The 55,105-nt window shown below is 71.4% G+C and carries 56 protein-coding genes and 2 pseudogenes (2 of these 58 running past the window's edge); 22 read left to right on the forward strand and 36 right to left on the reverse strand.

Annotated features, from left to right (window positions below; all coding sequences use genetic code 11):
• A protein-coding gene (locus tag ACIRGB_RS20945; protein ID WP_403866977.1) for a hypothetical protein crosses the window boundary here: on the forward strand, positions 1-1,008 show its 3' portion. Its footprint begins 15 nt before the window's first position; the window shows 1,008 of its 1,023 coding nt (coding positions 16-1,023); its start codon lies off the left edge, out of view; it ends in the stop codon at positions 1,006-1,008.
• A 40-nt stretch (positions 1,009-1,048) separates the two neighbouring features.
• On the opposite strand, the gene ACIRGB_RS20950 is transcribed toward ACIRGB_RS20945, so the two are convergent.
• The 17 genes and pseudogenes from ACIRGB_RS20950 to ACIRGB_RS21030 all read right to left on the reverse strand — a co-directional run bounded on the left by ACIRGB_RS20950 (position 1,049) and on the right by ACIRGB_RS21030 (position 19,159).
• A complete protein-coding gene (locus ACIRGB_RS20950) occupies positions 1,049-1,894 on the reverse strand; it encodes a spermidine synthase (RefSeq protein WP_403866980.1) in 846 nt (281 codons plus the stop codon).
• A 31-nt stretch (positions 1,895-1,925) separates the two neighbouring features.
• Positions 1,926-2,858 (reverse strand): annotated as a pseudogene (locus ACIRGB_RS20955) (GTP-binding protein); the annotation flags it as partial.
• A gap of 320 nt (positions 2,859-3,178) precedes the next feature.
• Positions 3,179-3,442: a hypothetical protein gene (locus tag ACIRGB_RS20960; RefSeq protein ID WP_403866982.1), complete on the reverse strand. Its 264-nt coding sequence runs from the start codon at positions 3,440-3,442 to the stop codon at positions 3,179-3,181.
• A 304-nt stretch (positions 3,443-3,746) separates the two neighbouring features.
• On the reverse strand, positions 3,747-4,598 hold the full coding sequence (locus ACIRGB_RS20965) for a helix-turn-helix domain-containing protein (RefSeq protein ID WP_403866985.1): 852 nt from the start codon (positions 4,596-4,598) through the stop codon (positions 3,747-3,749).
• 13 nt (positions 4,599-4,611) lie between these two features.
• Complete coding sequence (locus ACIRGB_RS20970; protein WP_403866988.1) at positions 4,612-5,136, reverse strand: DUF6879 family protein; 525 nt, start codon at positions 5,134-5,136, stop codon at positions 4,612-4,614.
• Positions 5,108-5,368: a hypothetical protein gene (locus tag ACIRGB_RS20975; protein WP_403866991.1), complete on the reverse strand. Its 261-nt coding sequence runs from the start codon at positions 5,366-5,368 to the stop codon at positions 5,108-5,110. The genes ACIRGB_RS20970 and ACIRGB_RS20975 overlap by 29 nt, the downstream gene beginning before the upstream one ends.
• A gap of 317 nt (positions 5,369-5,685) precedes the next feature.
• A complete protein-coding gene (locus tag ACIRGB_RS20980; RefSeq protein WP_403866993.1) occupies positions 5,686-10,437 on the reverse strand; it encodes a peptidoglycan DD-metalloendopeptidase family protein in 4,752 nt (1,583 codons plus the stop codon).
• Between the two features lie 362 nt (positions 10,438-10,799).
• The gene (locus tag ACIRGB_RS20985; RefSeq protein WP_403866996.1) at positions 10,800-11,003 is read right to left on the reverse strand and encodes a hypothetical protein; all 204 of its coding nucleotides are present in this window, start codon (positions 11,001-11,003) and stop codon (positions 10,800-10,802) included.
• Positions 11,004-11,708: 705 nt separating this feature from the next.
• On the reverse strand, positions 11,709-11,921 hold the full coding sequence (locus ACIRGB_RS20990; protein ID WP_403866999.1) for a hypothetical protein: 213 nt from the start codon (positions 11,919-11,921) through the stop codon (positions 11,709-11,711).
• 53 nt (positions 11,922-11,974) lie between these two features.
• A complete protein-coding gene (locus ACIRGB_RS20995) occupies positions 11,975-12,226 on the reverse strand; it encodes a hypothetical protein (protein ID WP_403867002.1) in 252 nt (83 codons plus the stop codon).
• Between the two features lie 56 nt (positions 12,227-12,282).
• Positions 12,283-12,579 (reverse strand): hypothetical protein, encoded by a 297-nt coding sequence (locus ACIRGB_RS21000; protein WP_403867004.1) that lies wholly within the window; start codon positions 12,577-12,579, stop codon positions 12,283-12,285.
• Between the two features lie 8 nt (positions 12,580-12,587).
• Positions 12,588-13,550, reverse strand: a complete 963-nt coding sequence (locus tag ACIRGB_RS21005) for a hypothetical protein (RefSeq protein ID WP_403867007.1) — start codon at positions 13,548-13,550, stop codon at positions 12,588-12,590.
• Between the two features lie 583 nt (positions 13,551-14,133).
• Positions 14,134-14,808, reverse strand: a complete 675-nt coding sequence (locus tag ACIRGB_RS21010; protein WP_403867010.1) for a hypothetical protein — start codon at positions 14,806-14,808, stop codon at positions 14,134-14,136.
• Between the two features lie 615 nt (positions 14,809-15,423).
• Entirely contained in the window at positions 15,424-15,909 is a 486-nt protein-coding gene (locus ACIRGB_RS21015) for a hypothetical protein (protein ID WP_403867013.1), read from the reverse strand.
• Between the two features lie 445 nt (positions 15,910-16,354).
• Positions 16,355-17,845, reverse strand: coding sequence for a recombinase family protein (locus ACIRGB_RS21020; RefSeq protein ID WP_403867016.1), 1,491 nt, complete (start codon positions 17,843-17,845; stop codon positions 16,355-16,357).
• A 49-nt stretch (positions 17,846-17,894) separates the two neighbouring features.
• Positions 17,895-18,161 (reverse strand): annotated as a pseudogene (locus tag ACIRGB_RS21025) (GTP-binding protein); the annotation flags it as partial.
• A gap of 275 nt (positions 18,162-18,436) precedes the next feature.
• On the reverse strand, positions 18,437-19,159 hold the full coding sequence (locus tag ACIRGB_RS21030) for a DNA alkylation repair protein (protein ID WP_403867018.1): 723 nt from the start codon (positions 19,157-19,159) through the stop codon (positions 18,437-18,439).
• Between the two features lie 49 nt (positions 19,160-19,208).
• On the opposite strand from ACIRGB_RS21030, the gene ACIRGB_RS21035 reads away from it, so the two are divergent.
• Complete coding sequence (locus ACIRGB_RS21035) at positions 19,209-19,985, forward strand: TVP38/TMEM64 family protein (RefSeq protein WP_403867021.1); 777 nt, start codon at positions 19,209-19,211, stop codon at positions 19,983-19,985.
• A 7-nt stretch (positions 19,986-19,992) separates the two neighbouring features.
• Here ACIRGB_RS21035 and ACIRGB_RS21040 read toward each other — a convergent pair whose 3' ends face one another.
• On the reverse strand, positions 19,993-21,162 hold the full coding sequence (locus tag ACIRGB_RS21040) for a thiolase family protein (RefSeq protein ID WP_403867024.1): 1,170 nt from the start codon (positions 21,160-21,162) through the stop codon (positions 19,993-19,995).
• A gap of 135 nt (positions 21,163-21,297) precedes the next feature.
• Between ACIRGB_RS21040 and ACIRGB_RS21045 the strand changes: the two genes are divergently transcribed.
• The 3 genes from ACIRGB_RS21045 to ACIRGB_RS21055 all read left to right on the forward strand — a co-directional run bounded on the left by ACIRGB_RS21045 (position 21,298) and on the right by ACIRGB_RS21055 (position 23,041).
• Entirely contained in the window at positions 21,298-21,771 is a 474-nt protein-coding gene (locus ACIRGB_RS21045; RefSeq protein ID WP_403867027.1) for a winged helix-turn-helix transcriptional regulator, read from the forward strand.
• A gap of 151 nt (positions 21,772-21,922) precedes the next feature.
• Positions 21,923-22,798: an undecaprenyl-diphosphate phosphatase gene (locus tag ACIRGB_RS21050; RefSeq protein WP_386651711.1), complete on the forward strand. Its 876-nt coding sequence runs from the start codon at positions 21,923-21,925 to the stop codon at positions 22,796-22,798.
• A gap of 63 nt (positions 22,799-22,861) precedes the next feature.
• Positions 22,862-23,041 (forward strand): hypothetical protein, encoded by a 180-nt coding sequence (locus ACIRGB_RS21055; protein WP_403867031.1) that lies wholly within the window; start codon positions 22,862-22,864, stop codon positions 23,039-23,041.
• Positions 23,042-23,085: 44 nt separating this feature from the next.
• On the opposite strand, the gene ACIRGB_RS21060 is transcribed toward ACIRGB_RS21055, so the two are convergent.
• Complete coding sequence (locus tag ACIRGB_RS21060; protein WP_403867034.1) at positions 23,086-23,826, reverse strand: SDR family NAD(P)-dependent oxidoreductase; 741 nt, start codon at positions 23,824-23,826, stop codon at positions 23,086-23,088.
• A gap of 170 nt (positions 23,827-23,996) precedes the next feature.
• Between ACIRGB_RS21060 and lnt the strand changes: the two genes are divergently transcribed.
• The gene (gene lnt, locus ACIRGB_RS21065; RefSeq protein ID WP_403867036.1) at positions 23,997-25,571 is read left to right on the forward strand and encodes an apolipoprotein N-acyltransferase; all 1,575 of its coding nucleotides are present in this window, start codon (positions 23,997-23,999) and stop codon (positions 25,569-25,571) included.
• On the opposite strand, the gene ACIRGB_RS21070 is transcribed toward lnt, so the two are convergent.
• Positions 25,495-26,400, reverse strand: a complete 906-nt coding sequence (locus ACIRGB_RS21070; protein WP_403867039.1) for a Gfo/Idh/MocA family protein — start codon at positions 26,398-26,400, stop codon at positions 25,495-25,497. The two genes, lnt and ACIRGB_RS21070, sit on opposite strands and share 77 nt — an antisense overlap.
• 13 nt (positions 26,401-26,413) lie before the next feature.
• Complete coding sequence (locus tag ACIRGB_RS21075) at positions 26,414-27,604, reverse strand: FAD-dependent monooxygenase (RefSeq protein WP_403867042.1); 1,191 nt, start codon at positions 27,602-27,604, stop codon at positions 26,414-26,416.
• Positions 27,605-27,705: 101 nt separating this feature from the next.
• Here ACIRGB_RS21075 and ACIRGB_RS21080 point away from each other — a divergent pair, with 101 nt between their 5' ends.
• The 3 genes from ACIRGB_RS21080 (at position 27,706) to ACIRGB_RS21090 (ending at position 29,492) form a co-directional block, all read left to right on the forward strand.
• On the forward strand, positions 27,706-28,326 hold the full coding sequence (locus tag ACIRGB_RS21080) for a TetR/AcrR family transcriptional regulator (protein ID WP_403867045.1): 621 nt from the start codon (positions 27,706-27,708) through the stop codon (positions 28,324-28,326).
• Positions 28,327-28,368: 42 nt separating this feature from the next.
• Positions 28,369-28,881, forward strand: a complete 513-nt coding sequence (locus ACIRGB_RS21085; RefSeq protein ID WP_403867048.1) for a DinB family protein — start codon at positions 28,369-28,371, stop codon at positions 28,879-28,881.
• A gap of 152 nt (positions 28,882-29,033) precedes the next feature.
• Complete coding sequence (locus ACIRGB_RS21090; RefSeq protein WP_403867051.1) at positions 29,034-29,492, forward strand: hypothetical protein; 459 nt, start codon at positions 29,034-29,036, stop codon at positions 29,490-29,492.
• Positions 29,493-29,522: 30 nt separating this feature from the next.
• Here the strand turns inward: ACIRGB_RS21090 and ACIRGB_RS21095 are convergent, their stop codons facing one another.
• The 5 genes from ACIRGB_RS21095 to fabG all read right to left on the reverse strand — a co-directional run bounded on the left by ACIRGB_RS21095 (position 29,523) and on the right by fabG (position 34,266).
• Positions 29,523-30,062, reverse strand: coding sequence for a hypothetical protein (locus ACIRGB_RS21095; protein ID WP_403867054.1), 540 nt, complete (start codon positions 30,060-30,062; stop codon positions 29,523-29,525).
• A gap of 84 nt (positions 30,063-30,146) precedes the next feature.
• Positions 30,147-30,830 (reverse strand): uracil-DNA glycosylase, encoded by a 684-nt coding sequence (ung, locus tag ACIRGB_RS21100; RefSeq protein ID WP_403867057.1) that lies wholly within the window; start codon positions 30,828-30,830, stop codon positions 30,147-30,149.
• A 73-nt stretch (positions 30,831-30,903) separates the two neighbouring features.
• Positions 30,904-32,490 (reverse strand): ABC transporter substrate-binding protein, encoded by a 1,587-nt coding sequence (locus ACIRGB_RS21105; RefSeq protein ID WP_403867060.1) that lies wholly within the window; start codon positions 32,488-32,490, stop codon positions 30,904-30,906.
• A 209-nt stretch (positions 32,491-32,699) separates the two neighbouring features.
• Positions 32,700-33,461: an SDR family oxidoreductase gene (locus ACIRGB_RS21110; protein ID WP_104635130.1), complete on the reverse strand. Its 762-nt coding sequence runs from the start codon at positions 33,459-33,461 to the stop codon at positions 32,700-32,702.
• Between the two features lie 43 nt (positions 33,462-33,504).
• The gene (gene fabG / locus ACIRGB_RS21115; RefSeq protein ID WP_403867063.1) at positions 33,505-34,266 is read right to left on the reverse strand and encodes a 3-oxoacyl-ACP reductase FabG; all 762 of its coding nucleotides are present in this window, start codon (positions 34,264-34,266) and stop codon (positions 33,505-33,507) included.
• Between the two features lie 265 nt (positions 34,267-34,531).
• Between fabG and ACIRGB_RS21120 the strand changes: the two genes are divergently transcribed.
• Positions 34,532-35,278, forward strand: coding sequence for a hypothetical protein (locus ACIRGB_RS21120; RefSeq protein WP_403867066.1), 747 nt, complete (start codon positions 34,532-34,534; stop codon positions 35,276-35,278).
• A 45-nt stretch (positions 35,279-35,323) separates the two neighbouring features.
• Here the strand turns inward: ACIRGB_RS21120 and ACIRGB_RS21125 are convergent, their stop codons facing one another.
• Both ACIRGB_RS21125 and ACIRGB_RS21130 read right to left on the reverse strand, forming a co-directional pair.
• Positions 35,324-35,707: a DUF3037 domain-containing protein gene (locus tag ACIRGB_RS21125; RefSeq protein WP_226029477.1), complete on the reverse strand. Its 384-nt coding sequence runs from the start codon at positions 35,705-35,707 to the stop codon at positions 35,324-35,326.
• Positions 35,704-36,459: a HipA family kinase gene (locus ACIRGB_RS21130; protein ID WP_403867069.1), complete on the reverse strand. Its 756-nt coding sequence runs from the start codon at positions 36,457-36,459 to the stop codon at positions 35,704-35,706. The genes ACIRGB_RS21125 and ACIRGB_RS21130 overlap by 4 nt, the downstream gene beginning before the upstream one ends.
• A gap of 245 nt (positions 36,460-36,704) precedes the next feature.
• Between ACIRGB_RS21130 and ACIRGB_RS21135 the strand changes: the two genes are divergently transcribed.
• Positions 36,705-37,187, forward strand: a complete 483-nt coding sequence (locus tag ACIRGB_RS21135) for a Rieske (2Fe-2S) protein (RefSeq protein WP_403867072.1) — start codon at positions 36,705-36,707, stop codon at positions 37,185-37,187.
• Positions 37,188-37,303: 116 nt separating this feature from the next.
• Here ACIRGB_RS21135 and ACIRGB_RS21140 read toward each other — a convergent pair whose 3' ends face one another.
• Positions 37,304-38,215 carry a LysR family transcriptional regulator gene (locus ACIRGB_RS21140; protein WP_403867075.1) on the reverse strand — a complete coding sequence of 304 codons (912 nt, stop codon included), beginning with the start codon at positions 38,213-38,215 and terminating at the stop codon, positions 37,304-37,306.
• Between the two features lie 74 nt (positions 38,216-38,289).
• On the opposite strand from ACIRGB_RS21140, the gene ACIRGB_RS21145 reads away from it, so the two are divergent.
• A complete protein-coding gene (locus ACIRGB_RS21145; protein ID WP_403867078.1) occupies positions 38,290-39,291 on the forward strand; it encodes a DMT family transporter in 1,002 nt (333 codons plus the stop codon).
• A 39-nt stretch (positions 39,292-39,330) separates the two neighbouring features.
• Here the strand turns inward: ACIRGB_RS21145 and ACIRGB_RS21150 are convergent, their stop codons facing one another.
• Positions 39,331-40,668 (reverse strand): aminotransferase class I/II-fold pyridoxal phosphate-dependent enzyme, encoded by a 1,338-nt coding sequence (locus tag ACIRGB_RS21150; protein ID WP_403867082.1) that lies wholly within the window; start codon positions 40,666-40,668, stop codon positions 39,331-39,333.
• Positions 40,669-40,703: 35 nt separating this feature from the next.
• On the opposite strand from ACIRGB_RS21150, the gene ACIRGB_RS21155 reads away from it, so the two are divergent.
• Positions 40,704-41,390: a pyridoxamine 5'-phosphate oxidase family protein gene (locus ACIRGB_RS21155; RefSeq protein ID WP_403867086.1), complete on the forward strand. Its 687-nt coding sequence runs from the start codon at positions 40,704-40,706 to the stop codon at positions 41,388-41,390.
• A gap of 49 nt (positions 41,391-41,439) precedes the next feature.
• On the opposite strand, the gene ACIRGB_RS21160 is transcribed toward ACIRGB_RS21155, so the two are convergent.
• The 3 genes from ACIRGB_RS21160 to ACIRGB_RS21170 form a co-directional block, all read right to left on the reverse strand.
• The gene (locus ACIRGB_RS21160; protein ID WP_403867090.1) at positions 41,440-42,393 is read right to left on the reverse strand and encodes a DMT family transporter; all 954 of its coding nucleotides are present in this window, start codon (positions 42,391-42,393) and stop codon (positions 41,440-41,442) included.
• A gap of 187 nt (positions 42,394-42,580) precedes the next feature.
• Positions 42,581-43,585: an EamA family transporter gene (locus ACIRGB_RS21165; RefSeq protein ID WP_403867093.1), complete on the reverse strand. Its 1,005-nt coding sequence runs from the start codon at positions 43,583-43,585 to the stop codon at positions 42,581-42,583.
• A gap of 118 nt (positions 43,586-43,703) precedes the next feature.
• Positions 43,704-44,243 (reverse strand): Clp protease N-terminal domain-containing protein, encoded by a 540-nt coding sequence (locus tag ACIRGB_RS21170; RefSeq protein ID WP_403867095.1) that lies wholly within the window; start codon positions 44,241-44,243, stop codon positions 43,704-43,706.
• 216 nt (positions 44,244-44,459) lie between these two features.
• Between ACIRGB_RS21170 and ACIRGB_RS21175 the strand changes: the two genes are divergently transcribed.
• Positions 44,460-44,627 (forward strand): hypothetical protein, encoded by a 168-nt coding sequence (locus ACIRGB_RS21175; RefSeq protein ID WP_189744339.1) that lies wholly within the window; start codon positions 44,460-44,462, stop codon positions 44,625-44,627.
• Positions 44,628-44,651: 24 nt separating this feature from the next.
• Here the strand turns inward: ACIRGB_RS21175 and ACIRGB_RS21180 are convergent, their stop codons facing one another.
• Complete coding sequence (locus ACIRGB_RS21180) at positions 44,652-45,314, reverse strand: PadR family transcriptional regulator (RefSeq protein WP_403867098.1); 663 nt, start codon at positions 45,312-45,314, stop codon at positions 44,652-44,654.
• A 287-nt stretch (positions 45,315-45,601) separates the two neighbouring features.
• Here ACIRGB_RS21180 and ACIRGB_RS21185 point away from each other — a divergent pair, with 287 nt between their 5' ends.
• Positions 45,602-46,411, forward strand: a complete 810-nt coding sequence (locus ACIRGB_RS21185) for a PhzF family phenazine biosynthesis protein (protein ID WP_403867101.1) — start codon at positions 45,602-45,604, stop codon at positions 46,409-46,411.
• Positions 46,412-46,457: 46 nt separating this feature from the next.
• Here ACIRGB_RS21185 and ACIRGB_RS21190 read toward each other — a convergent pair whose 3' ends face one another.
• On the reverse strand, positions 46,458-47,285 hold the full coding sequence (locus ACIRGB_RS21190; protein ID WP_358739099.1) for a type II CAAX endopeptidase family protein: 828 nt from the start codon (positions 47,283-47,285) through the stop codon (positions 46,458-46,460).
• An 81-nt stretch (positions 47,286-47,366) separates the two neighbouring features.
• Positions 47,367-48,884: a glutamate--cysteine ligase gene (locus tag ACIRGB_RS21195; protein WP_403867104.1), complete on the reverse strand. Its 1,518-nt coding sequence runs from the start codon at positions 48,882-48,884 to the stop codon at positions 47,367-47,369.
• 560 nt (positions 48,885-49,444) lie between these two features.
• Between ACIRGB_RS21195 and ACIRGB_RS21200 the strand changes: the two genes are divergently transcribed.
• The 7 genes from ACIRGB_RS21200 to ACIRGB_RS21230 all read left to right on the forward strand — a co-directional run.
• Complete coding sequence (locus tag ACIRGB_RS21200) at positions 49,445-50,029, forward strand: hypothetical protein (protein WP_403867107.1); 585 nt, start codon at positions 49,445-49,447, stop codon at positions 50,027-50,029.
• Positions 50,030-50,329: 300 nt separating this feature from the next.
• The gene (locus ACIRGB_RS21205; protein ID WP_059297722.1) at positions 50,330-50,533 is read left to right on the forward strand and encodes a DUF5999 family protein; all 204 of its coding nucleotides are present in this window, start codon (positions 50,330-50,332) and stop codon (positions 50,531-50,533) included.
• A 230-nt stretch (positions 50,534-50,763) separates the two neighbouring features.
• Positions 50,764-51,816, forward strand: a complete 1,053-nt coding sequence (locus ACIRGB_RS21210) for a LacI family DNA-binding transcriptional regulator (RefSeq protein ID WP_403867110.1) — start codon at positions 50,764-50,766, stop codon at positions 51,814-51,816.
• Between the two features lie 29 nt (positions 51,817-51,845).
• A complete protein-coding gene (locus tag ACIRGB_RS21215; protein WP_403867113.1) occupies positions 51,846-52,241 on the forward strand; it encodes a molybdopterin-binding protein in 396 nt (131 codons plus the stop codon).
• Positions 52,242-52,443: 202 nt separating this feature from the next.
• Complete coding sequence (gene modA, locus ACIRGB_RS21220) at positions 52,444-53,274, forward strand: molybdate ABC transporter substrate-binding protein (RefSeq protein ID WP_403867116.1); 831 nt, start codon at positions 52,444-52,446, stop codon at positions 53,272-53,274.
• 83 nt (positions 53,275-53,357) lie between these two features.
• Positions 53,358-54,131: a molybdate ABC transporter permease subunit gene (gene modB, locus ACIRGB_RS21225; RefSeq protein WP_403867193.1), complete on the forward strand. Its 774-nt coding sequence runs from the start codon at positions 53,358-53,360 to the stop codon at positions 54,129-54,131.
• Positions 54,128-55,105, forward strand: partial view of an ABC transporter ATP-binding protein gene (locus ACIRGB_RS21230; RefSeq protein WP_403867119.1) — the 5' portion only. The gene runs 120 nt beyond the window's last position; the window shows 978 of its 1,098 coding nt (coding positions 1-978); its start codon is at positions 54,128-54,130; its stop codon lies off the right edge, out of view. Before modB ends, ACIRGB_RS21230 begins: the two co-directional genes overlap by 4 nt.

The raw sequence follows: 55,105 nt of genomic DNA on the forward strand, positions 1-55,105 counted from the left end.
CAGCCGCCCGGGGGCGAGCAGAACCCGCAGAACAATCCGTACCAGCAGCCGGGGTACCAGCAGCCGAATCCCTATCAGCAGCCGGGCTATCAGCAGCAGCCCGGCGCGTACGGGCAGCAGCAGTGGAGCACGCCGCAGCCGCCCACCGTTCCGCAGCCCGCGACGGGCGGCGGTGGCGGTGGCGGCAACCGGACGAAGCTGGTCGCGATCATCGCGGCCCTCGCCGTGGTGGTGGCCGCGGGCGTCACCGGGTTCCTGGTGCTCGGCGGTGACAAGGACGACCAGGCGGACGACGGCAAGGACAAGAAGACCTCCGCGAGCCCGACCGTGGAGAAGTCCGAGTCCCCCACCGCCGACCCGAGCGCGTCCGGCTCCGACGACAACCCGCGCGGCGGCGAGGGGGCGAAGGCCACCGTCGACGGCTGGAAGGTGGTCGCCAACCCGCGCTTCGGCACCATCTTCGACGTGCCCGCGGACTGGGAGATCGAGAGCACCGACACCAGCGTCGGCTTCGAGTGGGAAGAGGACGGCAAGACCGACCGCACCACCGTCACCGCCCCGGCCTACCTCAAGTCCGAGTGGTGCACGACCGACGAGAACAAGGACGGCCGCAAGGAGAGCACCGCCCTCGCCACCGCCGGTACCCGCGGTGAGAGCGGCGCCAAGGACACGGACATGGCGGCCGAGACGCGGGTGCCGTGGTGGATCTACGGCGGCTACACCGAGCCGAACAAGAAGGCCGTGAAGTACGGCAAGCCGAAGCCCTACACGACCGCGTCCGGCATCAAGGGCAGCGTCATCACGGCGCACTCGGAGGGCGCGGCCAAGAAGGGCAAGTGCGACACCGAGGGCAAGGCGATCACCTTCGCGTTCAAGAACAGCGCGGGCGACTTCGTGACCTGGAACCTGTACGGCCCCAAGGGCGTCAAGGACGAGATCCCCGAGGCGACGATCCAGAAGATCCTCAGCACCGTGCGTCTCACCGAGGAACCGCCGACCGAGTCGTAGCCCACCCGCACCTCCCCGCACCACGGGGCTCGTACGCCGCTCAGCCGATGCCGAACGCCCCGGCGGGCGGCTCGGGCGACGGTACGGCGTCCGCGTCGCGCACCGGACGGGCGTCGCCGACGAAGTCCCGCAGGGCGGGCCCGTGCTCGACCCTGGCCGGGAAGGCGTCGGCGGCGGTGCGCCGGGCCAGGGCCGCGGTGTCCAGCGGCCGGTGCGCGGCGACCAGCACCGCGTTGCCGAAGCGGCGCCCGCGCAGCACGCCCGGTTCGGCGATCAGCGCCAGCTCCTGGAAGAAGGCCGCGTATCCGGCGAGCTGGCCGCGCAGGAAGCCGAACGGCGCCCCGTCGGCCAGGTTGGCGACGTACACGCCGTCGGCGCGCAGCACCCGGGCCGCCTCGCCCACGTAGCCGACGGAGGTCAGGTGCGCGGGCACCCGTGAGCCGCCGAAGACGTCGGCGACCAGCACGTCGGCAGAGTCCGCGGGCGCGGCCTCGAGCCAGGCGCGGGCATCGGCGCCGTGTGCGGTGACGCCCGCGTCCGGTGGCAGCGGAAGGTGCTCGGCGACCAGGTCGAGCAGCCCCCGGTCGGCCTCGACGACGTGCTGCCGTGAGCCGGGCCGGGTCGCGGCCACGTACCGGGGCAGGGTGAACGCGCCGCCGCCCAGGTGCAGGACGTCCAGCGCACGCCCCGGCTCGGCGACCGTGTCCAGGACGTGGCCGAGCCGGCGCGTGTACTCGAACTCCAGGTGCGCCGGCTCGTCCAGGTCGACGTACGACTGCGGCGCCCCGTCCACGGTGAGCAGCCAGGCCCGTTCCCGGTCGACGTCGGGCATGAGCTTGGCGGTGCCGAGGTCGGTGACGCGGCTGACGGGTATGGCTTCGTTCACCTGCCCATTGTGCCGGGGCCCCGCGGGGCGCCTACTCCACGGCGGTCACGGTCCCCGCCGCCACGGTCCGCCCGCCCTCGCGGACGGCGAAGCCGAGCCCCGTCTCCAGGGGCACGTCCCGTCCCAGCTCGACCGTCATGGTGACGGTGTCCCCGGGCCGGGCGACGGCCACCTCGCCGAGGTCCACGTCGCCGACCACGTCCGCGGTGCGGAGGTAGAACTGCGGCCGGTAGCCGGTGGTCAGCGGCGTGGAGCGCCCGCCCTCGCGCGTCGACAGCACGTGCACCCGCGCGGTGAAGCGGCGCGCGGGCACGACGCTGCCGGGCGCGGCGACCACGTGTCCCCGGCGCACGGTGTCGCGGGCGACTCCGCGCAGCAGCAGCGCCACGTTGTCCCCGGCCTGCGCCTCCCGCATCGGCTTGCCGAAGGTCTCCAGGCCGGGGACGACCGTCTCGGCACCCGCGCCGAGCACCTCGACCCGGTCGCCGACGCGGATCGTGCCGCGCTCGACGGCGCCGGTGACGACGGTGCCGCGGCCGGTGATGGTGAGCACGTTCTCCACCGGCAGCAGGAACGGCGCGTCCAGGTAGCGCTCGGGCAGGGGCACGTACGTGTCCACGGCGTCGAGCAGCGCCTCGACGGACGCCGTCCACCTGGGGTCGCCCTCCAGGGCCTTCAGCCCCGAGACCCGTACCACGGGCACGGCGTCGCCGCCGTAGCCGTGCGCGCTGAGCAGTTCGCGGACCTCCAGCTCGACCAGGTCGGTCAGCACCGCGTCCTCGCCGTCCGCGACGGCGTCGGCCTTGTTGAGCGCGACCACGATGTGGTCGACGCCCACCTGCCGGGCGAGCAGCACGTGTTCGGCGGTCTGCGGCATGATCCCGTCCAGCGCCGAGACGACGAGGACAGCCCCGTCGAGCTGGGCGGCGCCGGTGACCATGTTCTTGACGTACGTGGTCGTTCCACCCTATCATAAGCATATCAGCGCAGGTCAAACACGCGAAAGCCCCGCTCACCTTCTCTCAGCCAAGGAAGGTGAGCGGGGCTTCTGACCGCCCGGACCCCTGATCATCGCAGGGGTGTCGGCGCCGGACGGGCCCTCATCCCGTAAGGGGGTCCGGGATGAGGAGGCGGACCTCCTCCCCGGCGGTGAGGTAGCCGCACGAGGAGGAGGCCCTTCGGACGCAACAGGGGCATGGGGAGACGACCGACCTCACCAGTCTCTACCCAGCCTCACCGTCACGCCCTCCGCGAGCCAGGCGCACGGGCGCCCGGTCCGCGGGTCTATGGAGCGGCGGGGAACAGTCCCGTCGGGAACCCTGCGGGTCCCGGCTGGTCGGCCGTCACGCTGAAGTTCACGATGCGCGTCGTCCGGAAGCGCGTGTGCCAGGGCTTCTCCGCCGTGTGCCTTTTCGCCCACTCGACGGGGTCGTCTCCAGGACGCACAGGGACCATGTCGACGCACCCGACGCATTCGACGTAGTAGCCGGCCCAGACGTCGTCCAGTTCCTCGTTCGAGGAGACCTCAGGGAAGGGGTTCGGGGTCACGGCTTCCTCCCCTTGTGCGGGTGGCGACCGATCTCAACGAGAACGTCAGTCGCTTTGGACGGGTCGTATTCGGGACTGCTCAGGTCGTTGTACTTCGCGTACTGATCCGCCAGCGCCCCGCATACGTCGCACCCTGATGCCGGTTTCGGACTGCCCCACTCCAGCGGGTCACCTAAGCAGATCGGCTCCTGAAGCGTTCGCTCGTACGCCATTCCCCCACCTCCTGACTCGTCGCTTCGATGTCTCGAAGCTAGGGGCGCGCGGGAGGGACGTTCCACGAAGTTCTACGAGGTTCTACGCAAGTTCAGTCGAGAGCATCAATCGCGCCTGAGATCAGTGACCGTGCGGCCGATCCGTACACCGCTAGGGACGCCATCTCCTCGAAGGCGTGGGCATATTGCGCGATCTCTCCCGGCGTCGTCACGGTCACTGCTGCCGTCAGTAGCTCGACGTGAACGCGCTCTTCGTCGAACACGGTGAACGTCTCCAGGGTCCACATGTCCCGCGGGTGCCCTGTGGGGACGACGCCGACGGACACGGCTGGCAGTGCCATGACGGAGAGGAGGTAACCCAGTTGGCCGGCCATCACGGCAGCGTCACCGACGACATGGCGGAGGACACTCTCCTCCAGGAGGATGGCGAACCGGTGGTTGCCCTCACGGATGATGTGGGACCGCTCGACGCGCGCCGCTGCTGCCTCGTCGACGTCGTCAGGCGTTCCATGGACGCGGGCAATACTCCCCAGGAGCGCGGCTGCGTATTCGTAGGTCTGAAGGAACCCCGGGATCACGGTTGAGCTGTAGACGCGGAACTGACGCGTTCGCTCGTAGAGCGGGATGCGCGACTCCTGTAGCCGTCGGAGTCCCGTGCGCTGTACACGGCGCCACTCCAGATACATGGAGTCGGCTGTCCGGTTGGCGGCAAGGAGATCCGGGATCTTGTCCTCTGCGCCACAGGCGGCACACCAAGCGCGGATGTCGTCATCTGACGGAGGCGTCGTAGCGCTTTGGAGGCGGGAGACCTTCGACGGCTGCCACCCTGCGCGGGTGGCGACGTCCCTACCCGTCAAACCGGCGTCGCGCCGGATCTCCCGGAGCTGATCCGCAATGGCGCGACGTGCGGCGTCAAGTGCCGTGGACGGGTAGGGACTCTGCATCAGTGTGCGTCGCTCAGATCCGGTATTCCTGGTGCGGGATGGCGCGCTCCCAGATGGCTTCGAACGCTTCCGCGTGGCGCTTCACGACATCGGCCGCGTCCTCCAGGACGTCAGCGACAAACCGTCCGTCGCCTCCGAAGAGACTGAAGCGGATGAGCCGGTCATCGAAGATCCACAGATCGTTGCCCGGGAGGAGCAAGTCCGACGCCAGGCGACGAGGAAGCCACCGGACCTCTTCGCCAGCCGTCAGGTTCTGCGGCGTGCACGAGTGCTCATAACGGATGTACTCGCTTGCAGGTTCCGACACGACACGCGCCCGACGGACGGTCACGCCGCGAGCGACAGCGTCCGCCACGGACTGATGGAACCCGTTCCACCACGACGAGCGGTCCGCGTGGTCATACTCCCAACCGTCCCGCCATGCCGCAAAGTCGGCGTCCTCCTCCGCAACTCCGTAGACGTCACGGGTTTCCAGGTGAACCGCGGAACGGCTACAGCCGGCGAGCAGCTCAGCGAACGGCGGTACCGTCTGCGGCATTGAGCGCCTCCCTGATCTGCTCAGCCATGCGGAGAGGCAGCCGGACGACTGCCTCCGTGTCGGGGATGGACCCCGTTGCAAGGCATTCTGCCTGGAGAGCGTCGTCCGCCCTCCAGCCCTGGAACACGATTTCCCCCTTGTCCTCGTCGAGCCACACCGTAGGGCAGTGGTCGCCGTTGGTCTCAGGGTCCTTGCCGAACGAGCGTAGAGCCATGGTGTCCTCCGTCGTCACGCGGATTGCGCAATGTTCTACGACCATCACGCCGACGGGGGCGGGCGTCAAGGGTGCCTAGACCGGGAACCCAAGTGCCCTTAGGCGCTGCCGCCACTGCTTGCCGGCGTCGGGGGTGCAGTACAGCCGCACGCGTCCCGGACCTTCCACCTGGGGCACTTCCTCCCCGCAGTGCGGGCACGTCACGGTGTGGCTCTTGGCCGGCTGTCCGAGCACGGTTCCTCCTGAAGTCTGTGGCCCACCGACCCTGTCGGTCGGTGGGCATGAAAAAGGCCCGTCCCATGGCGGGACGGGCCTGCGGTGTGCGTGGCGTGTGCTTATACCCAGCGACCGTTGTTGAGGTCGGTCGCGATGTTGGTGTCGTAGGTGTTGATCTCTGTGCGCACGACGTCGGTGATCTCACGGTCGCCCATGAACACCCGGACCTCGTTGTAGACGGGGGAGGCTCCGCCACCCTTCGCGGCGCTGATGTCGGCAATCTGCTGCGACGTCAGTCTGTAGTCGTCGGTCCCGTTGCGGCCCTTGGCGTAGAAGTCGCCTATAGAGCGCCACTGGTCCGACGTCAGGATCGGCTCAGGCTCCCGTGTCTGGTTCGACACGAGGGAGAGGCCAGGCGGGAGGAAGCCGCCGTTGTCGAAGAGCAGCGGGAAGGGGTCCACCGTTGCGCCGTTACGTCGCGCCTCCAGGTGGAGGTGCGGACCCGTGGTGTTGCCGGTCGCGCCTACCTTGCCGATGCCCTGCCCGCGGATCACATCCTGACCTGTCTTCGCCGTCATCCGGCTGAGGTGCGCGTACATCGACGCCAGTCCACGGCCATGATCGATGAGGATGTGATTACCGTAGGGACCGCCGCTCTTCGCGTAGGTCACCCGTCCGTCGTCGACGGACTTGACGGGAGTTCCGGTCGCTGCGGGGAAGTCCAGACCAGTGTGATAGCCACTGGACCACATCGACCCTGGAACGCCGAACTTGGTGCCCACGGCTGCCAGGACAGGGAGCGCCCAGTCACCGCTACCGACGCGCGGCGCTCCGTCGCGTCCGCCGAAGAACGACGTTGCGGCGCTGACGATCTTGTCCTTCAGACCGCCGATCATCTTCCCCGGGATCTTGGCCAGGTAGTCAGCCATGGGGGTATAGCCGACGCCCTCCCGTACCTTGCTGAGAACAGGCTTCATCGCTTTGGACCACGCGGCGCCAGGGTCCGTCAGGAAGTCCACCGACGACGACACGATGTTCTTCGTCCAGTCCCAGACGCCGGAGGCTGCGCCGACGATGCCGCCGTTGGCGAACCTCGGGATGCCGGGAAGTTCGCCGGTTCGGTTCAGGTGCTCCAGTGCGTCGTAGCCGACACCCCGGGCACTGTCCGTCTTCACGACGTACTCCCCAGGCATTAGCCAGGCTCGCACGCTGTCCTTGCCAGGGGTGCCGCCGAAGACTCGTCCGCCCGTGGCAAACTTGGGGTCCTCGTCGAGGAGCTTAGGGGCGTCGGGAAGTTTGTCGAGTCCGACGAGTCCAGCGACCTTGTCCCAGACTGCCTTGATGCCCTTCGTGTAAACCCAGTCAACGATGAAGTTGACGGGCTTTGCGGCGATTCCGGCGATCTTGTCCCAGGCCGTCTTGATGGCGTTTTTCGTCGATTCGAACGCCTCGCCGACAAGGGCGACACCGTCCTTGATCGTTTCGAAGGCTGGACTGAGCCCCTTGTCCCACAGCCAATCCGCCTTCTCCGCTATCCAATCGGCGATGGGCTTCACGCTGTGGTCATAGAGCCATTGGAATTTCTCACCAACCCACTGGATACCGTCCCAGATCCACTGGAAGACGGGCAGCAAAGCTTTCTCCCAAAGCCAGGTCGCCTTTTCGGCTATCCAGTCTCCGGTAGGCTTTACAGCGTGGTCGTAGAGCCAGACGAACTGGTCACCGACCCATTTGACCCCGTCCCATATGCTTTGGAAGAAGGGCTTGAGGATGGTCTCCCAAAGCCACGTCGAGGCGAGTGAGATATTGTCCCAGGACGGCTTGAAGCAATCCGTCCACAGCCACAGAGCGATAGCTCCGACGAGCTGAATCGCCAGCCAGATTGGGGTGAGAACTGCGGTGACCAGGATGGCGAAGGCAAGCTTTGCGGCGAAGACGATTCCGTCCCAGACAGGCTTGAAAACCTCCTGCCAGAGCCACATGGCCTTTTCGCCGACCCACTTCAGCCCGCCCCAAATCCCGTCGAAAGCAGGCTTGAGAACTTGATTCCAGGCGAAGTCTGTTGCAACCTGGATTCCCTCCCAAGCGCCCTTGACAATGGTGCGGAACCATTCGAAGTGGTCCCATGCGTATTTGACGCCAAGTGCCAGGAGGACGAGACCGGTGATAACCCGTCCGATGGGGCTCATGGCCATTGCGAGCGCCCACAGCTTCGTGGCGACCCACAGTCCGTAAAGCAGCTCGATAGCCCACGGGGCGTGTTCTGCGACGTAGCTGATTCCGTCGGCTGCGTTGCTCAGCGTCTCCAGGAAGATCTTCGAGAATGGCTTCAGAGCGCGCCCGAGGTCGAACAGGGCGGAGGCGATGTCCTTGAAAGCCTCCGACGCCAGCGGACTCGTCTCCTTGACGTAGTCAAGGAACTTCTCGAACTCCTCCGACCCCTTTAGGCTTGTTCCCCAATCGGCGAACTTCTTCGTGATCTTCTGCATTCGCTCCGATATGGAGTCCATGTGCGGGAAGAAGGCTTCGAGGATTCCCGCCATGCCCTTGAAGACGTTTCCGAAGGAGACGCCCAGGCCCTCGATTGCGGGCTTCGCGGAGTCGGCTATCCCGTCGCGGAATCGCTTCCAGAATGGATCACCCTTCAGGTCCGCGCTGGCGCGGTCCATCAGGGTCTTGATGCCGTCGGCCGCGCCGTGGACGAGCGGAGTCAACTGCGGCAGTGCGGTCTTCGCACCGTTGATGCCTCGCGTGAAGAGCGGCAGGACTTCGGGCTGGAGGGACGCCGACCACTCCTTGAAGGCGGGGATCAGACCGTCGGAGCCGGCCAGGGACTCGTAAAGGTCCCGCTGTTCAGGCGTCAGCTTCGCCAGTGCCTCGCGGTACTCGTCCGTCTTCGTCGCGGCTTTCGCCGTGGTGTCGATGGAGGAGAGGCGCGCTGACTCGACGCCACGTTCCGCAGATGCGATGGATTCCGCAGCCTGGACCTGAGCCTCTGCGGCGGCGTCGACTGCGTCAGCAAGGGAGCGCTGAGAGTCGGCTACCGACTGCGCGGCGTCGATCTGTGCCTGAGCCGCGTCCTTCTGAGCGTCAGCGACGGCTTCCGTCTTGTCGGCGACGCCCTGTTGTGCGTCGGACAGGGCCTCCGCGGCGCGCTTGACGTCCTCGTTGCCGTCGACGCCGGCCTTCTTCGCGGCCTCCGCGTCCTTCTGGAGCTGCGCGTAATCCTTCTTCTGCTGCTCCGCAGCCTGAACGGACTGGTCGTAGGCGAGTTGGGCGCGCTGTAGCTGGAGGTCCGTCGCCTTGCTGGCGTCGTACTCCGCCTGCACTCGGTTGAGTTCCTCTTGCGCCTCCTGGACGCGGAGGGTGGCGTCACGCTCGTCGAGTGCGCCGCGCTCCACCTGGGCATTGAGATCCTGGAGCTGTCGGGCGGCGTCCTGACGAGCCCGAGTGAGGTCTTCCTCCGCCTTCTTCGACTGCCGCTTGGCGTCGGCAAGCTGCTCTTCGGCGCGCTCAACGTTTTGCGCGGCTTGCTCACGCTGTTCCATGGCCCGTCGGGCCGCTTGGCCAAGGGCGCGTTCGGCGTCCTCCACCTGGCGGTTGGCCTGAGCAATGGAACGCGCGGCGTTGCGATGGGCAGAGGCTAGGGAATCCTGCGCCGACGCCATCTGAAGGGCTTGCTGAGCAGCTTTGACGCTGGCAGCCGCCCCGTTGGTCGTTGCAGTCGTGGACTCCTTCTCCGCGGCCGTCTTCGCCTGAATGACGCTTATGACGCCCTTGATGGCGGGAATTGCCGCCAGGGCGAGAGCCCCGACGGAAGCTGCTGCCACTGTGGCGGCCGACGCAATGGCGCCGATGCCTGCGGCTGCGATGGGGAGGAGCGGAGCGGCGACGACTGCGCCGATGGCAATGCCAAGCTGAATCAGAGCCGCGTGTGCCTGACCGGTGTGGGCACGGACGCGGATGTTGACCGTGTCCCTGTCCAGGTCGTTCACTTGCTGATGGACGATCGCAAGTCGGGCTTGCGCGGCTGCTGCGTCCACTCTGACGGCAACGTCGGCGTCGGAGGCTGAGAGGGCCGCGAGTCGAGCCTGAAGGGCTTCGATCTTGGCCAGCGCCTCGCCGGAGTCGATGTCGATTCCGACACGAGCGTCCCGGAGTGCCGTCAGCTCCTCACGCAGCCGGGCTATTTCAAGCTGCGCTGGCGATGTGTCGGCGTTGATGTTGATGTTGGGGAGGCTCGCCTCCGCCTCCCGGACCGCTGCCCGCAGCTTGGCACCGAACGAGCCATCGGTCTCGATACGAATCCGCGCGGGGTCCGCCGTAGCGGCGTCGACCTCCTCACGGAACGCCGCCAAAGCGGCGCGGGCGGCTGCCGTGTCGACGCGGACAGCGACGTTCGGATGTGCGGCCCCCAGCCGGCGGAGTTCCGCCTCCAGCTCCTCCACCTTGGCGCGGGCAGTTTCGGCGTCGATGTCGATACCGATGCGCTTGGCGGAGAGCTGTTCCAGCTTGGCCCGGATGCGGGCAAGTTCCGCGTCGACGCCGGTATCACTCAGCTTGACGTCGAGCTTCGGCATGGAGCGGAACGCCTGCTCCAACTTGGCGCGGAGGCTCCGGGCGAAGGACCCGCCCGCGTTGTTGCCCTGACGGGTGGCTGCCACGGTTGCGGCCCTGCCACCGGTGTTTACCGCGTTTGGAATGGCCGTTGCCACGTTTCGGGCGATGGCGTCGCCCATTTTCTCGCCAGCTTCCTCACCGACCTTCGTCGCGATAGGAAGAACGAGTGCCTTTATGCGAGTGTGGAGCATTGGTGCAACCGGCACCACGTCCACTCCGACGACGCCGACGATGTCCGTGCTACCAGCCATTTTGCACCCCCCGCAGCTCCAGTGGCTCCGTTGGTGTCGTAAAGAACGTCATGTCGTTCGGGTGGTCGCGGAGATTGAGCAGTTCGCTTATGAGGAACAGTCGTTGCGCCTGCCGTTCCGCCGCCGTTGTCGCCTCGCAACGGGCGTTTTCGACTGACGCAACGAGCCATTCTCGGCAGGCATCAGAACAGAATTCAGATAGCTCCAGTACGTCGGTCCCGTTCATCGCCGGCAACGGCGCGAAACGGCACAACGGACGGGAACACCTTGTGGGGTCATGGGTCATTGGACGTCCAGAGATGACGAAACCCCGACGGCGTCCCGTCGGGGTTGGGTGGTTAGAGGGGTGTTGCTTGGTGGCGTCAGGCGGCGCTCTCACCCCTCGTGAACACGTCGGTGACGCGCTCACGCGGGCTTCGTCGAGCGTCGAGGAGCGCCAGGAGCCGCATCAGTTCCGCGGCCTCCTCCTTGTCGCCGTTCCGGTCGGCCCACTTGGCGCGGATAGCCCACACGGAGCACTCGGCTGAGCAGTCGAGCCGGTACTTGTGCCGGGAGTTGGCGCGCATGTCCGGCCTACGCGGGAACTTGCAGCCAGCACGGATGCACAGGTGGGGTGCCTTGATAGTCGTCACAGTGCCTCCAGGGCATGCCAAAGCCCCGGGGAGCGGCGGCTCCTCCGGGGCTACTTGTTGACGGTGGTTCTTGCGCGTGCCGCTTGGTCGTTCACGGGGCACGTCGGGACTCGTCCGCCTCGCGAGGGAGGCTCTCAGGGGGCGTCAGAGGCCCTCCAGGGGGTCTCTGGGAAGCGTTACCACCAGATCCCCAGACCCGTACGCGGAGCGAGGCCCAGCACCTTATCGGGCAGCAAGACGGCCCGGAGGGGGTCACCCCCCTGGTCCAGGAGCGGCCCTGCTACTCTGTGAAGTCGAAACGGCCGGTGTTATGACCGGACGCTACCCAGAGCGAGCCCACTGGGACGCCTCGACCACACGAGGTTGATGGACTGTCGACGTCCGTCAAGTGGGCAAACGCTGTAGCGAAGACTCCACTTCGACGGCAATGCGCTTCGTGGAGTCACACGCATGTCATCCGCGCTCGTCCCCTTCGCCACCCTTGCCTACTGCCTCACGGTGGTGTGCTGTACTGCCGTCGCTCTGGTCCTGGTCACGCTGCGCGGCACGTCACCCGACCAGCGCTCCGCCATCCTGCGCAGCCTGGCCCACGTAGTGCGTGCGTGGGCTGAGGCTCTGAGGTTCTGGCGCAGGCGGTAGTCAGGCCAGAGCCCCGACGACAATCCAGTTACCCGCACTGTTGATGTCCACCTTCACCACATCGCCCACGGCCGGAGATGCGTAGGACTTCAGCCGGCGCACGTACGTCACGGGGCCACGCGGCGTGCTGATGTCCACCGTGCCATCGGTGTGAGTAGCGGTGACTGAGGCCAGGACCCAACGGCTTGCCTGTTGCTCGATGCTGCGGTTCACGACGCGCTGTATGGCATCGACGAGACGGTTAGGGTGCTCTGCCATCGTGTGCCCTAGCCCTGGCCGATGCTCGACACGTGATCGAGGCGAACGGTGTGGGCCTTCGTATCCACAGTGACTGTGAGCGCCTTCGGCCACTCGGTGGACCCTGACGGCCAGCCCGGGGCGGGACGCTGCTCGAAATCCAGCGTGCCCGTCAAGGTCGCTCCGCCGACGAGGTTCACGGTCACGGCCTGGCCGTTGAGTTCGGCCGCTCGCGCGCGGATGTCGGAGACGTACTCGTCGTAGATGTAGGTCGTGGTCATCAGCGCTCCATCTCGTAAGCGTTCTCGACGAACGGGTTGGTCCGGCGCTGCTGCGCCTACGGCGTCACGCGCTGCGGATGCTTCGCCCGGAAGCGCTCAGCACCTCCAGCAACGGTCCTAGCACCGCCAACGTCACCGCCACGCGGACCGCCAGAGCGGGGCGCAGGAGTCGCGGGGCCGGTAAGCCCCAGCTCTGCGGCGAAGGCTTCGGCGTCGGCCGTCAGTTCCTCCTCCGTCGCGCCCTGGAGGCGTGCGGACTGTTCGGGGGTGAGGCCGGCGGCCAGGCCCGCGCGAAGGCGGGCGAGTTCGGTCAGCGCGTTGTCGCGCTGCTGCTCAGGGGTGGGTTCGGGCATGGTTGCTCCTAGCTGAAGTAGTCGTCGGTGGTGCGCTCAGCGCCAGGCGTCACGGAGTTCACTCGCGGTCGGTTCGGCACTGGCTGCGAGAAGTCGACGTCTGGCGTGCGGGAGTGGGTGTAGGTCTGTGCCGGGCGGGGCTGACGGATCGGCTCCACACGAGGGGAGTAGTCAACGACGGGGCCGTCAGCGCCCGCTGAGACGTCGACGAGGTCTCCCAGCCCTGCGACGTCCCGCAGATCTTCGAAGGACGTCGGCACGTAGGCGTTGTCGACGCCCGCAAGCCACAGGAGAACCTCCTCCGAGTAGCGCCCGGAGCGGGTGGCGTCCTGGACGAACGTGGGGACGTCGTCGAGGTGTCCGCGGACTTCGCCGTATCCCTGCCGCTTCCACTCGCGGAGCCGACGCCGCTCGTCCGTATCGCCTTCGCCGACGATGGATCGAGGCCGGGGCGCAGGGTCCAGAAGCGTCCACTGAGCCTGGCGCACGTTCGTCAGGTCTTCGGTGAGGCTCTGTACCTTGCTCCACGCCGCTACAACGGCACCTCCGGACTTGATGGCAGCGTCGGCAGACCGGACGTCGCCCAGCGTCTCCGCGGCCTTCCTGGCGTCGCTCAGGACGGCGTCCAGCCTCGTCCCCAGGTGCGCCAGGGCATCGGAGGCGAGCGTCTGACGAGTGTCGTAGGCGAGCAACTCCGTGGCGTCCTTCGCACGCACACGGGCCAGCCGCTCCGCCTCCCACTCCATGGCGGTCGTGTACGCCTTCGCCGCGCGCTTGCCCAGGTCCGCCGGCCAGGAGCCGTCAGCCTGGAACGTGCTTACGGCGCCGTCGATGACGTTGTTGCGTGCGACGTCGGGAACGTCTCCCGCCGGGTGGTCGCGGAGACGCTTCTTCGCGTCCTCGTGGAGCTGTCGCGTGCGGGCGATGTCGGGGACCGTCGCTAGGGCGGCGTCCAACTCTCGGTTGCTCATTCTTCCTCCGTGTCAGGAAACGCCGAACGGCCCTGCCCACAGAGGGACAAGGCCGTTCGGAAGTGCTCTGTACGCACGGCGTAACGCTCTCGGTTACGTCGGCGTATGGGTTCGGGGTTGGTCAAGTAGGCGTCTCGACGGTTGGCGTTGTAGCACTCCCGGCAGTGCGGGCGGATGCCGTCGCGTCCCGCGGGATTCGAGGGCCAATGGTCCAGCGTCGCGGGAAAGACAGACCCGCACGTGAGGCACGTCCGCTTCGGTGCTGGGAGTACGTCGGCGTAGCGCATGAGATCTCCGTCTGTGTGTTCGCTCCATTGCTCCAAGGTGTTCAGAAAGAAGCCCCAACCACGCCGCGGAGTGGCGTACGCGGAGCAGCACGGCCGAAGGAAGGAACCGGCGCTCTACGCGCTCCCCAAAGGGGACACGGGTGGTTGGGGCTTCGGGCGTGACGTCGAGGAGAGAGGACGACGTCACGCGGTTCGGGAACCTTCAACGGCCACGAAAGGCGGGGTGCCGGAGGTTTCCGAGGAGAGAGGGGGAAAGGAAGGGACAGCCTCTCCCCCTACCCCTAGTAATTCGAAGGTCAAGCAGCGTCAGAGTCCCGACCCTGGCGCCAGCGCTCCCGGGACTTCGCCCGGTCCAGCGCCTTCGCGCAGTCGTCCCCGCACGTGACACGCCACTTACGACGCTGGCTTGCGGGGCGCCGCAACTCGTACGCCTCCCCGCAGTGCTCGCAGGTACCGCGGAAGACCTTGAAGTCACCGATGACCGTCACCGTGCCGCCCTGGACTTCCCACGTGCGCCCCTCCTCTGCCCCCTCCTGCTTGGCCTTGAAGGCGGCAGCAATGGCGGGGTCCACGCGGACTGTGACAGGCGCCTCCGCGGCTGGCTCGACGTCGAGACCACGCCCCGACGGACGACGACGCTGCGGAGACGTCAGGTCGTCGCCCTCGTTACGGAGGACGCCCTCCCAGAACGCTGCCACGTCGGCCGCCGGCTGACGGCTCTGCGGGAGCGTGACGTCAGGCGCCTCGTCGTGCATGCGGTCGTGCCAGTCCTCCCACGACCGTTCGCCGAATTCCTCCGGCGCCATGTCGTCGTACGGATCGTGCCCGCTCAGGCCACGCCAGTGGACACGTCCGCGGGAAACCTCCGCGCCGTGCTCCTCCTCCAGCTCCAGCGCCAGATATGCGGAGTCGTCGACGTCCTGAGCACGGTGGGTGCGTCGGAGAGTTGGTGCGCCGAAGTCGTTTTCCATGCTTGCCCCTTGGTAGTCGTCGAGCCGCGAGTGCGGCTTACACAGGAGTTATGTCGTAATCGGCGTCCGATGTGACGCGCGACGACGAACCCCTACCGGTGGCCGGAGGATGTTTGCCCGATAGATCAACTACTGTGTGTAACCACGATCGGGGCTGCCGGAACATGGGGCGGGACCTGGGAGAATCCCTGAGCGCCCCTGAGAGCGTTTCGGGGCTCGACGGTACGTCGGGCGGGAATTAGGCGCTTAGGCGGGCGTACAGGCGGCTTCCTGAACCTCTTCCGCCTCCGACCCTCCGTCAGGGTTCGTCGAGAGGGACGCCTCCGCCACCCGTGGCCAAGTTTGGCCAGACTGGTCAAACTAACCCCCATTCTCAACTTCTTTCCAACGCGCATTAGAGAAAGTTGGAGAAGGGGGTTAGTTCGACACTTTGGCACTCGAAATGACCCCACTGGACGCGGAGGGTGACGACGGAGGGGAAATCGGGCACGCTCTGTGACGAGTTGCTAGGTGGCTGATGCATGCATCTCCGACCAACCTCCGTCGAGCCGGCTCCAGCGAACGCGACGAAGCCCACGCCGGACCGGAGTCCGCAGGGGCTTTCGTCACAGAGTGTTACGCAGCGACGGGGAGGACACCCCGGACACAGCCGACGTGAACGGGGATCCACGTCTCGCCACGCTCGACGATCTCCGTCGACGCGTCGGCGTCGTCACCGCACCATGCGCACGCAGCCTCACCCCGGCACGTCGCGCACGTGGTGTCGCCGTGCTCGTCGGTGACGGTGCGGATCGTCTGGCGCTGCCCGCAGTCGTCGCAGCGTCCCGCAGCCTGCGGCCCCTGGGGCTCCAGGACGGGCACGCCAGCCGCCAGGGCCTCCCCCACGAGGACGAGCGTCGGAGCGTCGCGCAGCTCCGTGACGGAGCCGAGGACGAACACGGCGGCGAAGTCGGTGACGGAATACTCGGTGTTTGTGGCGTAGGTGGTGGAGGCGCCCATCTGCTGCGCGACGTCGAAGGCGTAGCCGCAGAGGTTGGCGACGTTGTCCTCCGTGGCGACGGGGCCGACGACGAGGAAGGCGGGGGTGATGTGTGCGAGCATGACGGTTCTCCTTCGTGGAGGCGAGAACCCCGTCACTGTCTTCCCGGACCGGCGGGGTTTTCGCTTGTGGCGATGATTCGAATGTAAGGGGACCCCTTGCATGTGTCAACCCTCCCCTTACACTGGAGCCATGACGACGCCTCCTAGCCCCTTCGAAAGCCTCCAACACCTCTCCGCCCCGGGAGATCCCGCGGAGCGTGCCAAGGCAGCCGGCGCAGCACTGCAAGCCATCCCCCATCTTCAACAGTGGCTCCGAGACATCCGCCAACAGGCCGTCAGAGAGATGCGCGACGGGGGGATGAGTCACGCCGAAGTTGGGGCGGTGCTGGGCGTCAGCCGGGCGCGTGCCCAACAGATCGCCGAAGGTCGTACGACAGGGAAACGCGCCGGGGAGTAACGAAGAGCCCCCGCCGGAGTGTTCCGACGGGGGCTCTGCCGTGTGTGGCTACGCCTCGTCTGGCGTGGCCCATTCGATGTCGCACCGGGCGTCGCCGTCGAATGGCGCCCCACGTCGAACAGCCTGCGTCACCGTGATTTTCTCGATGGCGACGCGCAGGAGGTCACGGCGCATCGGCAAGTCGGCGGCGTTCCATGCTGCTTCGAGCATGTCAGCATCGTCGAACATCGTTAGGTCGATGTTCCCGCCAGTGAGGGCGTCGGCTCGCTCCTGTGCCTCCCTGAGCGTCTCCTCCGCCTCCGCGACGAGGCGCGGGAAGTACTTGCCCATGGAGCCGTCGTAGAGGCCCTTTGCGCGATCGTTGGCGAGCCGTTCGACGGCTACCTCCGCAGCCTTGACGGCGCCTAGTGCTTCCTGTGCCTCCTCCGTCTCCTCCGGTGCGACGAGGGCGGCCCAGCGCTCCGCAACTGCGATCATCAGGGGGTCGCCTGTGCCCACGTCGGCCGCACTCACGGCCCCGACCCACGCCCGGTAGACGTACTCCTCGATGCGCACCCGCATGGCTGACGCAGGGGCCGGACACGGCTTGCCCATGGCGTGCCCGTTGCAGACGTAGGAGCGTCCGCTTGTCGGCATCTTGGCCCCGCAGCCGCCGCACCGTAGGAGGTCCGTCAGTAGGTGCGTCGGCTTACCGACACGAGGCCCCAGTGAGCCTCTCTGGTGGCCGGCGTGGACTCGTCGAGCCTTCGCGACGAGGTCCGCGGGGACCGGCTTGACGTCGTCAGCGAACACACGGACGCGCTCTCCCGCCTCGTTCCTGTACGCCACGGGCCACGTGTAGTCACGGGACAGGGCAACAACTTGCCACCCCTCGTATACCGGGTTGTAGACGATGCGGCGTACCGTCGACGCGTTCCACGGCCCGCCCTTGGGAGACGGCTTACCGTCCTCCGTCAGTCGACGTGCAACGCCACGGGGCGGGTAGCCGTCAGCAACTTCACTGATGACGCGGAGAACCGTGTCCCAGTGCCTACCGTGGTGCAGCTTCCCGCGCTTGTCCTTGCGGAGGCCGAAGGGTGCCGCGCCAAGCCACTCTCCCCGTCGTCGTTGCCCTTGCTTCGTATCTCGAACACGATGGGAGAGGAGGTCAGACGCTGACTTCGCGCGCTCAGCGTCAGTGATGATCCGTTCCCGGTCCCGCGGGTCGGCACTGTCCAACCGCTCGTAGTCGAAGACGATCCGCGCGCCGGAGTCAAGTACTTGGATGACTGAGCCCGCCCCCTTCCGGTCGAACCGGTCGACGGCGTAGCACCACAGTGCCGGTACCTCTGCGCGGCGCAGGGCACCTAGTGCCTTCTCGAAGTCAGGGCGCTTCGCGTCCGTCCAGGCGGAGAGGTTGTCTTTCCATATCTTGCGGACTCGGTAGTTGTGGCGGTCGGCCCATGCCCGCCCCCGCTCCTCCTGCGTCCTGAACGTGAGGGCCTCCACGCCCTCGCGTGTGATCCTGCTTTTCCGTAGATAGAGGTCGATCTCCTCCACGTTCCCGCCCCTCGTTGCGCTTGACGACAGTATGACAGGGTGCGCGAACCACGTAGTCGGCGTGGCCGGGCATGTCGACGTGCGCGTAGTGCCGCGTGTCGGTCTCGTACTCGACGTGCGCGATGTTGATGGTGATGCCGCGCGCCGCCTCCTCGGGGGCGCGGTCGATGCGGTCGAACGGCACGAACGTGCCGGCCCCGCGCTCGGCGAGGACCTTGGTGATGGCGGCGGTCAGGGTGGTCTTGCCGTGGTCGACATGGCCCATCGTGCCGATGTTCAGATGCGGTTTGGTGCGGACGTACGCCGTCTTGGACATGGCGGTACCTCGAAGCCTCGTGGCGGTGGTGGGGACCCCCGGGTCCGGCCGACCCTCCCCCTGCGGGGTCCGCCGGACGATCCGGGGAGGGTCAGCTTCGGGCGCCGTCGACTGCGGCGGTGACGTGGGTGACGGCAGCCTTCGGGGCATCCGCGACCGCGGATGCTGCGAGGTGGAAGGCGTACCGGAACATGACGCCGATCCTTGCCGACACTTCGCCCCCCGTCGAATGGTTTTTACCGGAACGGGAGTTCGGCGCGGCGTCGTCGTGCGGGTTACGGTCCGATGGTCCGCAGCGCCTCGCGCACGGACAGGGGTGCCAGGCCGGTGCGGTGCTCGGCCACGAAGGCGCGCACGGCGTCCGGATCGGTCTTGGCGTACTCGCGCAGGCACCAGCCGACGGCCTTGCGGACGAAGAAGTCGCCGTGGCCCGACCGGCGCGCGCAGTAGCCGAAGAGGCGGCCGGTGTCGGTGCGTTCCTTGTAGCGCAACTGGTGCAGGAGCGCCGCGCGGACCAGCCAGAGGTCCGCGTCCTCGATCCAGGCGTCCATCTCGGCCGTGAGGCCGCGGTCGGCGGCGACCAGGCCCCCGACGACGTGCGCGGCGAGCAGGTCGACGGTGTCCCACCAGGGGACCGTGGTGAGCAGATAACGGGTCACGGGCAGGAAACCGGACGAGCAGTGCGTCACATACCGGCGCAGGTAGTCGACGGCGAAGTAGTGGTACTCGCGCTCGGGCAGCCGCCAGCAGCGCAGCGCGACCGCGGCGCAGTCCGACTCGTCCGGGCGGGGCACGCCGGCCAGCACCGTGCGGGACAGGGAGCGGCGAACGGGCGAGGTCAGGCCCAGGAAAGGCGCCACGTCCCTCATGTACGCCCGCTGCCCGGCGGCCCGCGCGGGGTCGGCCGCGGCGGGGTATGCGACGGTGAGCCGCTCCAGTACCGTGTCGGCGAGGGCGCTGTGCGGCGCGTCCGGAATCGGCCCGGTTGTGACGCTCATGAGACGCACCATACGGCGATCACACACATGTGTCGGTTAGTGTCACCGGATGCTCGATGCCACCACCCGCTCTGGGGGCACCGCCACGGTCTCTCCCCGGGCCGCCGCCGAACTCGCCGTCGCCACCGCCGCCGGACCGGTCGCGCCGACCGGCTTCACCGCGCGTGTGACGAGAGTGCTGCTGTCGCCGTGGTCACGGCTGTCCCTGCTCGTCGCCCTGCTGGCCTCGGCCGCGACGACAGTGGTCCTGTTCCAGCCGCAGCAGTTGCTGACCGACGGCTGGCCGCCGCAGCTCGGGGGTGCGGCGGCGGCCCTCGCGTACGCGCTGGCGTACGGGCTGTGCACGGTCGCCTTCGTGCCCCGCCCGCTGCTCAACCTGGCGGCCGGCGCCCTGTTCGGCTCGCAGCTGGGGCTGGCCTCCGCGCTGGCGGGGACGGTGCTCGGCGCCGGGATCGCCTTCTGTCTCGGCCGGGTGCTCGGCCAGGAGGCGCTGCGACCGCTGCTGCGGGGCAAGTGGCTCAAGGCCGCGGACGGGCAGCTCAGCCGGCACGGCTTCCGCTCGATGCTGGCGGCGCGGCTGTTCCCCGGGGTGCCGTTCGCCGCCGCCAACTACTGCGCCGCCGTGTCCCGGATGGGCCTGCTGCCCTTCCTGCTGGCGACGGGGCTCGGCTCGATCCCCAACACCGCCGCCTACGTCGTCGCGGGCGCCCGCGCCTCGACGCCGACCTCCCCCGCCTTCCTGATCGCGCTGGCCTGCATCGCCCTGCCGGGGCTCGCGGGCGCGGTGGTGGCCTGGCGCAAGCGGCACCGGCTGCGCGGGCACTGACGGGGCGTTACACCGCCTCCAGGATCATGGCGTTGGCGAGACCGCCCGCCTCGCACATGGTCTGCAAGCCGTAGCGGGCGCCGCGGTCGTGCAGGGCGTGCACGAGGGTGGTGGTCAGGCGGGTGCCGCTCGCGCCCAGCGGATGGCCGAGCGCGATGGCCCCGCCGTGCACGTTGACCTTGTCGAGGTCGGCGCCGGTCTCCTGCTGCCAGGCCAGCACGACGCTCGCGAAGGCCTCGTTGACCTCGAACAGGTCGATGTCGCCGAGGGAGAGCGACGCCCGGCGCAGCACCTTCTCGGTGGCCGGGACGACGCCGGTGAGCATCAGCAGCGGATCGGAGCCGGTCACGGCGAAGCTGTGCAGCCGGGCGAGGGGGCGCAGGCCGAGGCGGGCCGCGGTCTCGCTCGACGTGATCAGCACGGCCGAGGCGCCGTCGTTGACGGGGCTCGCGTTGCCCGCCGTGACGTTCCACTCGATCTGCGGGAACCGTTCGGCGAAGGCCGGGTCGTGGTAGGCGGGCCTGAGGCCGGCGAGCACCTCGACGCTGCTGTCCGGACGGACGCACTCGTCGCGCGAGACACCGTCCAGGGGCGCGATCTCGGCGTCGAAGCGGCCGGAGTCCCAGGCGGCCGCGGCCTTCCGGTGCGAGGAGACGGCGAAGGCGTCCATGCGCTCCCGGGTGAGCGACCACTTGGCGGCGATCAGTTCGGCGCTGATGCCCTGCGGGACGAGCCCCTCCGGGTAGCGGGCGGCGATTCCGGGTCCGAAGGGGTCGGCACCGGGCGGCACGTTCGACCACATCGGCACCCGGCTCATGGACTCGACCCCGCAGGCGACCACGAGGTCGTACGCCCCAGCGATGACACCCTGCGCGGCGAAGTGGACGGCCTGCTGGGAGGAGCCGCACTGCCGGTCCACGGTGGTCGCGGGGACGGACTCGGGGAAACCCGCGGAGAGCAGGGCGTAGCGGGTGGTGTTCATGGCCTGCTCGCCGACCTGGTCCACGGTGCCGCCGATGACGTCGTCGATCAGCGCCGGGTCGACGCCGGACCGCTCGACGAGGGTGCGCAGCGTGTGCGCGAGGAGTTCCACGGGATGGACGTGGGCGAGGGCGCCGTTCGGCCTGCCCTTTCCGATGGGGGTACGTACGGCTTCCACGACGACTGCGTCACGCATGGTGCGGGCCTCCGGTGGTCGGTGGTCGGCGAACTGCCGGTGCGGAACTACCAGTGAGTAGGAAATCTGGACTCACCATAGACCGGTGAGTTGGAAATTCAAACCCTCTCGTGGTCCTCGCCTAGACTGGCCGTCATGGCCGCCGCTCCCAAGAACCCGCGTCCCTGTTCGATCGCCGACACCCTGGCGCTCGTCGGCGAGAAGTACTCCCTGCTCGTCCTGCGCGAGGTCTGCCTCGGCAACGGCCGCTTCGACCAGCTGGTGCGCAACACCGGCGCCCCGCGCGACATCCTCACCACCCGGCTGCGGCGGCTCGTCGACGCGGGAATCCTGGACCGGCGGCCGTACAGCGACCGCCCGCGGCGCTTCGAGTACCGGCCGACCCGGGCGGGCCTGGAGCTGGAGCCGGTCCTGATGACCCTCATGGCGTGGGGGGACCGGCATCTGCGCGCGGACGGCGACCGTCCCATGGTGATCGAGCACGCCTGCGGCCACGAACTGGTCCCCCAGGTCACCTGCCCCGCCTGCGGCGACACCGTCCGCCACGAGGACCTGACCGCCCATCCGCAGGTCCCCGGCTGGACGGTGGCGGGCCCCGCGGTGGCGTAGCGGCCCGCTCACCCCCGTCGCCCGGGGTTCATTTCGGGGCGCTACGCTGCCCCTCGGCACGCCAGGTCCCGATCACCGCACGCGACGGTTCGGCGTGTCCGCCGACCGTTTATCGCCGTTCCCCGATCGCCGCTTGGACTGACGCAACGCCATGTCTTGGTTTGAATCCCTCGTCCTCGGACTCGTCCAGGGACTGACCGAGTTCCTCCCCGTGTCCTCCAGCGCGCACCTGCGGCTGACCGCGGCGTTCTCCGGCTGGCACGACCCGGGTGCGGCCTTCACCGCGATCACGCAGATCGGCACCGAGGCCGCGGTGCTCATCTACTTCCGCAAGGACATCGGGCGGATCATCGCGGCGTGGACGCGCTCGCTCACCGACAAGTCGATGCGCCACGACCCCGACGCGCGCATGGGCTGGCTGGTGATCGTCGGCTCGATCCCGATCGGGGTGCTCGGACTGACGCTGAAGGACCAGATCGAGGGCCCCTTCCGCGACCTGCGGATCACCGCGACGATGCTGATCGTCGTCGGCGTGATCATCGGCATCGCCGACCGGATGGCCGCCCGGGACGAGAAGGGCGGCCGGCACCGCGCGCCGCAGCAGCGCAAGGAGCTGGAGAACCTGGGCGTGCGGGACGGCCTGATCTACGGCCTGTGCCAGGCGGCGGCCCTCATCCCCGGCGTCTCCCGCTCCGGCGCGACCATCAGCGGCGGCCTCTTCATGGGCTACCGGCGCGAGGCCGCCGCGCGGTACTCGTTCCTGCTCGCGATCCCCGCGGTGCTCGCTTCCGGCGTCTTCGAACTGAAGGACGCGATGGAGAGCGACCACGTCTCCTGGGGACCCACGCTCTTCGCCACGGTCATCGCCTTCGCCACCGGGTACGTGGTCATCGCCTGGTTCATGAAGTTCATCTCCACCAAGAGCTTCATGCCGTTCGTCTGGTACCGCATCGCGCTCGGCATCGTCATCATCGCCCTGGTCGCGGCCGGTGTCCTCAGCCCGCACGCCGCGGAGTCCGCCGGCTGAGACGAACCGCTTGTGTAGCCGAGCGGTAGCGCAGTGTCAGTGCTTGCCCCTAGGCTTGCCCGCATGTCCCCCGATTACATGACGCCTGGTTCCGTGCGGTCCGCCGCGGAACTGAACGAGCAGATCCGCGCGCTGTGGCGGCGCGCGGGCGGGACCCTGTCCGCGCAGGAGCGCGTGGAGTACGAGTTGCTGGTGGTCGAGTGGGCGACCGCGATCCGCGGCGAGGTCATCGAGGCGGCCTGAGCGGCAAACCACCCCGCGCCGCCCCGGCCGGCTCCAGGGCCCGGTCAGCGCCCGCCCGCCACCCGGAGCACCGTCCCCGTCGTGTACGACGCCTCGGGCGACAGCAGCCAGGAGATCGCCGCGGCGATCTCCTCCGCCCGGCCCGCGCGCCCCAGCGGCACCGCCGCCCCCATCCGCGCCGCCCGCCCTGCATCGCCCGCCGCCGCGTGCATCTCGGTGTCGATCACCCCGGGCGCGACGGCGTTGACCCGGATCCCGTCCGGGCCGAGTTCCTTGGCCAGGCCCAGGGTCAGCGCGTCGACGCCCGCCTTGCTCGCCGCGTAGTGCACGTACTCCCCCGGGCTGCCGAGGGTCGCGGCGCCGGACGACACGTTCACGATCGCACCGCTCCCGCGCGGGGTCATCAGCCGTGCCGCCCGCCGGGCGCACAGCAGCACGCCCAGCAGGTTGACGTCGAGGACCCGCCGCAGGTCCGCGGGGTCGCTGTCGGCGAGCCGCCCCAGCGGGCCGGTCACGGCCGCGTTGTTCACCAGCCCGGTTACCGGGCCCAGCCGCTCCTCCGCCACGTCGAAAAGCCGCTCGACGTCGGCCTCGACGGACGTGTCCGCGCGCACCGCGACACCCCGGCCGCCCGCCTCGCACACCCCCGCCACGACCGTTTCGGCGGCCGCGGAGTCACGTGCGTAGCCCACGACGACGTCGTGGCCGTCCGCCGCGAGGCGCAGAGCGGTCGCCGCTCCGATCCCCCGGCTGCCGCCGGTGACCACCGTGATGGGCCGTGTCATGACTACCTCCGCGCTTTGATCGATCATCGATCATCCTAGGTCAGGTCGCACGCGCCGGACAGGCCTCGGTGTGACCGGCACGGACTTCGGTGTGATCAACTGAATTCGCCCTCGTCGCGTGCGCACACTGGAGGGATCACCGGGTAGGGATCATCGATAGGGAGGAGCCCATGAAGACGCTCGACCACTGGCTCGCCTCCCCGTGGCGGCGCTCGGCCCTCGCCGTGCTCGCCGGGGCCCTGCCCGTACTCGCCTTCCCGGGCCCGGCCCTGTGGTGGTGGGCCTGGTGCGCGCTGGTCCCCTGGATCCTGCTGGCCCGGACCGCGCCGGGCGGCAAACGCGCGGCGTACGACGGGTGGTGCGGCGGGTTCGGCTTCGTGCTGGCCATGCATCACTGGCTGCTGCCGAATCTGCACGTGTTCACGTTCGTCATCGCCGCGCTGCTCGGCGCGCTGTGGGTTCCGTGGGGCTGGCTGGTGCGCCGGACACTGGGCGGGGTGCCGTCCGCCGGGCGGGTCGCGGCGGCCCTGGTGGTGCTGCCGTCGGGCTGGCTGCTGGCGGAGCTGGTCCGCTCCTGGCAGGGGCTCGGCGGTCCCTGGGGGATGCTCGGTGCCAGCCAGTGGCAGGTGGCCCCGGCGCTGCGGCTCGCCTCGGTGGGCGGCGTGTGGCTGCTCAGCTTCCTGGTGGTGACCGTCAACGTCGCGCTCGCCGTCCTCGTCGCCGTGCGCCGGGCGAGGGTGCCGGCCCTGGCGGGGCTCGTCGCCACGGCCGCGGCCACCTCGGCGGCCTGGGTCTGGTCACCGCGCCCCGACTCCGACGAGCGGGCCGCGATCGCCGTGGTGCAGCCGGGCGTCGTCGCCGGGGCGGACAGCGCCGACCGGCGGTTCGACCGCGAGGAGCGGCTGACCCGGCGGCTCGCGGACCGGGACCTCGAACTGATCGTCTGGGGCGAGAGCAGCGTCGGCTTCGACCTGGGCGACCGGCCCGACCTCGCCCGGCGGCTCGCCGCGCTGTCCCGGGAGACCGGCGCGGACATCCTGGTCAACGTGGACGCGCGGCGCTCCGACAAACCCGGCATCTACAAGAGTTCGGTGCTCGTCGGCCCCCAGGGCCCGACCGGCGACCGGTACGACAAGATACGGCTCGTCCCCTTCGGGGAGTACGTGCCGTTCCGCTCGGTGCTCGGCTGGGCCACCTCCGTGGGCAAGGCGGCGGGCGAGGACCGCAGGCAGGGCACCGAGCAGGTGGTGATGGACGTCGGCGACGGCCTGCGGATCGGGCCGATGGTCTGCTTCGAGAGCGCGTTTCCCGACATGAGCCGCAGTCTCGTCGCCGACGGTGCCCAGGTGCTGGTCGCCCAGTCCTCGACCTCGACCTTCCAGCACACCTGGGCCCCCGAGCAGCACGCCTCGCTGGCCGCGCTGCGCGCCGCCGAGACCGGCCGGCCGATGGTGCACGCGACACTCACCGGCGTCTCCGCCGTCTACGACGCGAACGGCGCGCGGATCGGCTCCTGGCTCGGCACCGACGCGAGCGCCTCGCGGGTGTACGAGATCCCCCTCACCCACGGCAGCACGCCGTACGTCCGCTACGGCGACTGGACGGTGTACGCGGCGCTGCTCACCCTCGCGGCCTGGGGCGCCGCCGAGGGTGTGCGGACGGTGCGGCTCAGGAGGAGCGGTCGAGCACGGCCCGCACCACGCGCTCGCACAGCTCATGGGTCTCCAGCGCGTCCCGGGCGCTGAGCACCCGTCCCGCGCGCACCGCGTCGAGGAAGGCGAGCACCGCCTGCTCGATGCCGCGCTGCCGGGCCACCGGAACCCAGTCGCCGCGCCGCCGCACGGTGGGCTGGCCCTTGTGGTCGATCACCTCGGCGAGGTTGACCACCTGCCGCTTGGTGTCCTGGCCGGAGACCTCCAGGATCTCCTCCGCCGAGCCGCTGAGCCGGTTCATCACACCGAGCGCGGTGAAGCCGTCCCCGGCGAGCTGGAGCACGACGTGGTGGAGCAGGCCGTCCTCGGCACGGGCGCGCACGGTCACGTCGTCGACCGGTCCCGGCACCAGGAACCTCAGCGTGTCGACGACGTGGATGAAGTCGTCGAGGATCATCGTGCGCGGGTCCTCGGGCAGTCCGGTGCGGTTCTTCTGCATGAGGATCAGCTCGCGCGGGTGCTCGGCGCACTGCGCGTACCCGGGGGCGTGGCGCCGGTTGAAGCCGACGGCGAGGCTGGTACCGCGCTCTTCGGCGAGGGTCACCAGGCGCTCGGAGTCGGCGAGTTCGTAGGCGAGGGGCTTGTCGACGTAGGTGGGGACGCCGGCTTCGAGGAGCCGGGTCACGATCTCGGGGTGGGCCGCGGTCGGCGCGTGCACGAAGGCGGCGTCCAGGCCCTGCGCGAGGAGCGCGTCGAGGTCGGCGTGGCGCTGCGCCGGCGGGATGCGCAGCCGGTCCGCGACCCGGGTGAGGGTGGCGGGGGTGCGGGTCTGCAGGTGCGGTTCGATCCCGGGAAGGGCGGCGAGCACCGGCAGGTAGGCCTTCTGCGCGATGTCGCCGAGTCCGATGCAGCCGACCTTCACGGGATGTGCTCCTCTAACGCTCGTGACGCTCTGCGACCTGGGTCCGCCGGGAAGCATACGGGGGCTGCGGGGGCCGCCAGTCGGCGATGCCGTCGAAGCCGCGCAGGAACAGGGCCGGTCCGGTCTTGGACAGGGCGAGGATCGCGGCGTCGCGGACGGCGATCCCGGCCCGGTTGCTCATCAGGTTGAGGCGGGCGACCTTGACGGCCTGCCGGGCGACCGCGGAGGTGCGGGGCAGCCGGGCGGCCGTGTAGGCGGCGAGGTCCTGGCTGTGGTGGGCGAGCACCACCGCGTCCTCGACGGCCTGGTTGCCGCCCTGTCCGAGCATGGGCGGCATGGCGTGCGCGGCGTCCCCGAGGAGGGCGACCCGGCCGCGGTGGTAAGCCGGCAGCGGTTCGGCGATGTGGTGCACGTCGTGGCGCAGGACGTCCTCGGGACGGGCGGCCGCGAGGACGGCGGGGACGGGGTGGTGCCAGTCGCCGTAGCGGTGCAGCAGTTCGGCCCTCTCGTCGGCCGCGTGTCCGCCGGCCGGGGCGAGGGCGGCGGCGTAGGCGTAGACCCGGCCGTCTCCCAGCGGGTGCGTGCCCCAGATGCGGCCCCGGCCCCAGGTCTCGTGGGAGGCGAACTCGGCGCCGGGGACCGGGATCACCACCCGCCAGGTGGTGAAGCCGGAGTAGACGGGGCCCGGGTGGTCCGGGAAGAGCGCGCGGCGCGCGGCGGAGTGGATGCCGTCGGCCGCCACGACCAGGTCGGCCTCCAGTTCGCCGTCCGGGGTGCGAACGGTGGCCGGACGGTCGCGGTCCCCGGGGTCGGCGACCCTCGCGTCGGCGGCCGTGCGGACGGCGTCCGGCGGCAGCAGCGCGGCGAGGCGCTCGATGAGGGTGGACCGGTGCAGCAGCACCAGCGGACCGCCGAAGCGTGCCGCGGCGGCCTCGGCGCTGGACCGGGAGAGCCAGCGGCCGCCGGGGGTGCGCAGTCCCCCGTCGCCCTGCCAGGCGGCGAGGCCGCGGATCTCCTCGCCGAGTCCGATCACGTCCAGGGCGCGCAGGGCGTTGGGCGACAGCGAGATGGCCGCGCCGATCGGCCGGAGCGAGGGTGCGCGCTCCAGCACGGTGACCCGCAGGCCGCTCTGGTACAGGGCCGCCGCCGCGGTCAGGCCGCCGATGCCGCCGCCGATCACGACGGCCGTCTTGGTGCGTGTCATGGCTCTCCTCGGCACTTCCTCGACGCCTGGCTCACTACAGATGTAGTAGCACCTGCCGCCGACTGTACTACAGCCGTAGTGAGGCGGGTAGGTTGATGTCCATGTCCGCACGCACCGCATCCCCCGGCCCCTCGGCGGGCGCCTCCCGCGCCGACCTGGTCGCCGACGCCGCCCTGGCCCTGCTCGCCGAACGCGGGATGCGCGGGCTCACGCACCGGGCGGTCGACGAGACGGCCGCACTCCCCCAGGGCTCCACCTCCAACGTCGCGCGGACCCGGCAGGCGCTGCTGGAGCTGGCGGTGCGGCGGCTGGCCGACCGGGAGGCCCGGGTGCTGGCGCTGCACGAGATGCCGGACCCGCGCGCCGGCCTCGACGCCCTGGTGGACGCGCTGGCGCTGGCGACCCACCGCGCCCTGACCCGCAACCGCGCGCTGACGCTGGCCCGGTACGAACTGGCGCTGGAGGCCACCCGCCGCCCCGAGCTGCGGGCGCATTTCGACACGGCGGGCGCCCGCTTCCGGGAGCAGCTGGGCGCCCTCGTCACGGCGATGGGCTCGGCCGACCCGGCCCGGCACGTGCTCTCGCTGGTCGCCTGGGCGGACGGCCTGATGTTCAGCTGCGTGGCCGGGACCTTCCACGCCGAGGTGCCGGGCCTCCAGGAGGTGCGGTCGGGGCTGCAAGAGCTCCTGGACGGCATGCTGGGCGGCGGGCCGGACAGCTGAAATCCCCTGGTGGGACCGGCCGTTCTGAGCGAGGATGCCGGGATGACGACCGAACGCCGCGAACCCCCCGTCGACGCCGACGAACGCACGATGCTGGAGGGCTGGCTCGAGTACCACCGGCAGACCCTCGCCTGGAAGTGCGAGGGACTCACCGACGAGCAGTTGAGGACCGCCGCCGTGGCCCCGTCGACGCTGTCCCTGATGGGACTCGTCCGGCACATGGCGGAAGTGGAGCGCAGCTGGTACCGCAGAGTGCTGGCGGCCGAGGACGCGGGCCCGATCTACTACTCCGACGACGACCCGGACGGCGAGTTCCGGCTCACCGAGTCGGACACCTTCGCGCAGGCCCACGCCACCTGGCAGGCCGAGATCGAGGCGGCCCGCCGCAACGCGGCCGGAGTCCCCCTGGACGAACCGACCCGGGGCAAGCACCTGCGCACCGGCGAGCGCTACACCCTGCGCTGGATCCACACCCACATGATCGAGGAGTACGCCCGTCACAACGGGCACGCGGACCTGATCCGCGAGCGCCTGGACGGAGCCACCGGCGACTGACGTCACCTCTGGTCGCCCGCGGGACTCCGTACGGGGCCGGAGATCACCCGTGCGGGGCAACCTCCGCTCGTCCGGCGCCGGTCGGGGGTGCCCGAACCAGCAGAGTGACGCGGGTGCATCGAACGACGACCACCGCAACGCTTCTGGTGACCGTGGCTGTCTCGGCCCTGACCGGCTGTACGACGGTCAGGAGCCCGGCCCCGGACGGCCCGCCGACGGCCGGCGCCCGCTCGTCCGCGCCGCGCCCGGACGGCCCGGCCGAGCCCCGGGTCGTCCAGGCACCGGCCCGGGAGGCGCTGGAGATGATTGGCCCCTCTCCGAGCCCAGAGCGCGCCGGCGGGGAGCCGCGCCGCACGCGGCCCCCGGCGGCCCCGTCCGCGCCGCACCGTCCCCCGGCCGCCCGCGCCCCCGAACGGCGGCCCGCCCGCCCCGCGCCACCGGCGCACACCCGTGCGCCCGAGCCCTCCCGGCCCCGGGTACCGGAACCGCCCCGCGTGTCCGGCGGCGGCACCGGCGGTAAGGCGGACGTGTGCTCCCTCGGCAAGCAGTACGGCGGTTGGCGGCCGGGCAGCCCCGAGGCCCGCATCTGCGAGCAGGCATACGGCCACTGACCCGGCCCGCACCGCACGGGGGGCCGGGGACTAGGGCCGCTGCCGCGGCGGCCGGCCCCACTCCCCCGGCCGGTCGGGCCCGTCCGGGCCCCGGCCGGCGCGGTCCAGACGCAGCTCCAGTCGCTCGATGGAGGCGCGTACGCCCTCCCCGTAGCGCCCGGGGGCCAGGGACTCGGCCGCGGCGCGGGCACGCCTCAGGTGCAGCCGGGCGGCCTCGCGGTGCCCGAGCCGGTCGTAGTCCGCCGCCACGTTCAGGTGGAGGGAGGGATACAGGGCCCGGGCGGCGGGCGTGCCCTCGTGCCGGTCGGCGAGCAGGTCCGTCAGTTCCTCGGCCGCCGACAGCGCCCGCAGGTCCCAGGCCAGCTCCTCCTCGGGGTCGTCCTGGGTGTCGGCCAGGTAGTGGGCCAGCGTGCAGCGGTGCAGGGCGTCGCCGCGCTCGCCGATCTCCGCCCACAGGCCGAGGAAGCGGTGCCGGGCCTCCTCGCGGTCGCCCGCGTGGTGCAGCATGGCCACCTGGCCGATCCGCGTCAGCACCGCATCCGGCGCCGCCTGCTCCTGTCCCTTCGCCACCGCGTCCTCCGTGCCCTCGTCGGCTGTCCCGACGACGCTAACCGCACGCGTCCGCTTTGCCCGTCAGGCGGCACCGGGCCCGGCTCAGCCCAGGTTCGGGATGGTCCAGTCGATCGGTTCGTGGCCCTGCGCGGCGACCGCCTCGTTGATCTGCGTGAAGGGGCGGGAGCCGAAGAACTTCTTCGCGGACAGCGGGGAGGGGTGCGCCCCCTTGACCACGACGTGCCGCCTCTCGTCGATCAGCGGCAGCTTCTTCTGCGCGTAGTTGCCCCACAGCACGAACACCGCCGGGTCGGTCCGGTCGGCCACCGCGCGGATCACCGCGTCGGTGAACAGCTCCCAGCCGCGGGACTTGTGCGAGTTGGCCTCGCCGGCCCGGACCGTGAGCACCGCGTTGAGCAGCAGGACGCCCTGCTTCGCCCACGGCATCAGATAGCCGTTGTCCGGGATCGGGGTGTCCAGCTCCGCGTGCATCTCCTTGTAGATGTTGCGCAGGGACGGCGGGACCTTCACCCCAGGGCGGACCGAGAAGCACAGCCCGTGCCCCTGGCCCTCCCCGTGATACGGGTCCTGGCCGAGGACCAGCACCTTCACCCGGTCGAACGGCGTGGCCTCCAGCGCGGCGAAGACCTCCTCGCGCGGCGGGTAGACGGGGCCGTTCGCCCGCTCCTCCTCGACGAACTCCATCAGCTCCTTGAAGTAGGGCTGTTGCAGCTCGCCGCCCAGCACCTCGCGCCAGGACTCGGGCAGCATGGCGATGTCGGTCACGTCAACTTCCTTACGCTGTGCGGTGGCTTCCACTGCTCACGAACCTACCGCCGACCACTGACAACGGGGGCGCCTACCAGCTCGTCTTCCGTTCGAGCTGCCACATCATCATGATCGTCGACGGGTCCAGGGCCTGCTCCGCGCCCGAGATGTCCGTGCTGGCGGCCACGTACTGCTTGCCCTGCCACAGCGGCAGCAGCCGCGCGTCGTCCACCATGATCTGCTGCGCCTGCTCGAACTCCCGCTCCACGTTGGCGCGGTCGCTCTCCCGGCGGGAGCGCGGCAGCAGCGTGCCGGTGATCTCCGGGGTGAGGTAGGGCGTGCCGAGCGCGTTCTGCTCGCCGACGAAGGGGGCGATGAAGTTCTCCGCGTCCGGGAAGTCCGGGGACCAGCCGCGTCCGAAGACCGGGTACTCGCCCTTCTGGTAGCCGGCGACGTACGTCTTCCAGGGGCGGCTCTTGAGGGTGACCTTGAACAGGCCGGAGGCGTCGAGCTGCCGCTTGATCTCCTCGAACTCCTTGGCCGTCTCGGAGCCGTAGCGGTCGGTGGTGTACCAGAGGGTGAGCGGGACCGGGTCGGTGATGTTGGCGTCCTGGAGTATCTTGCGGGCCTTGGGGACGCTCGGGTCGCCGTAGTCGTCGAAGAAGCCCGTGGTGTGACCGGTGAGGCCCTTGGGGACCATCGAGTACAGCGGGTCGACGGTGTCCCGGTAGATCCGGTGGGCGATCACCGTCCGGTCGATCACCTGGGCGACGGCCTGGCGCACCTCCTTGCGTCCCGCCCACGGGTCCTCGGGGTTGAAGACGAGGTAGCTGATCTCCGTACCGCTGCCCTCGACCAGCTGGAGGTTCTCCTCCTTGCCCTCCTTGCCCTGGAGCGTGACCACGTCGTCGGCGGCCAGGCCGCGGTAGGTCGCCTGGATCTCTCCGTCGCGCAGCGCCTTCACCATGCCGGCGGAGTCCTTGAAGTAGCGGATGGTCACCGCCTTGTTGTGCCGTTCGGCGAAGCCCTCGTAGCGGTCGTTGCGCACGAGTTCGGCCCGCTCGCCGTCCTCGTACGTCTGGAGGGTGTACGGGCCGGAGCCCACGGCGCCGTTGCCTTCGCGCAGGGCGTCGGCGGGGTAGTCGCCGGGGTCGACGATCGACAGGGCGGGCGTGGCGAGCACGAACGGGAAGGTGGCGTCGGGCTTGTTGAGGTGGAAGACCACCTCGCGCTCGCTGGGCGCCTGCACCCGTTCGAGGCTGCCGAGCAGGCCGGCCGGCCCCCCGTTGACGTTGATGTCCTTGATCCGGTCGATCGAGTACTTGACGGCCCGGGCGTCGAGGCGGTCGCCGTCGGAGAAGGTCAGGCCCTCGCGGAGCCGGCAGCGGTAGACCTGGTTCGTGCTGTCGGTGAACGAGCACTGCTCGGCGGCGTCGGGCTGGGGTGCGGTGGCCCCGCTGGGGTAACTGAGGAGCGTCTGGTAGATGTTCCGGAACAGTTCCCAGGAGCCGTCCCAGGACGCGGCCGGATCGAGGGTGCTGGGAGCGCTGGTGGTCCCGACGACGATCGGCTCCTCGTCCTCCGGACCGTCGGACGACAGGATGCCGCATCCGGTGACCAGTGACGATATGGACACGATGGCCGCGACCCGCCGCAGGCCTCGCTTCCGGTTGAACACGCGCACGCTCCTCGATCCGCCGTACCAAGGGTCGGCAGACCATACCGCAGCGCCCTGCCCCCTGAACCCCCTTCTGAACAGGGGTTTTGATCATTTGAGGATGACTACGTTGTCATCGTGCACGGGGTTCCGATACGCGGACACGGGCGCCGTTCGCGTGGACGGCGCCCGTGTCCGGGATCGATCTGGAGGGGTTCTCGTGGGCGAGATCAGGCCACGCCGGCGTTGAGGAAGATGCCGCCGTCGACGACGAGCGTCTGGCCGGTGACCCAGTCGGACTGCTCCGAGGTGAGGAACGCGGCGGCGCCGCCGATGTCGGAGGGCACGCCGAGCCGGCCCAGCGGGTAGCCCGCGGCGGCCTCCTCCTCGCGGCCCTCGTACAGGGCGGCGGCGAACTTGGTCTTCACGACCGCCGGGGCGATCGCGTTGACCCGCACCTTGGGCGCGAACTCGTGCGCCAGCTGCGCGGTGAGGTTGATCAGCGCGGCCTTGCTGACGCCGTACGCGGCGATGAAGGGCGAGGGCGACAGGCCCGCGACGGAGGCGATGTTGACGATCGCGCCGCCGTTGTCCTTCTGCCAGGCGTGCCAGGTGCGCTGGGCGAAGCCGAGCGCCGAGATCACGTTGGTCTCGAAGACCTTGCGCGCCACGTTCAGGTCGAGGTCGGCGATCGGGCCGAACACCGGGTTGGTACCGGCGTTGTTGACCAGGAAGTCGACGCGGCCGAAGGCCTCCATCACGCGCTCGACGGCGACGGCCTGGTGGGCCTCGTCGTGCGCCTTGCCGGCGACGCCGATGACCCGGTCGGAGCCGAGCCTGTCGACGGCCTCCTTCAGCGCGTCCTCGTTGCGGCCGGTGATGCAGACCCGGTCGCCGCGCGCGACGAGCGCCTCGGCGACGCCGTAGCCGATGCCGCGGCTGGCGCCGGTGACGAGCGCGACCTTGCCGGAGAGGGCGGGGAGTTCAGTCATGTCAGTGGTCCCTATTCCCAGTGTTCCCTAGTCTCCGCGCGCCCTAGTCGAGCGGTCCGCCGGCCACGTACAGCACCTGGCCGGAGACGAAGCCGGCGGCCTCGCCGGTGAAGAAGGCGATGGCGTTGGCGATGTCCTCGGGCTCGCCGACGCGGGCGACCGGGATCTGGGTGGCGGCGGCGGCCTTGAAGTCGTCGAAGCCCATCCCGACGCGGTCGGCGGTGGCCTTGGTCATCTCGGTGGCGATGAAGCCGGGGGCGACGGCGTTGGCGGTGACGCCGAACTTGCCCAGTTCCTTGGCGAGGGTCTTGGTGAAGCCCTGGAGACCGGCCTTGGCGGCGGAGTAGTTGACCTGGCCGCGGTTGCCGAGGGCGGAGGAGGAGGACAGGTTGACGATGCGCCCGAACCTGGCGTCCACCATGTGCTTCTGGCAGGCCTTCGACATCAGGAAGGCACCGCGCAGGTGCACGTTCATGACGGTGTCCCAGTCGGAGACGCTCATCTTGAACAGCAGGTTGTCGCGCAGCACGCCCGCGTTGTTGACGAGGATGGTCGGGGCGCCCAACTCCTCCGCGATCCGCGCGACGGCCGCCTCGACCTGTGCCTCGTCGGAGACGTCGCAGCCGACCGCGATCGCCCGGCCGCCGGCCGCGGTGATCTTCTCCACGGTGTCCTTGCAGGCGGCCTCGTCGAGGTCGATGACGGCGACGGCGCGGCCCTCGGCGGCCAGTCGTACGGCGGTGGCGGCACCGATGCCGCGCGCGGCTCCGGTGACTACGGCGACCCGCTGCTCAGTGGTGGACATTCGCTGCTTCTCCTCGTCCTGGGGATGCGGCCCGTGCGGAGCGTGCGCTCTGGGTGAGCGACCGCTTAGTACCTTCCGCAGACGTGACGCTAGAAGCCCTGGCACCCGGTGTCAACGGGACACCGGCCCGGTGTGATCCATTACCTGGCCTTCCCGGTGCGCCGGGCCGCCCCGGTCGCCCGATCGGCCCAGCGCTGCGGGCCGCCCGGCCGCCGGGCCCCTAGCGTCGAAGCGCGAGCCACTCGTGGCCGGAAAGGAGGCGTCCATGCGCCGTCGCACCGGTGCAGCAGGCATAGCCGTCGCGATCGCCGCGATCGTGCCGCTGGCCAGCCCCGCACCCGCCCAGGACCTCAACGCGAACCTGGAACCGGACTGCCGGAGCTTCACCTATCAGGAAGCGGTACCGATCGGGCTGGACGGGGACCCGGGTGCCCCGGACCCGTCGTGCCCCGAGGCAGGGTACGAAGACCCGTCCGACGAGGCCCCGCTGGAGGAGGGCGGGCTCGACGAGGGCCGACTCGACGGGGACGGAGTCGACGACGGGCGACTCGACGGGGGGCTGCCCGACGGCAGCGGAGCGGGCCAGGCCCGACCGGACGAGAACGGCCTTGGCGGGGACGGACTCGGCCGGGACCGGCCCGACGAGGGCCGGATCGGCCAGGACCGGCCCGGGCAGTCGCACACCGCCGGCCAGGGTCCCTTCGACCCGGGCGGGATCCGTGAGGTCCGGGAGGACGACGGCGCGGGCGGCGCGGCACGGGCCGACCGGGACCAGCTCCCGACGATCTCCGCCACCTCCGTGCCGCGGCCGGCCACCACGGCGCCCGCCCCGGTGACCACACCGGCGCCCGTGACCTCCCCCGCCGTGACGCCGACGCTCGGCACCCAGGGCGGCCTGGGCGGCGCCTCGGGCGCCGGGCCCAGCGACTGGGACATCGGCATCGGGCTGAGCTTCGTCACCGGCGCCGCGCTCGCGGCGGGTTACGTGATCAGGCGCCGCCGACGCGCCTGAGACCCCCCGGGCCGCACGCGCCCGGTCGTCCGGGCGGGCCCCGCCCTACCGCACCAGCAGGTCGAGGAGCCGTTCCGTCTCGGCCGCCGGATCGGCCGTGAGGCCGGTGTGGACGGGGCCCGGCTGGACGATGGTCGACCGGGGCGCGATCAGCCAGCGGAACCGGCGGCCGGGATCGTCCCCGGCCGCCTGCCCCGCCGCGTCCCCGCCGGCGCACACGCCCTCCACGGCGCGCAGCGCCGCGCGCACCCCGGGCAGGTCCACCCGCGGGTCCAGGGCCAGCAGCCGGTTCTCGTCGAGGTGCGTGCGGGCCCCGACGTAGGACCTGGCGCGGCAGTAGACGAGTACGCCGGCGTTGACGCACTCCCCGCGCTCGACGCGCGGCACGACGCGCAGCAGCGCGTACTCGAAGACGTGGCGGTCGCTCACCGCACCCCCTTGACGCGTTCGTGGATCGTGGCGGCCCGCGCGAGCAGGGGTCGGGCGTAGGCCCTGCGGAGGTCGTCGGGTGTGGCGAAGCCGGGTTCGTCCCGCAGCCAGACGTCCGGGATCTCGGCGGTGACCTCGGCGAGGAGTTCCTCGGTGACCAGCGGCGCGAGTGCGGCGGCGGCCGAGCGGACGTCCGGCGCGAAGCGCGCGAGGGCGTGGTCGGCGGCGTCGTAGGGGCGGGCGGCGGAGGTCTCGGCGCCGGGCCAGTTGTGATGCCAGATCATGGTGGCGCCGTGGTCGATGAGCCAGGTCTCGCCGCGCAGGCGCAGCAGGTTGGGGTTGCGCCAGGAGCGGTCGACGTTGTTGACCAGCGCGTCGAACCAGACGATCCGGCCGGCCTCCTCGGCGCTCACCTCGAAGGCGAGCGGGTCGAAGCCGAGCGCGCCGGAGAGGAAGTCCATGCCGAGGTTGGTGCCGCCGCTGGACTTGAGCAGTTCCTGCACCTGCGGGTCGGGTTCGCCGAGCCCGAGCACCGGATCGAGGTCGACGGTCACCAGCCGCGGCACCCGGAAACCCAGTCGGCGGGCGAGGTCGCCGCAGACCACCTCGGCGACGAGCGTCTTGCGGCCCTGGCCCGCGCCGGTGAACTTCAGGACGTAGGTCCCGAGGTCGTCGGCCTCGACGAGTCCCGGCAGCGAGCCGCCCTCACGCAGCGGCGTGATGTAGCGGGTCGCGAGGACCTCTCTCAACACGTGTGCGGGCCACCCGTCTCTTCAGCCTTGCCCGTCCCCGCGGGGAGACTTCCCCCGGGCATGGGGTGAGCATAGTGACCGCGGGTGACCGTCGGCGAGACGGGCCCGGCGCGACTCGGGGAGTTCCGCGCGCGGTCGCCCGGCGACCGGTCGGCGGGGGACGGCTGCCGGCTCTGAACACCACGTGCCGCGCGGCCGTACCTCTCGGCAGATCGTCACGCACCCACCCCGGAAGGGACCCCAGCATGACCAGCGCTTCGTTTCATCCCGCGGCGGGACCGGCCCGTCGTACCGTCGTGGCGGCGGCCGGGGCGGCGGGACTCACCGCCGTGCTGGCCGCGTGCTCAGGCTCGGACGACGACGCGTCCGGCGACACCGGCACCACTCCCTCCGGCAGCCCCTCCCAGGAGGCGGGCGGCGGCGAGAAGGCGGGGGCCGGGGCCGCGCTCGCGGCGACGGCCGACATCCCCGAGGGCGGCGGGAAGGTCTTCCCCGACCAGAAGGTGGTGGTGACCCAGCCCGCGGCGGGCGACTTCAAGGCGTTCTCCGCCACCTGCACCCATCAGGGCTGCGCCGTGAAGAGCGTCGCCGACGGTCTCATCAACTGCCCCTGCCACAACAGCAGTTTCTCGATCACCGACGGCAGCGTGCAGGGCGGTCCCGCGCCCAAGCCGCTGCCCGCCGTGCCGATCACGGTCAGCGGGGACTCGATCCGGCTGGCTGAATGACCGTGACGCGGCGCCGGGTGCGCCGGATCATGATGACCCGGTCGCCTCCTGGGACTTCCGCAAGCCGGCGTCCGGGGAGCCCGGCATCCCCGCGCGGTCGTCGCCCCGCCCGCCGTTCACCCCTCCGCGCCCACCTCCCGCGCCACCGCCCGCAGCGCGTCCACCGCCGCGCGGATCGACGGGCGGCGGTCGGCGTCCGCGCGCCAGACCACGTACACGTGCCGGCGCACCCGCTGCTTCAGCGGCACGGTGACGACCTCGGCGGGCATCGGATGGCGCCCGAGCAGGGGGGCGATGCACACGCCGAGTCCCGCGGCGACCAGCCCGAGCTGGGTGTGGGTCTCGGCCGCGCGATGGCCGACGATCGGCTCGATGCCCTTGGAACGCAGCGTGAACATCAGCCACTCGTGGCAGAACTCGCCCTCGCCCCACGTGATCCACTCGTCCTCGGCGAACTCGGCGAGGTCCACCTCGTCCCGGCCGGCCAGCCGGTGGCCGACGGGCAGGGCGACGTCGGCGGGGTCGTCCAGGAGCGGCGCCTTGACCAGACCGTCGGGCAGCGGCATCGGCTTGTTGTACCAGTCGAGCACGACGGCCAGGTCCAGGTCGCCGCGGACCACGCCGTTGATGCCGCGCTCCGGCTCCAGTTCCGAGGAGCGGATGCGCAGCGCGGGGTGCTCGGTGCGCAGGGTGGCCAGCGCGGCGGGGAAGAGTCCCCGGGCGGCCGTCGGGAACGCGGACAGCCTCAGCTCGCCCGCCACCTGTCCGCGCTGCGCCTCCAGGTCGGCCTGGGCCAGCTCGACCTGGGAGAGGATGCGGGCCGCGTGCTCGGCGAGCAGCCGGCCGGCGTCCGTGAGCCGTACGCCACGCCCGTTCTTCGCGAGGAGCCGCTGTCCGGCCTCCCGCTCCAGCTTGGCCAGCTGCTGGGAGACGGCCGAGGTGGTGATGTGCAGTCCGGCGGCGGCACCGCTGACCGATCCGTGCCGGGCGAGGGCGTCGAGGGTCCGCAGACGCTCCAGGTTCAACATGTAAGCGATTCTACGAGATACCCCGTGCGAATTCTCGATTGTGCTACGAGGACGGCTGCCTCATCGTTGCCTGCATGAGCAGCAGCGTCCCGTCCCCCTCCGTCCCCTCCCCGGCCCGCCGCGTCCTCGACTGGCGGCTGCGCTTCGGGTTCCTCTCCCTCGTCTGGGGCTTCAGCTTCCTCTTCATGAAGGTGGGCACCGAGAGCTTCGCCCCGTTCCAGGTCACGCTCGGCCGGCTGGCGTTCGGTACGGCGGTGGTGGCCGCGGCGATGACGGTGAAGCGGGAGCGGCTCCCGCGCGGCGCCTGGACGTGGGTGCACCTGACGGTGGCCGGATTCCTCCTCAACGCGCTGCCGTTCTCCCTGTTCGCCTTCTCGGAGCTGACCATCCCGTCGTCGCTCGCGGGCATCTGCAACGCGACCTCGCCGCTGTGGGGCATGGCCCTGTCGCTGGTCGCGCTGTCCGAGGACCGCCCGACGCGACGCCGGGTGGCCGGTCTGGGCATCGGCTTCCTCGGTGTCCTGACGGTGCTGGGCGTGTGGCAGGGCTTCCACGGCCTCGACGCCACGGGCACGGCGCTGGCCCTGCTGGCCTCGCTCAGCTATCCGGTCGGCTGGATCTACGTCCGCCGCACCCTGGCCGGGTCCAGCCACTCCCACCTCTCGCTGACCGGCGCCCAACTGGGTCTGGCCACCCTGCAACTGGCCGTCGTGACGCCGGTGTTCACCTCGGTGCCGACCGGTTTCCCGATGCTCCCCGTGCTGGCGGTCGCGGCCCTGGGCGTCCTCGGCACCGGGCTCGCCTTCCTGATCCAGTACGACCTGGTCGCCGAGATCGGCCCGACGACGGCCCAGATGGTCACATACTTCACCCCGGTCATCGCCACGGCCGCGGGCGTCGCGCTCCTCGGCGAGTCGCTGTCCTGGTCGACACCGGTCGGCGCGGCCGTCGTGCTCGCCGGCGCGGCACTGACCCAGTCCCGCCCCAGGACCGGCCGAGGCGCCGCCGCGCCCGCACCGGCGCCGCAGACGTCGCCGCGAACGTCGCCGGGGGTACGTGAGGGGTCGCGGGTCTGAGGAGCGGCGCCGCTCGGGGCCACGTCAGGGGACGCCGCCTCAGACGTAGCTCCGTGGCGGTCCGGCCCCCGGCCCCACCGCCGCCGCGACCGCCGCGGCCAGCGGCCCGGTGTCCTCCTCCCCCAGCGTCGAGACGGTGATCCGGATGCCGGGCGGCGCGCCCAGCCGGAAGCGGGCGCCGGGGGCCACGGCCCAGCCGGCGTGCAGGAGCCGGGCGACGGCGCCGGTCTCGTCCGGCACCGGGATCCACACGTTCATGCCGCTGCGGCCGTGTCCGGTGACCCCGTGCTCGGCCAGGGCGCCGAGGAGCGCGTCCCTGCGCCGCCCGTACACCCCGGCGACCGCGCGGGCGTCCACCGCGCCGTCGGCCCACAGCCGGGCCACGGCCCGCTGGGTGATGCGGCTGACCCAGCCGGGGCCGAGCCGCTGCCGTCCCCGCACCCGGTCGAGCGTGAGGGGGTCCCCGGTGAGCACGGCGAGCCGCAGGTCGGGGCCGCAGGCCTTGGCGGCGGAGCGGACGAAGGCCCAGGCGCGGGTCGTCCCGGCGAGGGGGTGCAGCGGGAGGTCGACGATGCCGTGGCCGTGGTCGTCCTCGATGAGCAGCGTCCCGGGGTGGTCGCGCAGCACGGACCGCAGGGCACGCGCACGGGCCGCGCTCACCGCCGCGCCCGTCGGGTTCTGCGCGCGGTCCGTGACCACCAGGGCGCGGGCACCGGCCGCCAGGACCCGGCGCACGTCCTCGGGCAGCGGCCCCTGGTCGTCGACTCCGACGGGGACGGTGCGCAGACCCAGCGCGGGCACCAGGTCCAGGAGGCTGCCCCAGCCGGGGTCCTCGACGGCGACGGCGTCACCGGGCTTGAGATGGGCCGCGAGGACCCGCTCCATCGCGTCCAGCGAGCCGGACGTCACCGCCACGGGCCCGTCCGGCACCCCGTCGGCGTCCAGTTCGGCCCGCGCGACCCGGGCCAGCTCCGGGTCCACGGGCGCATGTCCGTACAGCACCGGTTCGCGGTCGCCCTGTCCGGCCGCCGCGGCGAAGACCGGGCCCAGCGCGGGCAGCAGCGCCGGGTCCGGATTGCCGTCGGACACGTCGCGCACGCCCTCGGGCACGTCGACGCGGATGAACTCCCGCCCGGTGGTGGCCGGCTTCGCGCGCACCCGGCTGCCCCGCCGCCCGGCCGTCTCGATGACCCCGCGTTCGCGCAGGGTGCGGTAGGCGGCGGCGACGGTGTTCGGATTGACGCCGAGCCGCTGCGCCAACTCCCGCATCGGCGGCAGGGGTTGCCCCGGCCGCAGCTCCCCCGAGCCCACCGCCCGCTCGACGCTCGCGGAAATCTCCGCTGCGCCCCGCCCTGTGATCCGATACTCTCCTAGCACAAAGCCAAGTATGCACTAGTGCAATGGAGAGCGCCATGCAGGGGACCACGGGGACGCCGTCGCGGCCCACCGACACCTACCCGCCCACCGACCGCACCGTCCCCACCCGCTCCCCCGAGCGGGCCGCGTACGACAAGGAGCTGGTGCACTCGATACTCGACGAGGGCTACGTCTGCCACCTCGGCTTCGTGCGCGACGGCGCCCCGGTGGTCCTGCCGACGCTGTACGGCCGGGTGGGCGAGCGCCTCTACGTGCACGGTTCGACGGGCTCGCGCCCCCTGCGGATGACGGGGGCGGCCGACCCGGGGCTGCCGGTCTGCCTGACGGTGACGCACGTGGACGCGCTGGTGCTGGCCCGCTCGGCCTTCCACCACTCGATCAACTACCGGTCGGTGGTGGTGCACGGCACGGCGTACGAGGTGACGGACCCCGAGGAGCGGCGCACGGCCCTGGACGCCCTGGTCGACCACGTCGTCCCGGGCCGTTCCCGCGACTCGCGGCCGGCCAGCAAGAAGGAGCTGGCGGCCACGGCCGTGATCCGGCTCGACCTGGACGAGGTCTCCGCCAAGCTCCGCACCGGCGGGGTGAACGACGAGCCGGAGGACCTCGCCCTCCCGCACTGGGCCGGTCTCGTCCCGCTGCGCAAGGGGTACGGGGCTCCGGTCGCCGACCCGGGCCTGGCGCCCGGGACGGCGCTGCCCGACTACCTGTCGGCCGGCTGACACCGGGCCCGCGCGGGAGGCACGGGGGCCCTGGGGAAGACCCCCGCCGTCACGCGGGCGTGGGGCGTGCCCGCACCTCCCGCGCCGCCCGGGTCTCCGCCACCGCGAGCCCCGCGACCGAGCCGAGCATCAGCAGCGTGCCGGCCAGGGTCGCCGCCGTGAGGTGCTCGCCGAGCAGCAGGACGGCGAACGCCGCGGCGCTGACCGGCTCCAGGAGCATGATCACGGAGACGGTGGCGGACCGGACGACGGCCGCGCCGGCGAAGTAGAGCCCGTAGGCGAGGGCGGTCGGGACGGCGGCGACGTAGGCGAGGAGCCACAGCAGCCGGACCGGTTCGGCGGTGTGCGGCACCAGGCCCTCCAGGAGCGCGAGCGGCAGCAGGCACGCACTCGTGACGGCGAACGCCCCCACGGACGTGCCGGCCGCGTCCGCCCCGCCGTCCCGGCCCCACCAGCGGGTGAGCAGCGTCATCGCCGAGTATCCGGCGGCGGACAGCAGCGCGAGGAGCACACCCGGCAGGCGGACGGTGGTACCCCCGCCGCCGAGGACGAGCACCGCGAGTCCGGCGAGCGCGCCGACGACCGCCGCGGCGCCGCCCGCCCCCAGGTGTTCACCGAGGGCGAGCCGGGCGCCGAGGGCGATCAGCACGGGCCCCGCGCCGAGGGTGACGACGGTGGCCACGGCGAGCCCGGTGGACTGCACGGCGGCGAAGTAGGCGGTCTGGAACACCGCGAGCCCGAGACCGGTGACGAGGGCGCGCAGCGCCTTGCGCGCGAACGGTTCACGGACGGCCGGGCGCCGCACCCGCGGGCGCAGCGGGCGGACGGCGAGCAGCAGGAGGAGCCCCAGCGCGCACCGCCAGAACGACAGGGCGACGGGGCCCATGTCGCTGACGCGGTAGACCAGCGAGGCGGCGGCACCGGCGGTGCCCCAGGCGACACCGGCGACGATCAGATAGAGGAGGCCACGCCCGACGGGCAGGCCGGAGACGGCATTCGACACGAGTTCTCTCCGCAGACGCGCACGAGGCGCGGAAGTTCGGGGCGGCCCGGGACGACCGGGGCGCGGGGACCTTCGTCTGCGGGCAGCACCGTCCGGCCCGGCGACAGCGCGCCGGGCTCGTCACAGGGGCCCGCCTCAGGCGGCCGGAGGCGGGAGGACGAGTGCGTCGAAATGCATGGTCCGCACCCTAGGTCGCGGTTCCCCGGCTCGACAACTCCCTTTCGGGCCCGCCCCTGGCCACCGGGTCCGCGGCGCCCTTCGCCGGGGTCGAGGACTGGGCGATGAAGGCACCGGCCAGCACGACGACACCGCCGACGATCTGCGGGGCGGAGAGGTGCTCGCCGAGCAGCACCCAGGCCAGGACGGTCGCGATGACCGCTTCGAGGCAGGCCACGACTCCGGCGACCTGCGGCGACAGCCGGCGTACGGCGACGATGCCGGTGACGTAGGCGAGCACCGTGGCGATGAGCACGATCCAGGCCAGCAGCAGGGCGGCGGCGACGGGTGTGCCGTCCATGGGGGCGGTGCCGGCGAGGACGGACCAGTCCATCGACCAGGGCCGGGCGACGAGGGTCAGCACGGCGGCGCCGACGAGCAACCCGTAGGCGATGACGCCGAGCGGGTCGGGCGCCTCCTCGCCGGCGTCGCTGCCCTGGTCGGACAGGACGAAGTAGCCGACCTGGCAGCAGGCGGCGCCGAGGGCGAGCAGCAGTCCGAGGGCGTCGAAGCCCAGCCCGGACCAGACCTCGACCACGCAGGCGAGGCCGCCGACCGCCAGGACCACCCCGAGCGCGGCGGCCCGCGTGACCGGCCGCCGCTGCACGAACCGCACCCAGCCGAGGACCAGGGCGGGCGCCAGGTACTCGACGAGCAGCGCGACGCCCACCGGGATGCGGGAGATGGCGGCGAAGTAGCAGGCCTGCACACCGGCCACGGCGAGCAGCCCGTACCCGGCGACCAGTGCGGGGCGGCGGCGCGGCAGCGCGCGGTGGCGCACGGCGAGCGGCAGCATCACCAGGGCCGCGCCGGCCACCCGCAGCCAGACGACGTGGAGCGGATCGAGTCCGGCCTCGATGAGGGGTTTGGCCGCGACTCCGGAGCCGCCGAAGGCGACCGCGGAGGCCAGTGCGAGGCCGAGCCCGGTGCCCTTGCCGCGGTTGCCGCGGGCGCTGTCAGACGTATGCACCGGCACATGATGACAGGGGTCGACATGACCGTCACCCCCGATGACACCTGTCTCACCCGCTGGACGGCCGGGGCGTCCGCGAAGGGAGCGACGGGACCCGCGGAGGGAGCGACGGGAAGCGTGCTCAGGGCGTCGGCTCGAAATGGCTCTCGACGCGGGCGAGCACGGCGGGCGGTTCGACGGCGGCTCGGGCCAGCACCTCGCCGGCCCGCGTCCGCGGGTCCGCGACCAGGGCGGCGAGCAGGTCCACGCCGGCGGCCCGGGGGGACCCGCGCCGGGCCGCGCGGGCGCGGGCGTCCTCCAGGGCGGCCGCGGCCGGCGGGGAGAACCCGGCGGCGCCGGTCACGACGGGTACGGCGCCGGAGTCCTCGACGGAGCTCTGCCAGCGCAGGCCGTAACCGATGCTGCGCTGCACGAGGTAGCCGAGGACACGGGCGATCCGTGGACCGTCCCCGAGCAGTTCACGGGCCTGCGCGTCGCACTCCAGCAGCGAGTGCAGCAGATGGGCCGTGTCGATCTGCCGGTCCCCGTCCCGCACCGCCCGGCGGCGGGCACCGGAGACCGCCGAGGCCAGTTCCGCGCTGAAACTCTCCTCGACGTCGGTGCCGTCCGGCCACCGGCCGCCTTGCTCGCCGGCCGACTGCCGGGGGATACGGGGTTGCACATCTCCCAGCTCATCAGTCCCGCGTGGCCCGGTCATCCCCGAGGGGAAGCATTTCGCCGTCCCACACAGAGTGGACCGCCGGGACGGAATCTCCTCCTTGGGGATGAGATCAGGCCGTTTTGGCAGGCCGGGCGCGCGCCGCCTTGCCACGCGCCCGGGGGCAACCGAAAGGCCGCCTCGCGGGTCGAACAGGACATGAGGAGCAGGTGCTGGCTCGTGGCACTGCCCGCCGTCGACGGCAGGCAGTACGTGTACCGGGTGGACGCCCCCGCGGAGGCGCTGCCCGCCGACCTGTTCTGGGATGCCTGGCACTGCCACGACGAGAGTGCCTTCCCGCGCGCGTGGGACGTCTTCGACGCGGCGGTGATACGGCGGGTCGACTGACAGCGCCCCCGCGGCCGGTCCGGTTCAGTCCTCGTCGGCGAGGATCAGGTACAGCTTCTTGCGGGCGTCGCCGATGACGGCGAGCGCCTTCTCCCGCTGCTCCTTGCTGCCGGTCTTCCAGACCTGGCCGAAGGCTTCCATCAGGCCGAAACCGGCCTGCCGGATGTCGTTGAGTGCCTCCCAGTCGACACCCCGCGAGGCCTCCTCCCAGGGCGCCTCCGGGCCTTCCTCGGCCGCGGTGCGGCCCGCCTCGGTGAGCGCGAAGAGCTTCTTGCCGCCCTCGCTCTCACTGGCGATCAGCCCCTCGTCCTCCAGCAGCTGGAGGGTGGGGTACACCGAGCCGGGGCTGGGCTTCCACGCCCCGCCGCTGCGCTCGGCGATCTCCTGGATCATCTCGTAGCCGTGCATCGGGCGGTCCTTCAGGAGGGCCAGGATCGACGCCCGCACGTCGCCCCGCCGTGCCCTCCCCCTGGGCCCGCCGCGTCCCCGGCCGCCCCAGGGGCCCCCGTGACCGAAGCCCGGCCCGAAGGGACCGCCGGGGCCACCGCCGGGACCGCCCGGCCCGAAGGGACCGAACGCCGCGCGTCGCCCCTCGAAGCCACCTCGGCCGAAGGGTCCGAAGGGGGCGCCTTCTCCGTGGCCGGGGCCGTGTCCACCGTGTCCGCGCTCGTATCCGTGGTTGCGCATCGCCATCACTCCACTCAGTCGTTGATCGGTCGCGATGCCTCAACGATATATCGGAATGTGTCGCAGGGCAAGCATCTTGAAGCCCTACGGTGTGCGGCCGTGAGGTGGGTGCGGCCGACGGCTCCGCCTCACCGAGGCACCGTCGAGTCCCGTCCGGCCCGCGTCCGCGTCCGTGCCCGCGAAGACCTGCCCAACCGGCGACTGGGGCCGCCGCTCCCGCGAAAAGCGGTCCAACACTCCGGAATTGGCCTTGGCCCGCGGCCCCCGGCAGGCCCTAGCGTCGGGGCATGCGCATCCGAATCGTCGACGCCTTCACCGACCGGCCCTTCGCCGGCAACCCCGCCGGGGTCCTGCTCCTCGACGCCTTCCCGGACGACGACCGGCTCCAGCGGGTCGCCCTGGAGGTCAACCACTCCGAGACGGCCTTCGCCCACCGCCTGCCCGCGGGCGGCGAGGCCGACTGGGCGCTGCGCTGGTTCACGCCGGCCACCGAGGTCGCGATGTGCGGCCACGCCACGCTCGCCACGGCCCACGTCCTGCACACCACCGGCGCCCACGAGGGCCCGGTGCGGTTCGCCACCCGCAGCGGGGTCCTGGCGGCGACGCCCCACGAGGACGGCTCGATCACCCTGGACTTCCCGACCGCGCCGCTCACCCCGGTCGAGACCCCGGCGGGCGTCGCCGCCGCCCTGGGCGCCGAGCCCCTCACCGTCCTGGACACCGGGCCGAACATCGGGGACCTGCTGGTCGAGGTCGCCGACGAGAGCACCGTCCGCGGCCTGACGCCGGACCTCAAGGCACTGGCTGCCCACTCCGAGCGCGGCGTCATCGCCACCGCCCGCGCCGAGGACCCGGCCCGCGGCTACGACTACGTCTCCCGGTGCTTCTTCCCCAACGTCGGCATCGACGAGGACCCGGTCACCGGCAGCGCACACACGGCCCTGGCGCCCTTCTGGTCCGAGCGCCTCGGCCGCCCCGGCCTCACCGGCCTCCAGGCGTCGTCCCGCTCCGGCCTGGTGCGCACGGAGGTGCGCGGCGAGCGCACGCTGCTGAGCGGGCACGCGGTGACGGTGGTCGACGGCGAGCTGCTGGCCTGACCCTGGCCCGGGCCCCGGTCCTGGCGGCGGCGCGGGGCCCGCACGGTCACGCCGTCGGCAGCCAGTCCACCTTCCCGGCGAGCAGCCCGTAGCCGACGAAGGCCCCGATGTCGAGCAGCGAGTGCGCCACCACCAGCGGGCCCACCCGCCCCCAGCGGCGGTAGAGGTAGACGAACACGACGCCCATCACCATGTTGCCGATGAACCCGCCGATGCCCTGGTAGAGGTGGTACGAGCCGCGCAGCACCGAGCTGGCCGCCAGCGACGCGCCCGTGCTCCAGCCGAGCTGGTCCAGCCGGCGCAGCAGGTAGCCGACGACGATGACCTCCTCCAGGACGGAGTTCTGCACCGCCGAGAGGATCAGGACCGGGTACTTCCACCACACGTCGGGCAGGGCCTCGGGCACCACGGTGAGGTTGAAGCCGAGGCCGCGCGCGGCGAGGTAGAAGGCGATGCCGGTGCTGCCGATGACGGCGGCGACGGCGGCCCCGCGGCCGAGGTCCGGCCACGGACGGGTGCGGTCGAAGCCGAGGGTGCGCAGGCTGCGCCCCTCACGGAGCAGGAAGTGCGCGACGAGGGCGACCGGGACGAGTGCCGTGGTGATCCCGAAGAGCTGCCAGGCCAGGTCGAGCCAGGGGCGGCCGGGTGCGGCGGAGGCGTTGAGGGTGGCCGCCTGGTCCTTGAGCCCGCCCGGCCGGGTGACCGAGCCGATGAAGCTGATGAGGGCGGACACTCCGCTCGCACCGAGCGACAGCGCGAGGACGAGCAGCGTCTCGTCCCGCAGGATCCGCCGTGAGAGCCGCTCCTCGGTCAAGGGCTGTTCGCCGAGTCGCTTCTGAGGGAACGCGTCGTCCACCGGGCCCGCCTCCGCCATGCACACCTGCCTCCAGCTGGGACGTCACAGCTTGCCCGATCAGTATGGGGCGGCGCGCGGCGGGGGCGGGCCGGGCGGCGGTCAGCCGAGGGGGGCCGGTTCCGGCAGGCCCACCGGCCACAGGTGCACCGGGTCGCCCTCGCGCATCAGCTCGACGTACCGGCGGGTCGTGGCGGCCAGCGCGGCCTCCCGGGACAGGCCCGCCTCCAGCGCCCGGTGGAACGTGGCCGCCTGCCAGGACGCGCCGTTGACCCGGCGTCGGCACCGCTCCTCGATCACACCGAGGTAGAAGTCCCGGTCGGCGGGCTCCACCCCCCACGCGTCGAGACCGGCCGCGGCGAGCGGCAGCAGTTCGTCCCGTACGAGGACGGCGGCGTCGACCTCGGTGGTGCCGCCGAGGCGGCCGCGCCGGGGCCACTCGAAGCGGGCGTCGATGCCGTGCCGGCACGCGGCCTCGAAGTTGGCGGCGGCGGCCTCGAACAGCAGCCGGGTCCACACCGGCCGGGGCTCCTCGGCGAGCGCGCGCACGACGCCGTAGTAGAAGGCCGCGTTGGCGATGACGTCGGTGACGGTGGGGCCGGCGGGCAGCACGCGGTTCTCGACCCGCAGGTGCGGGACGCCGTCGGCGATGTCGTAGACGGGGCGGTTCCAGCGGTAGACGGTGCCGTTGTGCAGGACGAGTTCGGACAGCGAGGGCACCCCGCCCGCGTCCAGGACCTCCAGCGGGTCCTCGTCGTCGCAGATCGGCAGCAGGGCCGGGAAGTAGCGCCGGTTCTCCTCGAAGAGGTCGTACGCCGAGGTCACCCAGCGCTCGCCGAACCAGGTGCGCGGCCGGACGCCCTGGGCCTGCAGTTCGGGCGGGCGGGTGTCGGTGGACTGCTGGAACAGCGGGGGCCGGGACTCGCGCCACAGTTCGCGGCCGAAGAGGAAGGGCGCGTTGGCACCGACGGCGATCTGGGCGGCGGTGACGGCCTGGGCCGCGTTCCACACGTCGGCGAAGCGGTCCGGGGTCACCTGGAGGTGCAGCTGCACCGAGGTGCAGGCGGCCTCGGGGGCGATGGACTTGGAGGTGCAGGTCAGACGCTCGACGCCCTCGATGTCGAGGGTGAAGTCCTCCCCGCGGGCGGCCACGATCTGGTCGTTGAGCAGGGCGTAGCGGTCGACGGCGGAGAGGTTGGACGAGACCAGGTCGTCCCGGTCCAGCGTCGGCAGAATGCCGATCATCGCGATTCCCGCGTCCACCTCGCCCGCCTTGCGGTCCGCATATGCCAAGGAGGTGCGGATCTCCTCGGCGAGCCGGTCGAATACCCGGCCGCCCAGGCGGTGCGGAGCGATGTTGACTTCCAGGTTGAACATGGCCAGCTCGGTCTGGAAGTCCCGGCTCGCGATGCGCTCGAGGACTTGCGCATTCAACATTTTCGGCATCCCGTCGGCACCGACGAGATTCAATTCGATCTCCAGCCCCATCAGGTTCTTCGGGCGGTCGAACCGCTTCTCCGCCAGAAGTCGCTCCAGGCCCGTCAGGCACCGCTGGAGCTTCTCGCGGTAGCGCTGGCGATCGGACAGGTCGTACTGACCTGCCACGACCTTCTCCCCCATGGAAGAGTCCCTTCTCGGAGCGATGAGTGGAAGATCCGGCCGCCGCCGTCCGGTGGCCGGTCAGGTGGGATGATGCCCCGCCGAAGCGATCGATAACGTCCCCGCGCCGACCCGGCAGCCGCTACGCTGTGCCGATGTGACCGATGGCACATTCACCGGGCATGGCACGACGAGCAGTTTCCCGGGTCGGCAACTCGTGAAAAACGCCGACGACAATTGGCCGACCGCGCGGTGAACATTCCCCGAGGTCATCGCCGTACACCTGGCCCGAAATGCGGAGGATTACCGCATCTCGGCGGCCGAATTCAACCTTGTACTGGTTGCCGGAATCGGCTAGCCGAAACACAGCCTGAACACATGTCGTATAAACTCCGCGGACAAGGCAGCGGATCGGCGCCCACGGTCGAAGGATTCTGCCGTCGCGCCGACGCGCGGCAGGCCTCTCCCGCATCTCGGTTCCCGGACCCGGCCCCTGCCTTCCTCAGCCCTGTGAGCCGACAGCGTCGTCCGCCCCGCTCCGCCCTCGCGCCACCGTGCCTTCGAATGAGAGGCGACCCACCATGCCCCTGCGTGTCCCCCAGGCCCCCGCGCCCGCCCTGCGCTCCGTCCTCACCGCCCTCTCCTCGCCCACTGCGGTCCGCGAGGCCCGGACCCCCGCGCTGCTCGGCGCCCAGGGACCCGCGACACCCGAGCTGCCGCTTCCCGTGCACGTGCTCGACCGGGTCACGGCGGAGGGCGTGGCGGCGACGCGACTGGCCGGGTGGCGGTTCCACATCCGGTGCGGCGACCGGGTGGTGGCGGCGGCGGAGACGATGCTGACCCCCGACGGCTGGGCGTTCTCGCACTTCTTCGAGGGCCCCTACGTCGCCTCGACCGAGCGCGCGCTGCGGCAGGCCGAGTCGATGGCCCAGCCCTTCCAGCCGCGCCTGCTGTCGGTTCCCGAGCTGTACATGCTCACGCTGTGGCTGCACGGCGACGGCACCGCGGACGCCGCCGCCGGGCACCCCGCGGCCACCGACCTTCTGGTGCCGCTGGCGCCGGCCCCGCCCGGCATCGCGGCGCACCGGCCGCACCGGGTCGCCGAGCTGCTGCCGGTCCTCACCCACCGGGTGACGCCGACGCGGCTGCTGGGTTCTCCCGCCTGACCCGTGCCGCCGCGGCGCTCCCCCGCCCACCCGCGCGGTCTAGTCCCATTCGGCCATGCCGAACCATCCGAAGTGACAGTGCAGTTGAGCTGAACCGTCCGCGCGGGTGACGCGTCATCAACCTGTGAGAAGTGGTACTGCGAAATACCTGCGGATCGACGCCCATGGGGCAACACTGGGTTCGAACGACTCACACAACGGGGGGCGGCCATGAACGAGGCTTCACGCCGCGAGACAGACACAGCCGAGACAGCCAAGACAACGAACTCACCCGTCACCACAGACCGAGAGACCCCACTCATGTGTCAGCACCAGCCACCGTGCCCCTCAGCCGTCTCCGCCGACCGGGAGTCCGCCCGTCTCGTGGCGCACCACCCGGAGCAGGGGTGGAGCCTGCTGTGCAACGGTGTCGTCCTCTTCGAGGACACCGGTGAGCTCCTGCCGGACGGTCAGGCCATCGCCCCGCACCGCCCCGTCGGCGCGGGGCTGACGCCCGCCGCCTGACCACCCGCCGGGCGGTGCCCGTCACCGCGCCCGGTGCCTCACGGGGCCGGCCCGCAGCCACGGCTGCGCACCGGCCCCCACGCGTGTCCGGGGCCGGTCACCGCGCGTGACGTGCCCGTTCCGCCGCGATGACCGGCCCGGTTTCCTGGTCCGGAACGGCTTCCCCCGGGCGCCCGGTCTCCGGAAGACTCCTGGAGGTTTCGCGGTCGGTGTCGGCGGAGGTGGGGGAAGTGGCAGCAGACGAGGCCCGGGCCGTACCGGCTTCCGGCCGCCGGGGCAGGGTCACGATCACGGACATCGCCCGCCGCGCGGGCGTCTCGGTGCCGACCGTGTCCCGCGTCGTGAACGGCCGCTCGGACGTGTCGCCCGGGACCAGGGCGCGGGTGGAGGAACTGCTGCTCCGGCACGGGTACCGCAAGCGCGCCACGGCACCCGGCCGCCGGGCCGCCCTGATCGACCTGGTCTTCAACGACCTGGACAGCCCCTGGGCCGTGGAGATCATCCGTGGGGTCGAGGAGGTGGCCCACGCCGCCGGGGTCGGCACCGTGGTCTCCGCGATCCACGGACGCTCGGGCGACGCCCGCCAGTGGATGCGCAATCTGCGGGCCCGGGCCTGTGACGGCGTCGTCCTCGTCACCTCCGCCCTGGACCCCGTACTCCACCAGGAGCTGCGGATCCTCGGCGTCCCGCTGGTCGTCGTCGACCCGGCGGGCTCCCCCGCCCTGGACGTGCCCACCGTCGGTGCCGCCAACCGGTCGGGCGGCCTCGCGGCCACCGAGCATCTGCTGGCGCTGGGGCACCGCAGGATCGGCCTGATCGCCGGGCCGGCGCGGCTGCTGTGCTCGCGGGCCCGCCACGACGGCTACCGCGCCGCCCTGGAGGGCGCGGGCATCGCCGTGGACGAGTCCCTGATCGTCCCGGGCGACTTCCGCCACGCGTCCGGCTTCGCGGCCTGCGAGGCCCTGCTGGGCCTGCCCGAGCCGCCGACGGCCGTCTTCGCGGCCAGCGACCAGATGGCGCTCGGCGCGATCGAGGCGCTGCGCCGGCGAGGACTGGGGGTGCCGCAGGACATGAGCGTCGTCGGCTTCGACGACCTTCCGGAGGTGCGCTGGTCGGCACCGCCCCTGACGACCGTGCGCCAGCCGCTCGCCGACATGGGCCGGACGGCCGCGCGCACGGTGCTCGGCCGGAGCCGCGACGAGCGGCCGGACCCGCCGCGGGTCGAACTGGACACGGACCTGATCCTGCGCTCCAGCACGGCACCCCCACCCGCTCCCCGCTGAGCGCTCCCGCGCGGCCTATCGTGACCGGCATGCAGTCCTACACGATCGGCCAGGCGGCGCGGCTGCTCGGCGTCAGCCCGGACACCGCGCGCCGCTGGGCCGACGCGGGCCGGATCACCACCCGCCGCGACGAGGGCGGACGGCGCGTCGTCGACGGGCGCGACCTGGCCGCGTTCTCGGTCGAACTCGCCCGCTCCGGCGGCGCCGACGACGAGACCCCGCACACCTCGGTCCGCAACGCGTTTCCCGGGATCGTGACCGCGATCAAACTCGGGGACGTCGCGGCCCAGGTCGAGATCCAGGCCGGCCCGCACCGGCTCGTCTCCCTGCTGACCAGGGAGGCGGTGGAGGAACTCGGCCTGGAGGTCGGCGTGGAGGCCACCGCCCGGGTGAAGTCGACGAATGTCCATATCGACAGAACGTGAGCGCCCGGCCGGCGGACGGGCGACAGCACCTCGCCCACCGTGGGAACGCACATGCCAGCCTTTCCTCGCCCATGGCTCGCTCATGCGATGCAACAGGAGACATGGCCCTCGCAGATGCGGAAGTATGATCGGCGCAATGGGGGCACCGTCCGCTCGGCCGCCGAGCCGTCGTTCCCCGTCCAGAACGCCGAGGGAGTGGCCCGTGACGACCCGTTCCGTGCGCAGGACCCATCGCATCCGCCGTACCGCGCGGGTGGCCGGCGCGGGGGCCGCGGCGCTGCTGGCCCTGAGCGCGTGCTCGTCGTCGGACCCGGACTCCGACTCCGCCGGCGCCTCGTCGTCCTCCTCCGCGAAGCTCTCCGGCCAGGTCACCGTCTTCGCCGCGGCCTCGCTCAAGGAGAGTTTCACGACGCTCGGCGAGACCTTCGAGAAGCGGCACCCGGGCACCGAGGTCACCTTCAACTTCGCCGGCAGTGACACCCTCGCCGCCAGCATCACCGGCGGCGCCCCGGCGGACGTGTTCGCCTCCGCCGGCCCGAAGCCGATGGCCACCGTCACCGACGCCGGGGCCGCGGCCGGCACCCCCGCCACCTTCGTGCGCAACCAACTGGAGATCGCCACGCTGCGTGGCAACCCGGAGCACATCTCCTCCCTCAAGGACCTCACCGGTTCCGGTCTCAAGGTCGTGCTGTGCGACGAGACCGTGCCGTGCGGCGCCGCGGCCCGCAAGGCGCTGGACGCCGGCGGTGTCGCCCTCACCCCGGTCTCCTACGAGCAGGACGTCAAGGCCGCCCTCACCAAGGTCGAGCTGAAGGAGGCGGACGCCGCCGTCGTCTACCGGACCGATGTGCGGGCGGCCGGCGACAAGGTGACGGGCGTGGACTTCCCGGAGTCGGCGAAGGCGGTCAACGACTACCCGATCACCCTCCTCGAGGACGCCCCCAACGCCGACGCGGCCAAGGCGTTCATCGCGCTGGTGACATCCGCCGAGGGACAGCGGGTGCTCACCGGGGACGGATTCCGCACGCCGTGACCAAGTCCGCCGCAACGACGCCCGCGCGCCCCGGGGCCGACCCGGTGGCCGGTGGGCCGCGCCGTCCCCGCCGCCGGGGGCGCATGGTGCCGGTCCCCCTGCTGGTGCCCGCCCTGATCGGCCTGGCGTTCCTGCTGCTGCCCCTGCTCGCCCTGGTGGTACGCGCGCCGTGGCGCGGCCTGCCGGAGCAGCTGTCCAGCCCCGAGGTGTGGCAGGCGCTGCGGCTGTCGCTGCTGTGCGCGACGTCCGCGACCGCGCTGAGCCTGCTCGTCGGCGTGCCGCTGGCCTGGCTGCTGGCCCGTACCGACTTCCCCGGCCGGGGGTTCGTCCGCGCGCTGGTGACGCTGCCGCTCGTGCTGCCGCCGGTGGTCGGTGGCGTCGCGCTCCTGCTGGCGTTCGGACGCAACGGCGTCGTCGGCCAGTGGCTCGACGCCTGGTTCGGGATCACCCTGCCGTTCACGACGACGGGCGTCGTCCTGGCGGAGACGTTCGTGGCGATGCCGTTCCTGGTCATCAGCGTGGAGGGCACCCTGCGCGCCGCCGACCCGCGCTACGAGGAGGCCGCCACCACCCTGGGCGCCTCCCGCTTCACCGCGTTCCGCCGGGTGACGCTCCCGCTGATCGCGCCGGGCATCGCGGCGGGCGCCGTGCTGGCCTGGGCGCGGGCCCTGGGCGAGTTCGGGGCGACGATCACGTTCGCGGGCAACTTCCCCGGCCGGACCCAGACCATGCCGCTGGCCGTCTACCTCGCCCTCCAGAACGACCCGGCGGCGGCGATCGCCCTCAGCCTGGTCCTGCTGGCCGTCTCCATCGCCGTCCTGGCCGGACTGCGCGACCGCTGGATGAGCGCGTCATGACCGGCACCGGTGAACGGAAGGCCGCCATGGACTCCCCCGAAGCCCACCCGTCCGGGGACGGCCTCGACGCCCGGCTCGTCGTGGACCGCGGCGCCTTCCGCCTGGACGTCCCGCTCACCGCCGCGCCCGGCGAGGTCGTGGCCCTCCTCGGACCCAACGGCGCGGGCAAGACCACCGCCCTGCGCGCGCTCGCCGGTCTGGTCCCGCTCACCGGCGGTCACCTGCGCCTGGACGGCGCGGAGCTGGACCGCACGCCGCCGGAGTCCCGCCCGGTCGGCGTCGTCTTCCAGGACTACCTGCTCTTCCCGCACCTGACCGCCCTCGACAACGTGGCCTTCGGGCCGCGCTGCCGAGGAGCGAGCAAGGCGGAGGCCCGGACGCGGGCCGCCGCGTGGCTGGACCGGATGGGCCTGGCCGACCACGCGGGTGCCAGACCGCGCCGCCTCTCCGGGGGCCAGGCCCAGCGCGTCGCCCTGGCCCGCGCGCTGGCCACCCACCCGCGGCTGCTGCTCCTGGACGAGCCCCTCGCGGCCCTGGACGCCCGGACCCGGCTGGAGGTGCGGGCCCAGCTCCGCCGCCACCTCGCCGAGTTCGAGGCGGTCGCCGTACTGGTCACGCACGACCCGCTGGACGCCATGGTGCTGGCCGACCGGCTGGTCGTGGTCGAGGACGGCGCGGTCGTGCAGGAGGGCGGGCCCGCCGACATCGCCCGCCGGCCCCGCACGGACTACATCGCCCGGCTGGTCGGCCTGAACCTCTACCGGGGACGGGCCGACGGCCACACCGTGCGACTCGACGCGGGCCCCGCCCTCACCACCACCGAGGACCTCGCGGGCCCGGTCTTCGTCGCGTTCCCGCCGAGCGCCGTGACCCTGTACGGCGCACGCCCCACCGGTTCCAGCGCCCGCAACCTGTGGCGCTGCGAGGTCGCGGGCCTGGAGAGTCACGGCGACCAGATCCGCGTGGACCTCACC

Source organism: Streptomyces sp. NPDC102490, assembly GCF_044765285.1.
GTDB lineage: Bacteria > Actinomycetota > Actinomycetes > Streptomycetales > Streptomycetaceae > Streptomyces.

Excerpts from the sequence above, each read along its gene's own strand:
- ACIRGB_RS20965 (WP_403866985.1), bottom strand. The coding sequence starts at position 4,598 with ATGCAGAGTCCCTACCCGTCCACGGCACTTGACGCCGCACGTCGCGCC.
- ACIRGB_RS20970 (WP_403866988.1), bottom strand. The coding sequence starts at position 5,136 with ATGCCGCAGACGGTACCGCCGTTCGCTGAGCTGCTCGCCGGCTGTAGC.
- ACIRGB_RS20980 (WP_403866993.1), bottom strand. The coding sequence starts at position 10,437 with ATGGCTGGTAGCACGGACATCGTCGGCGTCGTCGGAGTGGACGTGGTG.
- ACIRGB_RS20985 (WP_403866996.1), bottom strand. The coding sequence starts at position 11,003 with ATGCGCGCCAACTCCCGGCACAAGTACCGGCTCGACTGCTCAGCCGAG.
- ACIRGB_RS20995 (WP_403867002.1), bottom strand. The coding sequence starts at position 12,226 with ATGACCACGACCTACATCTACGACGAGTACGTCTCCGACATCCGCGCG.
- ACIRGB_RS21000 (WP_403867004.1), bottom strand. The coding sequence starts at position 12,579 with ATGCCCGAACCCACCCCTGAGCAGCAGCGCGACAACGCGCTGACCGAA.
- ACIRGB_RS21005 (WP_403867007.1), bottom strand. The coding sequence starts at position 13,550 with ATGAGCAACCGAGAGTTGGACGCCGCCCTAGCGACGGTCCCCGACATC.
- ACIRGB_RS21010 (WP_403867010.1), bottom strand. The coding sequence starts at position 14,808 with ATGGAAAACGACTTCGGCGCACCAACTCTCCGACGCACCCACCGTGCT.
- ACIRGB_RS21015 (WP_403867013.1), bottom strand. The coding sequence starts at position 15,909 with ATGCTCGCACACATCACCCCCGCCTTCCTCGTCGTCGGCCCCGTCGCC.
- ACIRGB_RS21030 (WP_403867018.1), bottom strand. The coding sequence starts at position 19,159 with ATGAGCGTCACAACCGGGCCGATTCCGGACGCGCCGCACAGCGCCCTC.
- ACIRGB_RS21035 (WP_403867021.1), top strand. The coding sequence starts at position 19,209 with ATGCTCGATGCCACCACCCGCTCTGGGGGCACCGCCACGGTCTCTCCC.
- ACIRGB_RS21040 (WP_403867024.1), bottom strand. The coding sequence starts at position 21,162 with ATGCGTGACGCAGTCGTCGTGGAAGCCGTACGTACCCCCATCGGAAAG.
- ACIRGB_RS21045 (WP_403867027.1), top strand. The coding sequence starts at position 21,298 with ATGGCCGCCGCTCCCAAGAACCCGCGTCCCTGTTCGATCGCCGACACC.
- ACIRGB_RS21050 (WP_386651711.1), top strand. The coding sequence starts at position 21,923 with ATGTCTTGGTTTGAATCCCTCGTCCTCGGACTCGTCCAGGGACTGACC.
- ACIRGB_RS21055 (WP_403867031.1), top strand. The coding sequence starts at position 22,862 with ATGTCCCCCGATTACATGACGCCTGGTTCCGTGCGGTCCGCCGCGGAA.
- ACIRGB_RS21060 (WP_403867034.1), bottom strand. The coding sequence starts at position 23,826 with ATGACACGGCCCATCACGGTGGTCACCGGCGGCAGCCGGGGGATCGGA.
- lnt (WP_403867036.1), top strand. The coding sequence starts at position 23,997 with ATGAAGACGCTCGACCACTGGCTCGCCTCCCCGTGGCGGCGCTCGGCC.
- ACIRGB_RS21075 (WP_403867042.1), bottom strand. The coding sequence starts at position 27,604 with ATGACACGCACCAAGACGGCCGTCGTGATCGGCGGCGGCATCGGCGGC.
- ACIRGB_RS21080 (WP_403867045.1), top strand. The coding sequence starts at position 27,706 with ATGTCCGCACGCACCGCATCCCCCGGCCCCTCGGCGGGCGCCTCCCGC.
- ACIRGB_RS21085 (WP_403867048.1), top strand. The coding sequence starts at position 28,369 with ATGACGACCGAACGCCGCGAACCCCCCGTCGACGCCGACGAACGCACG.
- ACIRGB_RS21110 (WP_104635130.1), bottom strand. The coding sequence starts at position 33,461 with ATGACTGAACTCCCCGCCCTCTCCGGCAAGGTCGCGCTCGTCACCGGC.
- fabG (WP_403867063.1), bottom strand. The coding sequence starts at position 34,266 with ATGTCCACCACTGAGCAGCGGGTCGCCGTAGTCACCGGAGCCGCGCGC.
- ACIRGB_RS21120 (WP_403867066.1), top strand. The coding sequence starts at position 34,532 with ATGCGCCGTCGCACCGGTGCAGCAGGCATAGCCGTCGCGATCGCCGCG.
- ACIRGB_RS21135 (WP_403867072.1), top strand. The coding sequence starts at position 36,705 with ATGACCAGCGCTTCGTTTCATCCCGCGGCGGGACCGGCCCGTCGTACC.
- ACIRGB_RS21140 (WP_403867075.1), bottom strand. The coding sequence starts at position 38,215 with ATGTTGAACCTGGAGCGTCTGCGGACCCTCGACGCCCTCGCCCGGCAC.
- ACIRGB_RS21145 (WP_403867078.1), top strand. The coding sequence starts at position 38,290 with ATGAGCAGCAGCGTCCCGTCCCCCTCCGTCCCCTCCCCGGCCCGCCGC.
- ACIRGB_RS21155 (WP_403867086.1), top strand. The coding sequence starts at position 40,704 with ATGCAGGGGACCACGGGGACGCCGTCGCGGCCCACCGACACCTACCCG.
- ACIRGB_RS21180 (WP_403867098.1), bottom strand. The coding sequence starts at position 45,314 with ATGCGCAACCACGGATACGAGCGCGGACACGGTGGACACGGCCCCGGC.
- ACIRGB_RS21185 (WP_403867101.1), top strand. The coding sequence starts at position 45,602 with ATGCGCATCCGAATCGTCGACGCCTTCACCGACCGGCCCTTCGCCGGC.
- ACIRGB_RS21190 (WP_358739099.1), bottom strand. The coding sequence starts at position 47,285 with ATGGCGGAGGCGGGCCCGGTGGACGACGCGTTCCCTCAGAAGCGACTC.
- ACIRGB_RS21195 (WP_403867104.1), bottom strand. The coding sequence starts at position 48,884 with ATGGGGGAGAAGGTCGTGGCAGGTCAGTACGACCTGTCCGATCGCCAG.
- ACIRGB_RS21200 (WP_403867107.1), top strand. The coding sequence starts at position 49,445 with ATGCCCCTGCGTGTCCCCCAGGCCCCCGCGCCCGCCCTGCGCTCCGTC.
- ACIRGB_RS21205 (WP_059297722.1), top strand. The coding sequence starts at position 50,330 with ATGTGTCAGCACCAGCCACCGTGCCCCTCAGCCGTCTCCGCCGACCGG.
- ACIRGB_RS21215 (WP_403867113.1), top strand. The coding sequence starts at position 51,846 with ATGCAGTCCTACACGATCGGCCAGGCGGCGCGGCTGCTCGGCGTCAGC.
- modB (WP_403867193.1), top strand. The coding sequence starts at position 53,358 with ATGGTGCCGGTCCCCCTGCTGGTGCCCGCCCTGATCGGCCTGGCGTTC.